Below are 54,424 nucleotides of genomic sequence, written 5' to 3' on the forward strand. Positions count from 1 at the left end.
GGAGGCGCTGAACACCGACTTCCCCAGCTCGGTCGAGAAGGTCTTCGGGCCCAAGCCCGAGGCCGGCATGGTCTACGAGGGCGACTTCGTCGCCGGTGTCGCCCACGACCAGTTCCAGAAGACCATCGGCAAGGACGCGAACTTCTTCCCGTTCCCCCCGGTCGGCGGCGGCAAGGCACCGGTGGTCAGCGGCGGCGACGCGGCCGTCGTCCTCAAGGACGGCAAGAACGCCAAGGCCGGCATGAAGCTCCTGGAGTACCTGGCCACCCCGGAGGCGGCGGCCGTGTGGGCGAAGGCGGGCGGCTTCCTGTCCCCGAACAAGAAGCTCGACCTCGCCTCCTACAGTGACGACGTCACCCGGGCCACCGCCAGGTCCCTCGTCTCGGCCGGGGACTCGGTCCGCTTCGACATGTCCGACCAGGCACCGGCCGCCTTCGGCGGCACCAAGGGCGCCGGCGAGTGGAAGCTGCTCCAGGACTTCCTGCGCGACCCCTCCGACCCGAAGGGCACCGCGGCGAAGCTGGAGTCCGCGGCGGCCAAGGCCTACCAGGGCTGAGCGGACAGATGACAGCCACCACACTCGCCAAGCGACAGGCGAACCCGCGGGCCGCGGACGCGGCCCGCGGGCGCCGCGGCCGGCGGCGCGCCCGGACCGTCGCCCTGCTCTTCGTCTTCCCCGCCCTGCTCCTGCTCGGCGCTCTCGTCGTCTACCCGGTGCTGTTCTCCGTCGGCCGCAGCTTCTTCGACGCCTCCGGCACCCGGTTCGTGGGCGGGGACAACTACGCCGAGATGTTCCGCGACCCGGCGACCCTGAAGGCCATCCGCAACACCACCATCTGGGTCGTCGTGGCTCCGGCCCTGCTCACCGGCCTCGGCCTGATCCTGGCCGTCCTGGTGGAGAAGGTGCGCTGGGCCACCGCCTTCAAGCTCCTGCTGTTCATGCCGATGGCCGTGTCCTTCCTCGCCGCCGGCATCATCTTCCGGCTCGCCTACGACGAGGACCCGGACAAGGGCGTCCTCAACGCCGCCGTGGTCTCCGTCCACGACGCCTTCACGGGGACCTCGTCGTATCCGACGGCCCGGGCGCGTGACGGGCAGGGCCTCAGCCAGGGCCGGGACGGCTCGTATCTGACGGACGCCGACCTGTCCCCGGGGCACTCGGTGGCCCTCGGCCTGGTGGGCGTACTGCCCAAGGACCTGCCGAAGGGCACCTCGCCCGCCTACCCGGCCGCGGCCCGCACGGCAGCCGCCGACGAACTGCGCGGCGTGGTCTACCTGGACTTCACGCCCGGCGGGGGAGGAAAGCAGGGCAGGGTCGACCCGAAGGAGAGCGGCCTGCCCGGCATGAAGGTCGAGGCGCTGCGCGACGGAAAGACGGTCGCGAGCACCACGTCCGCCTCCGACGGCTCCTTCCGCTTCTCCGGGCTCGACCGGGGCCCGTACACCGTGAAGCTGCCCGCCTCCAACTTCGCGCCGCCCTACCAGGGAGTCTCCTGGCTCGGCCCGACGCTCGTCACACCGGCCATCATCGGCGCGTACCTGTGGATCTGGACCGGCTTCGCGATGGTGCTGATCGGAGCGGGTCTTTCGACCCTCCCACGGGACGCGCTGGAAGCCGCCCGGATGGACGGCGCGAACGAGTGGCAGATCTTCCGCAGGATCACGGTCCCGCTGCTCGCTCCCGTGCTGACCGTCGTGTTCGTGACCCTCGTGATCAACGTGATGAAGGTCTTCGACCTCGTCTACATCATCGCGCCGGGACCGGTGCAGGAGGACGCCACCGTCCTTGCGACCCAGATGTGGCTGGTGTCCTTCGGCGGCGGCAACAACCAGGGCCTGGGCAGCGCCCTCGGCGTGCTGCTCCTGCTCCTGGTGATCCCGGCGATGGTCGTCAACGTCCGCCGCTTCCGAAGGAGTCAGCGATGAACTCGGTCATGAACACGGTCAGGCGCGGCCTGGGCAACGGACTGGTCCAGGCGTTCCTCGTGGTGATCGGCCTGGTCTGGCTGACCCCGCTGGCGGGACTGTTCGTGTCGTCCCTCCGGTCGGCCCAGGACACGGCGAAGGGCGGCTGGTGGACCGCCCTGGCGAGCCCCGGCCAGCTGTCCTTCGACAACTACTCGGCGCTGCTGAAGAACTCCGGCATGACCCAGGCGTTCTGGAACACCGTGCTGATCTCGGTGCCGGCGACCACCCTGGTCGTCGTCATCGCGGCGCTCGCCGGATACGCCTTCGCCTGGCTGGACTTCCCCGGCCGCGAACCGCTGTTCCTGCTGGTGGTGGCCCTGTTGGTGGTGCCGGTGCAGATCGGCCTGCTGCCGGTGGCCAAACTCTTCGGCCAACTGGGCCTGTTCGGCACGATCCCCGGTGTGGTCCTGTTCCACGTCGCCTACGGTCTGCCCTTCGCGGTGTTCCTGCTGCGGAACTACTTCGCGGAGATGCCGAAGGAGATGCTGGAGGCCGCGCGCATGGACGGCGGCAGCGAGTGGCGCATCTTCACCCGTCTGGTCCTGCCGGTGGGCCGTCCGGCCATCGCCAGCCTCGCCATCTTCCAGTTCCTGTGGGTCTGGAACGACATGCTGGTCGCCCTGCTCTTCGCCGACAGCTCGTCCCAGCCGCTGACGGTCGAACTCCAGTCCCAGATCCGCCAGTTCGGCAGCAACATCGACGTCCTGGCCCCGGGCGCCTTCCTGTCCCTGATCGTGCCGGTGGTGGTGTTCTTCGCGTTCCAGCGGCACTTTGTGCAGGGGGTGATGGCGGGGTCGGTGAAGTAGGGGTGGCGGCGCCTGGCGCCGCCACCCCTCGGTTCACGGCGAAGCCGGCGGGTACAGCGACCTGGGCAGCTGCGAAGCCGCAGCCGCGTCCAGCAGCCACAAGGTGCGCTGCCTGCCGTACGCGCCCGCCGCCGGTGCCTGGACCTCACCCGCGCCCGACAGGGCGATGGCCACGGCCTGGGCCTTGTCCTCGCCAGCCGCGAGCAGCCAGACCTCACGGGCCGAGCGGATCGCCGGAAGGGTCAGCGAGACCCGGGTCGGCGGCGGCTTGGGGGCGCCGTGGACGCCGACCACCGTCCGCTCCGTCTCGCGCACCGCAGGCAGCTCCGGGAAGAGCGAGGCCACGTGGGTGTCCGGGCCGACACCCAGCATCAGGACGTCGAAGGAGGGAACGGCCCCGTGGTTCTCCGGGCCGGCCGCCTTCGCCAGTTCCGCCGCGTAGGCCTCGGCGGCCGCCTCCACGTCGGCACCGTACGGTCCGTCGGAGGCGGGCATGGCGTGCACGCGCTCCGGGTCCACCGGCACGGCGTCCAGCAGGGCCTCGCGGGCCTGCGTGACATTGCGCTCCGGGTCGCCCTCGGGGAGGTAGCGCTCGTCGCCCCACCAGAGGTCGAGCCGGCTCCAGTCGACGGCGTCCCGGGCCGGGGCCGCCGCCAGCGCGGCCAGCAGGCCGTTGCCGTTGCGGCCACCCGTGAGGACCACGGACGCGTGGCCCCGGGAGGCCTGCGCGTCCACGATCTTCGTGATCAGACGGGCCGCGGCCGCCTGCGCCATCAGTTCCTTGTCGTGGTGCACGACCAGCTGCGGAGTGCTCACTTCGCCGTCGCCTTCTTCGCCGGGGCCTTCTTGGCGGCCGCCTTCTTCGCGGGCGCCGCGGCGACCTCTGCCTCGGCCTCCGCCACCGGCTCGGCCGCGGCGGGCCCGGTGCCCGGGTTCAGCCGCTCCACGCCGTAGCGCAGCGCCGACGCGTAGGTGTCGTCCGGGTCCAGCCGGCGCAGCTCCTCCGCGATCAGCTCGGCGGTGTCCCGCCGCTTGAGCGCCACCGCGCGGGCCGGCTGGCCGTCGATGGCCAGGGTGGCCAGCGAGCCGTCGGCCCGGTCCAGGACGATCGGACCGCAGCTGGTGTCGATGCGGACGGCGGTCAGACCCGGTCCCGAGGACAGCGAGCGCTTGACGGGGACGTCCAGCCGGTCCGCGAGCCACATCGCCAGCAGCTCACAGCTCGGGTTGAACTCCTCGCCCTCCACCTCGACGGCCTTCACCTCACAGACCACCTGGTCCAGGGCCGCCGCCAGCATCGAGCGCCACGGCGTGATCCGGGTCCAGGACAGGTCGGTGTCGCCGGGCGTGTAGGCCTCGGCACGGGCGGACAGCTCCCGTACCGGCTGCTCGGCGGCGTAGGTGTCGGTGACCCGGCGCTGGGCGAGCGCGCCCAGCGGGTCCTTGGCCGGGTCCAGCGGGGCGTTCACCGGCCACCAGACGACGACCGGGGCGTCCGGCAGCAGCAGTGGCAGGACGACCGAGTCGGCGTGGTCGGACACCTCGCCGTACAGCCGCAGCACCACCGTCTCGCCGGTGCCCGCGTCCGCGCCCACCCGCACCTCGGCGTCCAGCCGGGACGACGTACGGTCGCGCGAGGTGCGGGAGACGCGCTTGATGACCACCAGCGTGCGCGAGGGGTGCTCGCGCGAGGCGTCGTTGGCGGCCTTCAGGGCGTCGTAGGCGTTCTCCTCGTCGGTGACGATGACGAGGGTCAGGACCATGCCGACGGCCGGGGTGCCGATGGCGCGGCGGCCCCTCACGAGCGCCTTGTTGATCTCGCCGGCGGTGGTGCCGGTCAGGTCTATCTTCATGGCCGGCGCCAGCTCCGTCCGTCTCGTGCGAGCATCTCGTCCGCCTCGGCGGGGCCCCAGGTGCCCGACGGGTACTGCGCGGGCCTGCCGTGCTTGTCCCAGTACTGCTCGATCGGGTCGAGGATCTTCCAGGACAGCTCGACCTCCTCCGTGCGCGGGAAGAGGTTGGCGTCGCCCAGCAGCACGTCCAGGATCAGCCGCTCGTAGGCCTCCGGGCTGGACTCCGTGAAGGACTCGCCGTAGGCGAAGTCCATGGACACGTCCCGGATCTCCATCGAGGTGCCCGGCACCTTGGAGCCGAAGCGGACCGTGATGCCCTCGTCCGGCTGGACACGGATGACGACCGCGTTCGAGCCCAGCTCCTCCGTCGCCGTGTGGTCGAAGGGGGAGTGCGGGGCCCGCTGGAAGACGACGGCGATCTCGGTGACGCGACGGCCGAGACGCTTGCCGGTGCGCAGATAGAAGGGGACACCCGCCCAGCGGCGGTTGTCGATCGCCAGCTTCACGGCCGCGTAGGTGTCGGTCTTCGACTTCGGGTCGATGCCGTCCTCTTCGAGGTAACCGGTGACCTTCTCACCGCCCTGCCAGCCCGCGGCGTACTGCCCGCGGACGGTGGAGCGGCCCAGGTCCTTCGGCAGCCGGACGGCCCCGAGCACCTTGGTCTTCTCGGCGGCCAGCGCGTCCGCGTCGAAGGAGGCGGGCTCCTCCATCGTGGTCAGCGCGAGCAGCTGGAGCAGGTGGTTCTGGATGACGTCACGGGCGGCGCCGATGCCGTCGTAGTAGCCGGCGCGGCCGCCGATGCCGATGTCCTCGGCCATGGTGATCTGCACATGGTCCACGAAGGACCGGTTCCAGATCGGCTCGAACATCGTGTTGGCGAAGCGCAGCGCCAGGATGTTCTGGACGGTCTCCTTGCCCAGGTAGTGGTCGATCCGGAACACCTGGTCCGGCTCGAACACCTCGTGCACGACCTTGTTCAGCTCCTCGGCCGACTCCAGGTCGTGGCCGAAGGGCTTCTCGATGACCGCGCGGCGCCAGGAACCGCCGGTCTGGTCGGCCAGCCCGTGCTTCTTCAGCTGCTGGATGACCACGGGGAAGGAGCGCGGCGGCACCGACAGGTAGAAGGCGAAGTTGCCGCCCGTGCCCTGTGCCTTGTCCAGCTCCTCGATGGTGGCGCGCAGCCGCTCGAACGCGTCGTCGTCGTCGAAGGTGCCCTGGACGAAGCGCATCCCCTGGATGAGCTGCTGCCAGACCTCCTCACGGAACGGCGTACGCGCGTGCGCCTTGACGGCGTCGTGGACCTCGGCCGCGAAGTCCTCGTTCTCCCACTCGCGGCGGGCGAAGCCCACCAGGGAGAAGCCCGGCGGAAGCAGACCCCGGTTCGCGAGGTCGTACACCGCGGGCATCAGCTTCTTGCGGGACAGGTCGCCCGTGACGCCGAAGATCACCAGGCCCGACGGCCCCGCGATACGCGGGAGCCGTCGGTCGGCGGGGTCACGAAGCGGGTTCGCTCCGGAACCAGCAAGGGGTGACAACTCAGCCCTCCGAGGGGGCGAGGCGCTTCAGCTCCGCCTCGGTCGACTTCAGCAGGTCGTTCCAGGACGCCTCGAACTTCTCGACGCCCTCGTCCTCCAGGACCTGGACCACGTCGTCGTACGAGATCCCGAGCTTCTCGAGCGCGTCGAGGTCGGCGCGGGCCTGCTCGTAGGTACCGGCGACGGTGTTGCCGGTGATCTCGCCGTGGTCCTCGGTGGCCTCCAGGGTGGCTTCCGGCATGGTGTTGACCGTGTTCGGCGCGACCAGGTCCGTCACGTACATGGTGTCCTGGTACGCCGGGTCCTTCACGCCGGTCGACGCCCACAGCGGACGCTGCTTGTTGGCGCCCGCGTTCTCCAGTGCCTTCCAGCGGTCGGAGGAGAAGACCTCCTCGTACGCCTGGTAGGCGAGGCGGGCGTTGGCGACGGCGGCCTTGCCGCGCAGCGCCTTGGCCTCGTCGGTGCCGAGCCCTTCCAGGCGCTTGTCGATCTCGGTGTCCACGCGGGACACGAAGAAGGACGCCACGGAGTGGATCAGGGACAGGTCCAGGCCCTTCTCGCGCGCCTTCTCCAGGCCCGTGATGAAGGCGTCCATGACCGCGCGGTAGCGCTCCAGGGAGAAGATCAGCGTGACGTTGACGCTGATCCCGTTGCCGATCGTCTCCGCGATCGCGGGCAGACCCGCCTTGGTGGCCGGGATCTTGATCAGGGTGTTCGGGCGGTCGACCAGCCAGGCCAGCTGCTTGGCCTCGGCGACGGTCGCCCGGGTGTTGTGGGCCAGGCGCGGGTCGACCTCGATGGAGACCCGGCCGTCCTGGCCGTCGGTGGCGTCGAAGACCGGGCGCAGGATGTCGGCGGCGTCCCGGACGTCCGCCGTGGTGATCATGCGGATGGCCTCGTCGACGGTGACCTTGCGGGCGGCGAGGTCCGACAGCTGCCGCTCGTAGCCGTCGCCGCCGCTGATCGCCTTCTGGAAGATCGTCGGGTTGGTGGTGACGCCCACGACGTGCTGCTGGTCGATCAGCTCGGCGAGGTTGCCGGACGTGATCCGCTTGCGCGACAGGTCGTCCAGCCAGATCGCGACGCCTTCCTCGGAGAGGCGCTTGAGTGCGTCTGTCATGGAATTACATCTCCTACGTGTCGTATGTGAGCGTCAGCGCTGGGCGTCGGCGAGGGATTCCCGGGCCTTCGCGGCCACGTTCTCGGCAGTGAAGCCGAACTCGCGGAAGAGGACCTTGCCGTCCGCGGACGCACCGAAGTGCTCCAGGGAAACGATGCGGCCGGCGTCCCCGACGTACTTGTGCCAGGTGAGGCCGATGCCCGCCTCGACCGCGACACGGGCCTTCACGGACGGCGGCAGCACGGAGTCCCGGTACCCCTGGTCCTGCTCCTCGAACCACTCCACCGACGGCATCGACACGACCCGCGTCGGCACCCCGTCGGCCTGCAGCTGCTCGCGCGCCTCGACGGCCACGTGCACCTCGGAGCCAGTGGCGATCAGGATCACCTGCGCGTCGCCGCCGTCGGCCTCGAACAGGACGTAACCACCGCGCGCCGCCTCGTCGTTGGGCTCGTACACCGGCACACCCTGGCGGGTCAGCGCGAGGCCGTGCGGGGCGCCCTTGCCGAACTCCTTGGTGTAGCGCTTGAGGATCTCGCGCCAGGCGATCGCGGTCTCGTTGGCGTCCGCCGGGCGGACGACGTTCAGACCGGGGATCGCGCGCAGCGAGGCCAGGTGCTCGATGGGCTGGTGCGTCGGGCCGTCCTCGCCCAGACCGATGGAGTCGTGCGTCCACACGTACGTCACCGGCAGGTGCATCAGGGCCGACAGACGCACCGCGTTGCGCATGTAGTCGGAGAAGACGAGGAACGTACCGCCGTAGACACGGGTGTTTCCGTGCAGCGTGATGCCGTTCATCTCCGCGGCCATGGAGTGCTCGCGGATGCCGAAGTGGATGGTGCGGCCGTACGGGTCCGCCTCCGGCAGCGGGTTGTCCGCCGGCAGGAACGAGCTGTCCTTGTCGATGGTCGTGTTGTTCGACCCGGCGAGGTCGGCGGAGCCGCCCCACAGCTCGGGGACGACCGCGCCCAGCGCCTGCAGCACCTTGCCGGAGGCGGCACGCGTCGCGACGCCCTTGCCCGGCTCGAAGACCGGGAGCTTCTCCTCCCAGCCGGTGGGCAACTCGCCCGCGCTGATCCGGTCGAACTCGGCCGCGCGCTCGGCGTTGTTGTCGCGCCAGAGCTGGAAGGACTTCTCCCACTCGGCCTTGGCCTCGCGGCCGCGCTCGAGGGCCTCGCGTGTGTGGCTCAGCACCTCGTCGGAGACCTCGAAGGACTGCTCCGGGTCGAAGCCGAGGACGCGCTTGGTGGCCGCGACCTCGTCGTCGCCGAGCGCCGAGCCGTGCGCGGCCTCGGTGTTCTGCGCGTTCGGGGCCGGCCAGGCGATGATCGAGCGCATCGCGATGAAGGACGGCCTGTCCGTGACCTTCTTCGCGGCCTCGATCGCGTTGAAGATGGCGTGCGGGTCGAGGTCGCCGTCCGGCTTCGGGGCGATCCGCTGCACGTGCCAGCCGTAGGCCTCGTACCGCTTGACCGTGTCCTCGGAGACGGCCGTCTCGGTGTCGCCCTCGATCGAGATGTGGTTGTCGTCCCACAGCAGGACCAGGTTGCCGAGCTTCTGGTGACCGGCGAGCGAGGACGCCTCGGCGGAGATGCCCTCCTGCAGGCAGCCGTCACCGGCGATGCAGTAGATGAAGTGGTCGAACGGGGACTCGCCCTGCGGGGCGTCCGGGTCGAACAGACCGCGCTCGTAGCGGGCGGCCATGGCCATGCCCACCGCGTTGGCCACACCCTGGCCCAGCGGGCCCGTGGTGGTCTCGACGCCCTTGGTGTGCCCGTACTCCGGGTGGCCCGGGGTCTTCGAGCCCCAGGTGCGGAAGGCCTTCAGGTCGTCCAGCTCCAGGCCGAAGCCGGCCAGGTAGAGCTGCGTGTAGAGGGTCAGGGACGAGTGGCCGGCGGACAGCACGAAGCGGTCGCGGGCGACCCACTCCGGGTCGGCCGGGTCGTGCCGCATCACCTTCTGGAAGAGGGTGTACGCGGCCGGAGCCAGGCTCATCGCCGTACCGGGATGGCCGTTGCCGACCTTCTGTACGGCGTCGGCGGCCAGGACGCGAGCGGTGTCCACGGCCCGCTGGTCCAGCTCGGTCCACTCAAGGTCTGTGGTGGTCGGCTTGATGCTCACCCTGGGTCAGGGCTCCTCTCCACATGTCGGTCGCCGGTCTTCGGGGCATGCGCCCACCCGGCCGCCGGTGCACTTCTGCCCACCGGCCGTTGTTGAGCCTACCCCCGTAAGGACGTGCATTTTTTCGAGTGATTCCAGACTGCCGGGACTCTCGGAGATCCGCCTCCCGACTGGCCGAGGACGCATTCGGCACATGAATACGGAGCCGCTCATCTGACTGCTCAATCGAGCCCTGAGACCCCTCTAATGCGTCGGCCGCCAACACGACCCCACCCCCGCGAAGGCCGAGGTATGGGCAACGTCTAAAGTGGCGTGGTACGCGCGAGCCTTTACCCCGACTTCACACGGGGAGGCTTGCTGGGATGTCTCTGTCAGGGGTGTGCGTGACGGCCGTCGAATCCCGTCCAGCGGGTGCGCTCGGGACGAGCCAAAGCCCGGTTCACCGGCCGTTCGGGGCCCGTGTCAAGGCGTTCGTGGCTCTGACCAAGCCGCGGATCATCGAGTTGCTGCTCATCACCACCGTTCCGGTGATGTTCCTGGCACAGCAGGGTGTACCCGACCTGAAGCTGGTCCTGCTCACCTGCGTCGGCGGCTACCTGTCGGCGGGCGGCGCGAACGCGCTGAACATGTACATCGACCGGGACATCGACGCCCTGATGGACCGCACTTCGCAGCGCCCGCTGGTGACCGGCATGGTCAGCCCGCTCGAGTGCCTGGTCTTCGGCATCGCCCTCGCGGTCGTCTCGACGCTGCTGTTCGGGTTGACCGTCAACTGGCTGAGCGCCTGGCTGTCACTCGGAGCGCTCCTTTTCTACGTCGTCGTCTACACGATGATCCTCAAGCGGCGTACATCGCAGAACATCGTGTGGGGCGGCATCGCCGGCTGCCTGCCGGTGCTGATCGGCTGGTCCTCGGTCACCAATTCGATGTCCTGGGCGCCGATCATCCTCTTCCTCGTCATGTTCTTCTGGACGCCGCCGCACTACTGGCCGCTGTCCATGAAGGTCAAGGAGGACTACGCGCGCGTGGGCGTGCCGATGCTCCCGGTCGTCGCCTCCAACAAGGTGGTCGCCCGGCAGATCGTCGTCTACAGCTGGGTGATGGTCGCCGTCTCCCTGCTGCTGACCCCGCTCGGCTACACCGGCTGGTTCTACACCCTGGTCGCCCTCGCGGCCGGCGGCTTCTGGCTGTGGGAGGCGCACGGGCTGCAGAACCGGGCGAAGGCCGAGGTGACCGGTGCCAAGCTCAAGGAGATGCGCCTCTTCCACTGGTCGATCACCTACGTGTCGATCCTCTTCGTCGCGGTCGCGGTGGACCCCTTCCTGCGCTGACGGACCGTCGTACGTCACAGGTCACAGGGCCCTGCTCTCGCCAGCCGATCTACCCGTGAGTAGCATCCTGGCCATGGCAGACACGCAGCAGGTTGACCCGAAGGCCGAGCGCATCGCGGCCCGGCTCGCGAAGCAGATCAGCGCCTTCTCCAAGGCCCACGGCGGTGCCGAGGGCCAGGTGGCCCACATCGGCGAGCGCGGCGCCCGGATCGTCCTCGTCGGCGAGGACGGCGGCTGGGGCGACCTGGTGGCCCCCAGCACCGAGATCGCCGAGCAGGCGGTGCAGCAGGCGGGCATCACGGTCCACGAGTCCTTCGACGGCGAGTTCGCGGCGAAGGTGAAGACGGGTCCGTACGAGTGGAAGCGCATGGCGGGCATCCAGGTCGGCGGCTCGGCCAACAGCTGAGCAGCCGGCCAAAAGAGGCGCGGGGCTGTGTCGATGCGCGGCTGCGCCGCGTGGGCGCGAGCGGCCACGCATCACACGCAGCCGCCCGACAACGCGTACGCCCGAGCCGAACCGCGACCTCGAACCCCGTTCACCCGTTAGGACGTGTAAGACCACGTCCCACGGGGAGTCCGGATGATCGAAACGCCGTCCCTCGTGGACCAGTACTGCCACGGCGTACTGAGAACGGAACTGGGCCTCGGCACCTTCGAGGCCCAGCTCGCACGCACCGAGGGCCCGCCCGCGCCGGGCACCACCCTCTTCGACACCCAGACCGGTTTCGCCGTGAGGCGCTGGTGCCCGCCCCTCCTCGGCCTGGAACCCCACTGCTCGCCCGCCCGCTATCTCGCCCAACGCCGCGAGCTCGGCACGCTGGAAGCCGGCCGCAGGCTGCTGCGGGGCAGCGGCATCACCACCTATCTCGTCGACACGGGCCTGCCCGGTGACCTCACCGGCCCCGCCGAGATGGCCTCCACGGGCCACGCCGAGGCCCGCGAGATCGTCCGGCTGGAGCTGCTCGCGGAGCAGGTCGCCGACACCTCCGGCACGGTCGAGTCCTTTCTCGCCAACCTCGCCGAGTCGGTGCACGGAGCCGCCGCGAACGCCGTCGCCTTCACCTCCGTCGCGGGCGTACGGCACGGTCTCGCGCTCGCGCCGGAGCCGCCAGGACCGGGCGAGGTGCGCGGCGCGGCGGGCCGCTGGCTGGCCGGGCGGCGGGTCGGCGGCGAGCTGACCGATCCGGTGCTGCTGCGGCACCTGCTGTGGATCGCGGTCGCCTCGGGACGGCCCCTGCAGCTGCACTCCGGGCTCGGCGAGCCGGGCTCGCGCATCGACCGTACGGACCCGGTCCTGCTCACCGACTTCGTCCGGGCCACGGCCGGGCTCGGCACGGATCTGATCCTGCTGCACAGCTACCCGTACCACCGCCACACCGCCCACCTGGCCGGCGTCTTCCCGCACGTGTACGCCGACTCGGGCGCGGCCCTGGTCCGCACCGGTGCCCGTGCGGCCACGGTCCTCGCCGAGATCCTGGAGCTGGCCCCCTTCGGCAAGATCCTGTTCTCCAGCGGTGCCCACGGCCTGCCCGAGCTGCACGTCGTCGCGGCCCGGCTGTTCCGCGAGGCGCTGGGCCGGGTGCTGGGCGGCTGGGTCGCCGAGGGCGCGTGGTCCCTGGGGGACGCGCAGCGGGTGGCCCGGATGGTCGCGGCGGACAACGCGCGGCGGGTGTACGGACTGGGGTGAGCTGTACAGACTGAGGGGATGGACACCGAGACGTTACTGGCCCGCTTCCTCCGTGAACTGACGGCACTGAGGCCCGTCGCCGTCTGGGCGCACGGCTCGCTCGCCGCGGGCGACTACCAGGAGGGTCGCAGCGACCTTGATCTGATCGCGGTGCTGCCTCACTCCGTGACCCCGCGCGTCGTATGGAAGGTCGCGGTGGTGCATGCCCGCATGCGTGCCCAGCCCCTCGCCGCCAAGATGCACTGCACCTATCTGACCCCGGACACCGCGGACGACACCGCCCGCCGCCATCTGACGTGGGCGCACGAGCAGCTGTTCAAGCGGCCGGTCACCCCGGTGACCCGGCGGGAGCTGCACACCTTCGGGCGGGTGCTGCACGGGCGCGTGCCCGCCGGGCTGCTGCCGCCGGTGCCGGACCGGGAGCTCGGCGACTTCGTCGTACGCGACCAGCGGGACTTCTGGCGGCCCGCCGTCGACAACGTCCCGCTGTGGACGCGGGACGTGTGGGTCGACCTGGGGATGATCACCTTCGCCCGGGCCACCGTCACCGCGCGGGACGGCCGGCTGATCTCCAAGCGCGAGGCCCTGGACATGCTGCCCGGCCTGGGTGCACCCGTCGAGGTCGTCGAGGACATCCGCCGACGCCGCTACGGCGACTGTGCGCCGCCCACCGAGGAATGGACGGCTCGTCGGGCCCGGCTGACCCGGGACTACCTGGGTCCGGCGATCGAGGCGTTCACGGAGTCGTACGACTGAGCGGGCAGACCGGCCGTCGCATCCGGGCGTTCCCGCAGCGACAGCAGGACGCGCAGGACACCGATCCACACCAGGCACGAGCCGAACATGTGGAGGCCGACGAGCACCTCGGGCAGGTGCGTGAAGTACTGGACGTAGCCGATCACACCCTGCGCGAGCAGGATCAGGAACAGCTCGCGGGTGCGGTCGAGGGGGCCCTTGGGGGCGTCGACGGCCTTGAGCACGAACCACAGGGCGAAGGTGAGGGTCACCACGATCCAGGCGAGCACGGCGTGCAGCTTGCTGACCGTCTCCCAGTCGATCGGGATCCGGTCGACCTCGTTGGAGTCGCCCGCGTGCGGCCCGGCCCCGGTCACCACCGTGCCGACCGCGATGAGCAGCCCGGACGCGGCCACCAGGAACCAGACCAGCTGCTGCACGGCCTTGCCGACCAGCGGCCGCGGCGCCGCGTCGCCCTCGCGGGTGCGCTGCCACATCACCGTGGCGACGGTGATCAGGCCGGTCGAGAGCAGGAAGTGCGCGGCGACCGTGTACGGGTTCAGGCCCACCAGGACCACGATGCCGCCGAGCACCGCGTTGCCCATGACCACCCAGAACTGCGTCCAGCCGAGCCGGGTGAGGCTGCGCCGGTACGGCTTCTCGGCGCGTGCCGCGATGATCGCCCAGCCGATGGCGGCGCACAGCACGTACGTCAGCATCCGGTTGCCGAACTCGATGGCACCGTGGAAGCCCATCGCGCTGGTGGTGGTCAGCGAGTCCTCGGTGCACGTCGGCCAGGTCGGGCAGCCGAGGCCCGAGCCGGTCAGGCGTACGGCACCGCCGGTGACGACGATGACGACCGACATCACGAGCGCGGAGAGCGCCGCCCGCCGGACCGTCCGGGGGTCCGGGGTCCAGCGTGCGGCGATGAAGGCGAGCGGGTTGCGCAGGGCCGCTACGGCGTCGGCGCGGGTCAGCTTTGGCACGTGCACCATCGTAGGCCGCCGCTTGTGCACTCTTTCACGAGGGTCCCGTGCCGGGACTACTCCCAGCGGAAGAACCGCCCTGCCGCGGCGAGCCCCACGACCGCCCACACGGCGAGGATGCCCAGGTCGCCCCACGGCATCCCGGCGCCGTGCTGGAGCACGTCCCGCAGGCCGTCCGAGAGGGCCGAGATGGGCAGCAGGCCGAGGACGTGCTGCCCGGCCGAGCCGAACTTGTCCAGCGGCACGATCACGCCGCCGCCGACGAGCAGCAGCAGGAAGACCAGGTTGGCGGCGGCCAGCGTCGCCTCCGCCTTCAGGGTGCCCGCCATGAGCAGGCCGAGCCCCGAGAAGGCGGCCGTGCCGAGGATCAGCAGGAGCAGGACGGCGAGGGGGTTGCCGTGCGGGGACCAGCCCAGCGCGAAGGCGATCACCGTCAGCAGGATCACCTGGAGGACCTCGGTGACCAGGACGGACGCCGTCTTCGCGGTCATCAGGCCCCAGCGCGGCAGCGGGGAGGAGGCGAGCCGCTTCAGCACGCCGTAGCGGCGCTCGAAGCCGGTCGCGATGGCCTGCCCGGTGAACGCCGTCGACATCACGGCGAGGGCCAGGATGCCCGGGGCGAGGAAGTCCACCGCCTTGCCCTTGCCGGTGTCGACGATGTCCACGGAGCTGAAGAGCACCAGCAGCAGGGTCGGGATCACGACCGTCAGCAGCAGCTGCTCGCCGTTGCGCAGCAGCATCTTCGTCTCCAGCGCCGCCTGGGCCGCGATCATGCGGGGGAGGGGCGCCGCACCCGGCTTCGGGGCGTACGTACCGGTCGCGGTCGTCATGAGCGCAGCTCCTTGCCGGTCAACTCGAGGAAGACATCTTCCAAGGTGTGCCGCTCGACCGAGATCCGGTCCGGCATCACCCCGTGCTGGGCGCACCACGAGGTCACCGTGGCCAGCAGCTGCGGGTCGACCTTGCCGACGACCCGGTAGCTGCCCGGGGTCAGCTCGGCGGCCGTGCAGTCGGCCGGGAGCGCCTTGAGCAGGGAGGCCACGTCCAGACCGGGACGGCCGGTGAAGCGCAGGGTGTTCTCGGCGCCGCCCTTGCACAGCTCCTCCGGGGAGCCCTGGGCGATGACCCGGCCGCCGTCGATGATCGCCACGTCGTCGGCGAGCTGCTCGGCCTCGTCCATGTGGTGCGTGGTGAGGATCACGGAGACGCCGTCGGCGCGCAGGTCCTTGACCAGGTCCCAGGTGGCCCGGCGGGCCTGCGGGTCGAGGCCGGCGGTCGGCTCGTCCAGGAAGGCCAGCTCAGGGCGCCCGACGACGGCCATGGCGAGCGCCAGCCGCTGCTGCTGGCCGCCGGACAGCCGGCGGTAGCTCGTGCGGCCGCAGGAGCCGAGCCCGAGGCGTTCCATCAGCGCGTCCACGTCCAGCGGGTGCGCGTGCAGCTTGGCCACGTGGCGCAGCATCTCGTCCGCTCTGGCGCCGGAGTACACGCCCCCGGACTGGAGCATCACGCCGATGCGCGGACGCAGCTCGGCGGCCTGCCGCACCGGGTCGAGGCCCAGGACGCGGACCGTGCCGGAATCCGGCTTCCGGTACCCCTCGCAGGTCTCGACCGTGGTCGTCTTCCCCGCCCCGTTGGGGCCGAGCACGGCGGTCACTCCCGCCTGGGCCACCAGGTCGAGGCCGTCCACCGCGGTCTTCGTGCCGTACCGCTTCACCAGGGCCTGGACCTCGATGAGCGGGTGCGGCGCGAAGCGTCTCGTCGAGAGGCGGTGGTCGGGAGACGGGCGGGCGGGCTCACTTCGCATGGACCCAGAGTCTAGGGAGGCGCCGAGCCGCTCAGGCGCGGGGGTGCGGGAACTCCTCCTCACGGGGCCGGTGCACGGCCAGCCACCGCTCGGCGTAGGCCACCGCGTCCGCCACCGGGAACAGCCGGGCGTCGGCCGCGCCGACCTGGCCGCGTACGACGGGACGGTCCCGTTCGAAGTCGTGGCCCAGCTCGTCGAAGCGGTCCGAGGTGATCGACACCTCGGTCACCGTCTCCCAGCCGCCGCCCGGTGCCGGCCGGCCGACCGGCACCAGCGGGGACGGTATGCGGTACTCGGCCAGGTGGAAGCTGGTGCAGGCGTCGTAGCCCGCGCCGAGCAGCAGGACCCGGGCGCCCAGCCGCTCCAGCCGGGCCAGCGGGCTGTGCTCGCCCAGCCGGCAGTCGGGGGCGTGGCCGTCGACGATCTCCGCGGCGCGGGGCCCGAGCGCGGCGAAGGAGGTCTGCGGGTGGGCGCTGCGCAGGGCGCCCGGCCAGGTGCGGACGGTCTCCGGGATCACCCCGACCCCGCGCGAGGGAGTGACCAGCGGGTCGTAGGCGGGCATCGTGGCCCGGATCCTGTCCCACCACTCCTCGGGTACCGGAGGGGCGCTCCACACGGCCGGGTCGGACAGGTCGCCCGACTGGGTGGGCACGACGAGCGTGCCGGCGGGGCCGAGCGCGTCGAGGAGTCCCTGGACGACCGCGACGGGGCCTCCGTTGACCCAGCCGAGGGAACTCAGCGAGGAATGTGCGAGGAGGATCTCGCCGGTCTCGACACCCAGCAGACGCAGCTGCGTGGAAACCGTGTCGCGAGTGACAAGAGGGCCGGTCGGAGGGGGTGTGGGCATGGTTCGGGAGTCTTCCCGACGGGCGTGTGAGGCGCCACCTGTTTGCTGTCCCGGCCCTGCCCGGACGATCACCGGACGGCCGGCGAATGATCGATCAGAAGATCATTTCCGCAGGTCAGATTAGGTATGCCTAAGTGACGCAGGGCACCGCCTGATGATCCGCACCGCGCTTGTCAGGCTCTGAAGAATTACGCAACAATGGCGTTGTGAAAAACGTCGGCGAGGCTCGGGAGACCCCGGTGGGTACCCCCCAGGAGGAGCTCGCGACTGGGGAGCGCTCGACGCGCAACCGGGTCGCGCGGTCCATCCTGGACCACGGCCCGTCGACCGTCACCGAACTCGCCGGACGTCTGGGCCTGACCCCGGCGGCCGTACGGCGGCACCTGGACGCGCTGGTCGCGGACGACGTCGTCGAGGCGCGCGAGCAGCGGGTGTACGGCACGCGCACGCGGGGTCGTCCCGCCAAGGTCTTCGCGCTGACGGACTGCGGCCGGGACGCCTTCGACCAGTCGTACGACAAGCTAGCCGCCGACGCCCTGCGCTGGATCGCCGAGCAGGAGGGCGGAGCCGAGGCGGTCGCCGCCTTCGCCCGCGCCCGGATCGCCGCCCAGGCGGGCGCGTACCGCAAGGCGATCGAGAGCGTCAGCCCCGACGAGCGCACCGAAGCGCTGGCCAAGGCCCTGAGCGTGGACGGGTACGCTGCTACGGCGCGCAGCGCACCGGTCGGCGAGCAGCTGTGCCAGCACCACTGCCCGGTCGCCCACGTGGCGGAACAGTTCCCGCAGCTGTGCGAGGCGGAGACGGAGATCTTCGCCGAGCTGCTCGGGACCCACGTCCAGCGACTGGCGACGATCGCGCACGGCGACGGCGTCTGCACGACGTTCATCCCCAAGATTTCCAAGACCAGCGACAACGCATCTGCTAGCACGGCCGGGAGGAACCCCGCATGACTCTCCCCACGGAGACTGCCCACCCCGAACTCGAGGGTCTGGGCAAGTACGAATACGGTTGGGCCGACTCCGACGAGGCCGGCGCCTCTGCGAAGCGTGGTCTGAACGAGGACGTGGTCCGGGACATCTCGGCGAAGAAGTCCGAGCCGGAGTGGATGACCAAGCTCCGTCTCAAGGGCCTGCGCCTCTTCGAGAAGAAGCCCATGCCCAACTGGGGCTCGGACCTCTCGGGCATCGACTTCGACAACATCAAGTACTTCGTGCGCTCCACGGAGAAGCAGGCGGAGTCCTGGGAGGACCTGCCCGAGGACATCAAGAACACCTACGACAAGCTGGGCATCCCGGAGGCCGAGAAGCAGCGCCTCGTCGCCGGTGTCGCCGCTCAGTACGAGTCGGAGGTCGTCTACCACCAGATCCGCGAGGACCTGGAGGAGCAGGGCGTCATCTTCCTGGACACCGACACCGCGCTGAAGGAGCACCCGGAGCTCTTCAAGGAGTACTTCGGCACGGTCATCCCCGTCGGTGACAACAAGTTCGCCTCGCTGAACACCGCGGTGTGGTCGGGCGGCTCCTTCATCTACGTCCCGCCGGGCGTCCACGTGGAGATCCCGCTCCAGGCCTACTTCCGTATCAACACGGAGAACATGGGCCAGTTCGAGCGGACCCTGATCATCGTCGACGAGGGTGCCTACGTGCACTACGTCGAGGGCTGCACCGCCCCGATCTACAAGTCGGACTCGCTGCACTCCGCGGTCGTCGAGATCATCGTCAAGAAGAACGCCCGCTGTCGCTACACGACCATCCAGAACTGGTCGAACAACGTCTACAACCTGGTCACCAAGCGCGCCGTGGCCTACGAGGGCGCGACCATGGAGTGGATCGACGGCAACATCGGCTCCAAGGTGACGATGAAGTACCCGGCCGTCTACCTGATGGGCGAGCACGCCAAGGGCGAGACCCTCTCCATCGCCTTCGCGGGCGAGGGCCAGCACCAGGACGCCGGTTCCAAGATGGTCCACATGGCGCCGAACACCTCGTCCAACATCGTCTCCAAGTCGGTGGCGCGCGGTGGCGGCCGTACCTCGTACCGCGGCCTGGTCGAGATCGGCGAGGGCGCCGCCGGCTCGAAGTCGAACGTGCTCTGCGACGCGCTGCTGGTCGACACGATCTCCCGCTCCGACACGTACCCCTACGTGGACGTCCGTGAGGACGACGTGTCCATGGGGCACGAGGCCACCGTCTCCAAGGTCTCCGAGGACCAGCTCTTCTACCTGATGAGCCGCGGTATGACCGAGTTCGAGGCGATGGCGATGATCGTGCGCGGCTTCGTCGAGCCGATCGCCAAGGAACTGCCCATGGAGTACGCGCTGGAGCTCAACCGGCTGATCGAGCTGCAGATGGAGGGCGCGGTCGGTTAATCACCGGCCCGCAGTCCCCGTCAAGCCACTTACGCAAGAAAGCGAGCATTACGACAGCCATGGCTGAGGCTCAGAACATCCCGGTGGGCTCCACCACCGCCGGCCAGATCGCGGTGGCCGCCGAGTCGACCGTCGCCACGCGCATGAGCGCGCCCCCGTCCTTCGACGTCGCGGACTTCCCGGTCCCGCACGGCCGTGAGGAGGAGTGGCGGTTCACCCCGCTGGAGCGCCTGCGCGGGCTGCACGACGGCACCGCCGTCGCGAACGGCGAGGGCGTGAAGGTCACCGTCGAGGCCCCCGAGGGCGTCACCATCGAGACCGTCGGCCGCGACGACGCGCGGGTCGGCAGGGCGGGCACCCCGGTGGACCGCGTGGCCGCCCAGGCGTACTCGGCGTTCGAGCAGGCCGGCGTGGTCACCGTTCCCAAGGAGACGGTGCTCGCCGAGCCGATCCGGATCGCCGTGCACGGTGCGGGCGGGGTCGCCTTCGGCCACCAGGTCATCGAGCTGGGTGCCTTCGCCGAGGCCGTCGTCGTCATCGACCACACCGGCGACGCGGTGCTCGCCGCCAACGTCGACTACATCCTGGGCGACGGCGCCAAGCTGACCGTCGTCTCCGTCCAGGACTGGGACGACAAGGCCGTGCACGTGGCCCAGCACAACGCCCTGATCGGCCGCGACGCGTCCTTCAAGTCGGTCGTCGTGACCTTCGGCGGCGACCTGGTCCGCCTGCACCCGCGCGTCACCTACGCGGGCACCGGCGGCGAGGCCGAGCTGCTCGGCCTGTACTTCACCGACGCCGGGCAGCACCAGGAGCACCGCCTCCTGGTCGACCACAACACCCCGCACTGCAAGTCCAACGTCGTCTACAAGGGCGCGCTCCAGGGCGACGACGCGCACGCGGTGTGGATCGGTGACGTGCTCATCGAGGCCAGGGCCGAGGGCACCGACACCTACGAGATGAACCGCAACCTGGTGCTGACCGACGGCGCGCGGGTCGACTCGGTGCCGAACCTGGAGATCGAGACCGGCGAGATCGTCGGCGCCGGCCACGCCTCCGCGACCGGCCGCTTCGACGACGAGCAGCTCTTCTACCTGATGGCCCGCGGCATCCCGGAGCACGAGGCCCGCCGTCTCGTCGTCCGTGGCTTCTTCGCCGAGCTGGTCCAGCAGATCGGTGTCGCGGACATCGAGGAGCGCCTGCTCGCGAAGATCGAGGAGGAGCTGGAGGCTTCGGTCGCATGACCTTCGTACGCGCCTGTGGGCTGAGCGAGCTGGAGGAGGACACCCCGAAGCGGGTGGAACTCGACGGCACGCCCGTGTCCATCGTGCAGACCGAGGGCGAGGTCTTCGCGATCCACGACATCTGCTCCCACGCGAACGTCTCGCTCTCCGAGGGCGAGGTGGAGGACTGCCAGATCGAGTGCTGGCTGCACGGCTCCAGCTTCGACCTCCGCACCGGCAAGCCGTCCGGCCTTCCCGCGACGCGCCCCGTCCCCGTATACCCCGTAAAGATCGAAGGGGACGACGTGCTCGTCTCCCTCACCCAGGAGTCCTGAGGCACCCATGGCAACGCTTGAAATCCGAGACCTGCACGTCACCGTCGAGGCCGACAACGCCACGAAGGAGATCCTCAAGGGCGTCGACCTCACCGTGAAGCAGGGCGAGACGCACGCCATCATGGGCCCCAACGGCTCCGGCAAGTCGACCCTCGCCTACTCGCTCGCGGGTCACCCGAAGTACACGATCACCGGCGGCACCGTGCTGCTCGACGGCGAGGACGTCATGGAGATGTCCGTCGACGAGCGCGCCCGCGCGGGCCTGTTCCTGGCGATGCAGTACCCGGTCGAGGTCCCCGGCGTCTCGGTCTCCAACTTCCTGCGCACCTCCGCGACCGCCATCCGCGGCGAGGCCCCCAAGCTGCGCACCTGGGTGAAGGAGGTCAAGGAGGCCATGGAGCGCCTCAACATGGACCCGTCCTTCGCCGAGCGCAACGTCAACGAGGGCTTCTCCGGCGGTGAGAAGAAGCGCCACGAGATCCTCCAGCTCGAGCTGCTCAAGCCGAAGGTCGCGATCCTCGACGAGACCGACTCCGGCCTCGACGTCGACGCGCTCCGCATCGTCTCCGAGGGCGTCAACCGCGTCCGTGAGACCGGCGAGGTCGGCACCCTGCTGATCACGCACTACACGCGCATCCTGCGCTACATCAAGCCCGACTTCGTCCACGTCTTCTCCGGCGGCCGGATCGTCGAGTCCGGCGGCGCCGAGCTCGCCGACAAGCTGGAGGACGAGGGCTACGAGGCATACACGAAGGGTGGCGTATCCGCGTGACACAGCTGCCGGGCCTCCTCGACACCGAGGCGATCCGCAAGGACTTCCCCGTCCTGGACCGACTGATCCACGACGGCAAGAAGCTCGTGTACCTGGACAACGCGGCGACCTCGCAGAAGCCGCGCCAGGTGCTGGACGCCCTGAGCGAGTACTACGAGCGCTACAACGCCAACGTCCACCGCGGTGTGCATGTGCTCGCCGAGGAGGCCACGGCGCTGTACGAGGGCGCGCGCGACAAGGTCGCCGCGTTCATCAACGCGCCGAGCCGCGACGAGGTGATCTTCACCAAGAACGCCTCCGAGTCGCTGAACCTCGTGGCGAACATGCTGGGCTGGGCCGACGAGCCCTACCGGGTGGACCACGAGACCGAGATCGTCATCACGGAGATGGAGCACCACTCCAACATCGTGCCGTGGCAGCTGCTGGCGCAGCGCACGGGCGCGAAGCTGAAGTGGTTCGGCCTCACCGACGACGGCCGGCTGGACCTGTCCAACATCGACGAGATCATCACCGAGAAGACGAAGATCGTCTCCTTCGTGCTGGTGTCGAACATCCTGGGCACGGTCAACCCGGTCGACGCGATAGTCCGTCGCGCCCAGGAGGTCGGTGCGCTGGTCTGCATCGACGCCTCGCAGGCCGCCCCGCACATGCCGCTGGACGTGCAGGCCCTGCAGGCCGACTTCGTGGCCTTCACCGGCCACAAGATGTGCGGTCCGACCGGCATCGGCGTTCTCTGGGGCCGCCAGGAGCTGCTGGAGGACCTGCCTCCCTTCCTGGGCGGCGGCGAGATGATCGAGACGGTGTCGATGCACTCCTCGACGTACGCCCCGGCCCCGCACAAGTTCGAGGCGGGCACGCCCCCGATCGCCCAGGCGGTCGGTCTCGGTGCCGCGATCGACTACCTCAACTCGATCGGCATGGAGAAGATCCTCGCCCACGAGCACGCGCTCACCGAGTACGCGGTGAAGCGCCTGGCAGAGGTCCCGGACCTGAGGATCATCGGCCCGACCACGGCCGAGGACCGCGGGGCGGCGATCTCCTTCACGCTGGGCGACATCCACCCGCACGACGTGGGCCAGGTTCTCGACGAGCAGGGCATCGCGGTCCGTGTGGGTCACCACTGCGCGCGGCCCGTCTGCCTCCGCTACGGAATTCCTGCGACCACGCGAGCGTCGTTCTATCTGTACTCCACGCCGGCCGAGATCGACGCACTGGTCGACGGCCTGGAGCACGTACGGAACTTCTTCGGCTGAAGGGCGTGCTGAAAAGGTGAAGCTGGACTCCATGTACCAGGAAGTCATCCTGGACCACTACAAGAACCCGCACGGGCGTGGTCTGAGGGATGGCGACGCCGAGGTGCACCACGTGAACCCGACGTGCGGCGACGAAATCACCCTTCGCGTGAAGTACGACGGAACGACGATCAGGGACGTCTCGTACGAGGGCCAGGGCTGCTCCATCAGCCAGGCCTCGGCCTCCGTGCTGAACGAGCTCCTCGTCGGCAAGGAACTGGCCGACGCGCAGAAGATCCAGGAGACCTTCCTGGAGCTGATGCAGTCCAAGGGCAAGCTCGAGCCCGACGACGCGATGGAGGACATCCTGGAGGACGCGGTCGCGTTCGCCGGTGTCTCCAAGTACCCGGCCAGGGTCAAGTGCGCCCTCCTCAGCTGGATGGCGTGGAAGGACGCGACGGCCCAGGCCCTGGGCGGGGCCGACGCCGAAAGGAAGACGGCATGAGCGACACCGTGGAGACGAAGCCGGCCTCGGAGGAGGAACTCCGCGAGGCCCTGTACGACGTCGTGGACCCCGAGCTGGGCATCGACGTCGTCAACCTCGGCCTGATCTACGGCATCCACATCGACGACGCGAACATCGCGACGATCGACATGACCCTGACCTCGGCGGCCTGCCCGCTGACCGATGTCATCGAGGACCAGGCCAAGTCCGCCACCGACGGCCTGGTGAACGAGCTGCGCATCAACTGGGTCTGGATGCCCCCGTGGGGCCCCGACAAGATCACGGACGACGGCCGGGAGCAGCTTCGGGCGCTCGGGTTCAACGTCTGAGACCGTCCGGGACAAGCGCGTACGTGAAGCGGCGGCACCTTCGAGGTGCCGCCGCTTTCGTCTGCTCAGGCGAGCCCGTCCACCAGCAGGAACGCCGAGTCGGCCCGGTACAGGTCGGTGTTCTGGTACGGGTCCAGCTTCAGCTGGAAGTTCTGGTGACGCAGGAAGCGGCCCGGGTAGTTGACCGACTCCAGCATGGTCGCGCCGGCGAGGGGCGACGTGCGGGGGCAGAACGTGGCGTCCTGCTCGAACAGGCGGGAGCCGTCGTCGTGTTCGGCGCGCAGGAGGAAGTTGCGATGGCGCAGGTAGTCGCCGTCGGCCGTGGCGAAGGAGTAACAGCGGGCGTCGGACAGGCCCTTGACGAGTTCGAAGGTGGCGGCGCGGCGGACGGAGGGTGAGCCGGGCCGGTCGAGCTTCACGTAGTCGCCGACGACGTGCCAGTAGCGGTCGGGGTAGTTCACGGAGCGGACGGAGCGCCGGTCGGCGGTCGGCTTCGGGGAACTGCCGTGGTGTGCCGGGGACTTGGCGGGGGTGGGCCTCGAGTCGGCCGGGTGGGTGGGTGTAGGGGACTCGGTCGTGGCGGGTGCTGCCGAGGCCATGCTCGTCCTCCCCTTCGGCGGAGCGGGCGTACTCGCCGAAGGGGAGGCGAAGGAGAGCAGGCCGGGGCCGCTGTCCGTGGAGGCTCCGGCCGCGGGCTGGGTGGCCCGCTGTTCGCGGGTCTGACCGGTCACGGCCATCGCCGCCACACAGGCCGTGACCGTGGCCACGGCAAGTGCGCCTGCCAGCCAGAGTCTTCGGGTGCCGGGGGTCCGGGAGGTGTCCGGGTTCCAGCCGTTCTCCCAGGGCCGGCGTTGCGGGGAGTGGGGGGTGTTTTCAGGCATGCGGTTCTCCACCGCCGCCCGGGGCGGCGGCCGGGGTGTGTGGGTGAGGTGAGTGAAGTGTGAAGCCGAAGTGGTGCCGAGGGCTGCACATTAGTGGAGTGGGGTGCCATGGCGAGCGGTTTCTATGAAACTGAAACTTTCTCGTTGTGTACGGCCGTACACAACGCTGGGTACGCTTGTCCTCATGGGATACCTGTTGCTCGCCGGTGCCATCGCCGCCGAGGTCGCCGCCACGACGGCGATGAAGTACAGCGAGGGCTTCAGCAGGCTCGGGCCCTCGCTCGTGACGGCTCTGGGCTACGTCGTCTCCTTCGCGCTGCTCGCCCGGACGCTGAAGACCGTGTCGATCGGCACGGCGTACGCGATCTGGTCCGGGGTCGGCACCGCGACCATCGCCGTCATAGGCCTGATGCTGTTCGGGGAGGGGCTGAGCGCGACCAAGGTCGCCGGGATCCTGCTGATCGTCGGGGGAGTGGTGGTGCTGAACCTGGGCGGGGCGCACTGATGCCCCGCCGTTACGACCCCGAGCGGCGGCAGCGGATCATCGACGCGGCGATCCGGGTCGTGGGGGACAAGGGCATCGGCGGGCTGAGCCACCGCACGGTCGCCGCCGAGGCGGACGTGCCGCTCGGTTCCACGACCTACCACTTCGCCACCCTGGACGACCTCCTGGTGGCCGCCCTGTGCCAGACCAACGAGGGCTTCGCCAAGGTGCTCGACGCCAGTGAGGTGCTGGCCGACACCGACGGTGATCTCGCGGCGGGCCTCGCCCGGATCCTCGGCGAGTGGCTGGGCGGCGACCGGCCGGGTGTCGAGCTGGAGTACGAGCTGTATCTCGCGGCCCTCAGGCGCCCCGCCCTGCGCCCCGTCGCCGCCCGGTGGACCGAGGAGACGGCCGCGCGGCTCGCCGGGCGCACCGATCCGGTGACGGCCCGGGCGCTGCTCGCGCTGATGGACGGCATCTGTCTGCAGGTGCTGCTGACGGGCGGTTCGTACGACGAGGAGTACGCGCGCGAGGTGTTGAAGCGGGTGATTCCCTGATCACCCGCGTGTTCACCGGTCGAGCGACGACTTCCGGAAAACCGTGAACTCTCCGATGCCCATCGGGGAACAGGAGGTGACACGCACTCACCGACGAATCAGGGGAGCCTTGTGAGCGGACCACCGCCGTCCACGGTACGGACGGAGGACGACGCGGAGATAGTCGCGCAGTCGCTGGAGCAGCCGGAGCTGTTCGCCCTGCTCTACGACCGCTACGCCCCCGACATCCACCTCTACGCGGCTCGCCGCTTGGGCGACACCGCTGCCGACGACATCACCGCCGACACCTTCCTGGTCGCGTTCCGGATCCGGTCCCGCTACGACCGTGCGCGCCCCAACGCGCGTCCCTGGCTGTACGGCATCGCCGGAAACCTCATCGGCAAGCAGCGCCGCGCCGAGGTGCGGGCGCTCAGGGCGCTCGCCCGCACCGGCCACGACCCGATCGCCGAGTCCTGGGGCGAGTCCTGGGTCGAGGACACCGACAGCCGGATCGCGGCGCAGGGCCCCCTGGCCGGCGCCCTCGCCGGGCTGTCGGCGCCCGACCGGCACGTCCTGCTGCTCGTCGCCTGGGCCGAACTCACCTACCAGGAGGTCGCGGAGGCGTTGGACATACCGGTCGGCACGGTTCGCTCGCGGCTCAACCGGGCGCGACGCAAGGTACGTACGGCGCTGGGCGCCGATCCCGCATTCGTGACCGACGCGGCGGAGGTGGCGTAGCGATGGACGAGATGACCGAGGTGCGCGAGCTGCGCGCCCACGCACCGGTGCCCGACCGGGCCCGGCTCGCGCCGGGACGGGCGCGGCTCACCGAGGCCGCGCGGGCCGGGGAGCTGCGCCGCGCTTTGTGGCGACGGCGGGAGTTCGTGATCGTCGCGGTCGTGGCCGCGGTGACCGCCGTCGCCGTCACCGCCGCCCTGCTGGTGGGCGGGAAGGGTACGGGACGCAAGGTGCAGCCCGCGGCCACGCCGGGCGTGCGCTTCAAGGGGGTGAGCGCCGCCGAGTTCCTGCGGCAGGCCGCCGACGCGGTCGAGGCACAGCCGGACGGCGCCGTTCCGACGGCGAAGCAGTGGATCTACACCAAGTCGGCGCAGGAGCCTTTGGACAAGTCCCGGAGCCCGCTGGGCGAGCAGGAGAGCTGGATCCGGTACGACGGCTCCGCCAGCGCCTCCCGGATGGGGGACGAACCGCTCGACATCACCAAGATGCACCTGGAGAACGGCGGCGAGGGCGACGACCGCTCGCCGCGCGAGATGTACCGGGTCCTCGTCGCCCTGCCGGCCGACGGTGAGGGGACGCTGAAGGCGCTCCGTGAGCAGAACGCCATCGCCGACAGCAAGGGAGTCTCCCAGGCACGGAACGACTACGTCGAGATCAGCGTCCTGCTGTCGGCCGACGTGATGCCGGCCAAGGGCCTGGCCTCTCTCTACCGCGCCCTCGCGCTCGTGCCGGGCGGGAAGGTCACCGGCCACCTCGTCGAGACCGCCGCCGGAGGCCGGGCGATCGCCCTGGACTACGGCCGCGATAAGAACCCCAAGACCGGTGAGTCGATGCATGACCAGTGGCTGATCGACCCGAAAACCTACCGGATCGTCGGCATACGGCTGGTCGACGGCGGCAAGGTCCGCGGCGGCAACTCGGTCGTCACGACGGCTGTGGTGAACCAGGCGGGCGACCGCGGCTGACCACCTACGATCACGGGCGGCCCGCACCACAGGGGAGTGCGGGCCGCCCGTGTCCCGCCCCGGCGGGAGAGACACCGCAGAGACGATTCCGCCCGGCACATGAGACGTCCTGCTCACCGGTTCGCGGGTACGACCCCCCTCGCGTTAGTTTTCCCTCATGACCGACACGAACGCTCCCCGCACCACCGGCGCCGTCGCCGCCGGCCTCGCCACCCTCGCCTCCGACGGCACCGTTCTCGACACCTGGTTCCCGGCCCCCGAGCTCGTCGCTGTGACTGCCGAGGGCCTCGGCCCCGCCGGCACCGAGCGGCTCTCCGCCGAGCAGGCCGCCGAGCTGCTCGGCAGCGGCGCCACCGCGGCGATCGGCCCGGACGCCCGCCGGGGCGTCGAGGTGGTAGCGGTCCGTACGGTCATCGCCTCCCTCGACGACAAGCCGCTCGACGCGCACGACGTCTACCTGCGCCTGCACCTGCTCTCGCACCGCCTGGTCAAGCCGCACGGCCAGAACCTGGAGGGTATCTTCGGGCACCTCGCCAACGTCGCCTGGACCTCGCTCGGCCCGGTCGCCGTGGACGACGTCGAGAAGGTGCGGCTGAACGCCCGCGCCGAGGGCCTGCACCTCCAGGTGACCTCGATCGACAAGTTCCCGCGCATGACGGACTACGTCGCTCCCAAGGGTGTCCGTATCGCCGACGCCGACCGGGTCCGCCTCGGCGCCCACCTCGCCGAGGGCACCACGGTCATGCACGAGGGCTTCGTGAACTTCAACGCCGGCACGCTCGGCACCTCCATGGTCGAGGGCCGTATCTCCGCGGGTGTCGTGGTCGGCAACGGCTCGGACATCGGCGGCGGTGCCTCCACCATGGGCACGCTGTCCGGTGGCGGCAACGTGATCATCTCCATCGGCGAGCGCTGCCTGATCGGTGCCGAGGCGGGTGTCGGCATCGCGCTCGGCGACGAGTGCGTGATCGAGGCCGGCCTGTACGTCACCGCGGGCACCCGGGTGACGATGCCCGACGGTCAGATCGTCAAGGCCCGCGAGCTCAACGGCGCCTCCAACATCCTCTTCCGTCGCAACTCGGTCACCGGTGTCGTCGAGGCCCGTCCGAACAACGCGGTGTGGGGCGGTCTGAACGACATCCTGCACAGCCACAACTGACGCAGGCGACAAGAATGATCAACGGCGGCCGCAGATGCGGCCGCCGTTGCTGTTCGTGTGTGTCCGTCACAGACCCAGGGAGATGGCCAGCCGGGTCAGCTCGGCCGTGCTGTTGATGTTGAGCTTGGCCCGGATGCGGCGCAGGTAGGCGTCGACCGTGTGCTTGGAGAGTCCCATGTGGCGGGCGGTCTGCAGGTAGGTGCGGCCGGCCGCGATGTGCCCCAGGGTCTCCCGCTCACGCGGAGCCAGCTCGGGGGCGGGGGCTTCGGCGATGGTCGTGGTGAGAGTGAGGCTCATGGGAATTCCTTCGGCGGGTCGACTCGGTCGTCGCTGCTCGCATCCTCGGAAGCAGTGGGCAAATGTCCGAATACCGGCTTTTCGCCCTCTTTCTTCGAGTTTGAGATGGTGACGTCATGGCCGTGTCCGCCGACTGTCACAGCCGTGTCACGAGCCCGCCCAGAGCGTTTGCCAGCGCCGTGAAGTCCTCCTCACGCAGCCCGAGCCGCGGATCGACGTGGTGCAACAGCGCAGGTCCGGGGTGGTGCGCCGCCGTGTAGGCGGTGTCCGCCGGACTCTGCTCGTCGTCCACCCAGACGAAGGGGCGCCCCGCCGCGTACGCCACGATCGCCGCCGTCTTCCAGTGCTCCCCGCCCGGCCGCTCGGCGAACAGGTCGGCGCCGAAGTCGACGTACGGCAGCTCGGGCAGGCCGACGACCGGCGCGATCCAGCGGTTGGCCTCCGCCATCCAGGTCGTCGCCCAGCACAGGTCGTAGCCGAGCGACAGCAGTGCCGGGCCGTGGGACGGGTTCAGCCAGACCCGCAGGGGGCGGCCCGGGTGCAGGGACGCCCTGATCGTCGTGTAACCCTCGGGGCGGCGTTCCGGCCTGGCCGCGTACGGGTTGAGGGGGCCGTCGACGTCCAGGAACAGCAGGGGACGGGTCATGGGGACACCGTACGGCGACGGGGCCGGGTGATCTTCTGAATTTTCCGTGGCGGGGAGGCATAGCGGCGGGTCGCCCCGCACGTCACATGGGGTACAGGGCTCGGACAGCAGGTCGGCCCGGGGGAAGAGAAGGTGACGATGGATGCCCAAGCGCAGGAGAGTTTTCGACAGTTCGTGGCCGGCAGGTCCTCGGCGCTGCTGAAGACGGCCGTCCTGCTGAGTGGCGGGGACCAGCACGCGGCCGAGGATCTGCTGCAGAACGCGCTGGTCAAGGCGGCCGGGCGGTGGCAGCGGATCGACGAGCCGGAGGCCTATGTCCGGCGGATCCTCTACCGGCAGCAGGTCAGCCGCTGGCGGCTGAAGTGGCGGCGCCGTGAGGTCACGGTCGCCGAGCTGCCGGAGGCCGCCGCGGCCCCGGACGCCTCCGGCACCGCCGAGCTGCGCCTCGTGCTGCGCACCGCCCTGTCCCGGCTCACCGCGCGCCAGCGCACCGTGCTGGTGCTGCGCTACTTCGAGGACCTGCCCGAGGCCGACGTGGCCCGGCTGCTCGGCTGCTCCGTCGGCACCGTACGGTCCACCACCCACCGCTCCCTGGCCCGGCTGCGCACCCTCGCGCCCGAGCTGGCCGCGCTCGGCCCGGACGGCAACGACCAGCGGCCGTCCCGTGACTTCTCGCCCGTGGAGGTGCGTCCGTGAACGTCGAGGAACTGGTACGCGACTCCCTGAAGGAGATGGCGGGACAGACGCAGCCCGCGTCCGCGAACCTCGCCGACCGGGTGTTCGTGCTGCGCCGCAGGCGTCGTACCCGCCGGATCTCCGTGGTCGCCGCGTCCGCCGCGGCCGTGGTCGCCGTCGCCGTGGGTGTGCCGCTGCTCGACGCCGGTGGCCGGGACGTACGGCCCGCGGTCGTCTCCGACGGCCGGGTCGTGGCCCACCCCGACCAGTCGCCGCCGCGCGAGCTGATCGGCGCCGGGGACACCCTCATGGCCGGGTACAGCACTCCGAAGACCGTGAAGCTGGCCAACAAGGACTGGATCTACACCCGGACCTACCGGCTGCTGGATCCCGGGACCGGCACCTACAAGAAGGACGACCGCTGGTCCTTCGTGACCGTCGCGCCGGGCGCGCGCACGGCCGCCGTGCTGGAGCGCGAGCTGCCCGCCACCCGGGTGGGGCTCCTCGACCTGGCCAGCGGCGAGGTCAAGCGGTGGATCCCGGTGCCGCAGGGCGCCGGCGGGGCCGCCTTCTCGCCGGACGGGACCAAGCTGGCCGTCACCACCTACGCCAAGAACCCCGACCGCGCCTTCTGGAGCGCCAAGGTCGAGGTCAACTCCAAGATGGAGCCGCAGGGGGTGCCCAGCCGGACCGGGTTCACCCTGATCGACGTCGCCTCGGGCACGGGGCAGTGGCACAAGCTGCCCTTCTGGAAGGACAAATATGGGATGGGCGGCAACGCACGCACGGATATGGAGTTCAGTCACGACGGGAAGTACCTCTGGGAACCCATGACCGAGAAGCCGTACCGCCAGTACCACGCCCTCGACGGCACCGACGTCCCGACGCCCGCCGCGGAGAAGCACGTGGCGCCCTACGTCGACGCCGGCCTCTCGCCCGACGGGAAGTACGCGGCGGGTGACTTCGCCGGGCGGGGCAACGAGATCGCCTCCGCCATCATCGACCCGCTCACCGGCAAGATGGTCACCAAGGTTCCCGGTCAGCAGCTGCTGGCCTGGGCCGACGGCAAGCGGCTGATCGCGTGGGGCATCGGCGGCGACGGCAACGAGTTCCACCAGCGGCTGGTCCTCGTCACCGTGGGCAGCGACAAGGTGCAGCCGCTCAGCGGCTTCCGCTCGCCGAAGTTCAACGGCGGCGGCCGCTGGGAACCGCTGTTCACGACCCGCTGACCAGCTCCTCGTACCGTGCCAGCAGCCCGTCGGCCGTCTCCCGGCCGGCGGGCAGCAGCGGTGCCCGCACCGGGCCCGCGGGCAGGCCGAGTTCACCGAGGAGCGCCTTGGCGGTGACCGTGCCGGGCAGGCCCGCGTCCATCATCGCCTCGATCAACGGCGTGGCCCGCAGCTGGAGTTCGCTCGCGCGTGCCGTGTCACCCGCGTCGAACGCGTCCAGGACGGCCGCGATGTGACCCGGCACGGCGTTGGCGACGGTGCTCACGCACCCGGCGGCACCCACCGCGTACAGCGCGAGGACGTGCTCGTCGCAGCCCGCGTAGTACGCCAGCTCCGTGTGCGCCAGCACCTTCTGGGTGCCGAGGAAGTCGTAGGAGCAGTCCTTGACCGCCACGATCCGCGGGTGCCCGGCGAGGCGGATCATCGTCTCGGGCTCGATCCGGGTGCCGGTGCGGCCCGGGATGTCGTAGAGCATCACCGGCAGCCCGCTCGCGTCGGCGACCTGGCGGAAGTGCGCCTCCAGCGATTCCTGCGGCGGCCTGCTGTAGTACGGCGTCACCACCAGCACACCGTCGGCGCCCGCCTTCTCGGCGGCGAGGGCCAGCTCGATCGTGTGCCGGGTGTCGGCGGTGCCGACGCCCGCGACCAGCGGGACGCCGGCGCCGACCGTCTCCCGCACGGCCGCGATCAGCGCCGCCTTCTCCGCGTCCGTGGTGGTCGGCGACTCACCCGTGGTGCCGTTCAGCACCAGGCCGTCGCAGCCCTCGGCCACCAGCCGGCCGGCCAGCCGCCGCGCCCCCTCCACGTCGAGCGTGCCCGCCTCGGTGAACGGGGTGATCATCGCGCAGAGCGTGCGGCCGAAAGGCCGGCGTCGATTCGTCATGGGAGTAGTCTCGGCAGGGCGACGGTGAAGCTCTACTTAATTCTACTAAGGAGTATTGCTAAGCATCCCTGATGAGTCGAAGGGGTGGGCGACCGAAGGCCCTATGGGCAATTCGGCCGTTCATGCGTCACCATGGGCCGGGACGGTCATCGATGTCGGTCATGGGAGGCACCATGAAGCTCGGCAAGGCACTGGCCACCGGGGTCGCCGAAGAGCGGCCGCTCGTCCACGAGGAGGAGCCCCAGCTCCCCGAGGAGACCACCCTCAGCGCACCGGTCGAGCCGGCCCGCGAAGAGGTGCCGGCGGCCCGATGAGGCTGCGGCTCCCGGCCGAACGCCCGGCGGAGCCGCCGACCGGATACAAGATCGCCCGCCCGGTGCTGTCCCAGGACGGCACCCGGGCCGGGTTCACCGGCGTGTCGCTGGGCAGCGCGCTGCCGTACGGCGTGCTCGACGACGCCACCTGCGTCTACGGGCGCAGACACCGCGCGCCCGCGCGCCTGTGCGACTGCGGCTTCCACTGCGTGCACGACCGGGCGGCCGCCGAGGCACTGCTGTGCACGGCGGAACACCGGGCCGCGGTCCTGCTGGAAGTCTCCGTGCTCGGCGCGTACATCCGCTTCGAGCGCGGCTTCCGCTACGCCCGCCAGCGGGTGCGCACGGCGACCGTCGGCCCCTGCGTCTGTGGCGCCACCGCGGTCGCGCTCGCCGCCGACGACGACTGGGGCAGGCCCGGCTGGAGGGGTCTCGCCCCCGCGTGCGCGGGCTGTGCACGGGGTCGTACGTCCGTCTCGCTCGCCGGATTCGCCCGGCTGGCCGGGGAGGGCCTGCGGGTGACGGCGGGCGGTGTGGGTCCGTCGGCTCCGGAGGCCGGGTTGACGGCCGACGGCGAGCTGGGCGTACCCGAACTCGTTGCGGAGGCAGCCCTGTTGCAGGCCCGGCTCGACTGGTTCCAGACCCAACTCGCACGGCTCGGCGACCGCGGGGCCGGGGGAGCGGAGCACGACTGACGGTCTTCGGTGGGGGTACCCGGATGTTCCGCAGGGAGAGGAGGCGGAACACCCTGCCGGCGATGTGATCAGGAAAGGGCACACCGATGAAGCACAACATCCCGCACGGCTCGGGCGCCAAGGGCCCCGACGAGCTGCGGCACCAGTTCGAACAGACCCGCAGCCGGCTCGGCCACAGCGTCGCCCAGTGGAAGGACAGGGCCGACGTGAAGGGCCGGGCGTCCACCCGGGCCGCCGACCTCAGGGACAAGGCCGGCGCCATGACCGTCCAGCTGCGCACGAGCGCCGCCGCACACCCGGGCCCCCTGCTGATCGCGGGCGCGGCGGGTGCCGCCGCCCTGGCCACGGCAGGCGTGCTGCGCCGTCGGCACCACTGACCGCGCCCCGGCCCACGGCGGCACGACGGCTCCGCACACCCTCCCACCGAAAATTCTGCCCACCTGGACAAAAAAAGTTTTCGGTGCGAGGGTGGACGCATGCTGGACGTGACCGTGATCGAGGACCCCGAAGCGGCGGCCGTATCGCTCGACCCGATTCGGGCCAGGCTGCTCGCCGAACTGGCCGCCGGACCCGCGTCGGCCGCGATGCTGGCCGGGAAGGTCGGACTGCCCCGGCAGAAGGTGAACTACCACCTCAAGGCGCTGGAGCGGCACGGCCTGGTCGAGCTGGCCGGGGAGCGCCGCAAGGGCAATGTCACCGAGCGGCTGATGCGCGCGACCGCCGCGTCGTACGTCATCTCGCCCGCCGCGCTCGCCCCCGTGCAGCCGGACCCGGAGCGCTTCCGTGACCAGCTCTCCGCGCGCTGGCTGCTGGCGCTCGGCGCCCGCCTGGTGCGGGACGTCGGCGCGCTGATCACCGGCGCCGAAAGGGCCCGCAAACGGCTGGCGACCTACGCCCTGGACGGCGAGGTCCGCTTCGCCTCCGCCGCCGACCGCGCGGCCTTCGTGCAGGAGCTGACGGCGGGCGTGAGCGCACTGATCCGCAAGTACGACGCCCCCGACGTCGAGGGCGGCCGCGACCACCGGATCGTCGTCGCCCTCCACCCCACGGTCAAGGACCAGCCCACCCCCGAACTGGATCGGTAAGCAGCAGGAGCCTCACCATGTCCAAGGAATTCGAGATCGTCCGCGAGTTCGAGGTCGACGTCCCGCCCGAGAAGGTGTGGGAGGCGGTCACCACCGGAACCGGCGGCTACCTCTGGCCGATGGACCCGCCCGAGCCCCGGGTGGGCGGCAGCGGACCCTTCGGGTCCACCGTCACCGCCTGGGATCCGCCCCACCGCTACACCAACCGCAGCGAGGACGTCGGCTTCCCGGTCCAGTCGGTCAACCAGCTCGACTACACGATCGAGCCCCGCGACGAGGGCCGCCGCGCCTGGGTGCGCTACGTGCACAGCGGCATCTTCACCGACGACTGGAACAACCAGTACGACGGCGCGAGCAAGCACACCAACTTCTACCTGCACACCCTGTGCGAGTACCTCACGCACTTCGCGCCCAGGCCGGTCACCTTCGCCCAGCTGGAGGGGCCCGCGGCCTCGCAGTCCCCGCGGGCGCTCGCCGCCGTCGGCCACGCGCTCGGCCTGGCGGACGACACGGCCGCGGGCACGAAGGTCGGCGTCCAGGGGCCCGGCGGGCAGACCCTGGACGCCGTACTCGACTACCGCAACCCGTACTTCATCGGGCTGCGCACCGACAACGCCCTCATCCGCTTCTTCGGACGCGGCCACTGGGGCGCGCCGCTCGGCATCAGCGTCCACGACTTCGCGCCGGACGCCGACGCCCGGGCGAACGAGACCGCCTGGCAGGACTGGCTGAACGGCGTGTTCGGCCAGTCCTGAGGTCCCCGGACCGGGTTACGGGCGGAACCGCAGCACCTGCGGGTCGTGGTCGGAGATCTGGTCGTTGAACTCCGAGTTGATGTGCACGCTGTCGTACTCGAAGTCACAGCCGCGCCGGATCGCCGGGCTGACCAGGATCTGGTCCAGGACCTGCTGGTTGCCCTGGTAGTCGTAGGTGTAACGCTCGCTCTTCGGCAGCGACTTGATCGCCGACCACAGCTCGCCGTCGCCCTCGAGGATCTTCGCGGTCTCGGAGAACTCGAAGTCGTTCATGTCGCCGAGCGCGATGACGTTCGCGTTCTTCTGCACGGACAGGATGTCCTTGACGAACGCGTTCACCTCGGTCGCCTGCGCGTGGCGCTGGATCTCCGAGCTGCGCACCGGCGGCTGGTACTGCGCGGTCAGACCCTGGTCGCCGCCCTTGGAGTTGAGGTGGTTGGCGATCACGAACACGGTCTTGCCGCGGAAGACGAACTCGCCGGCCAGCGGCTTGCGGCTGCTGTTCCAGGCCGCGTTCGCCGGGTCGATCCGGCCCGGCGAAGCCGTCAGCTGGGCCTTGCCGTTGACCTTCGTGACGCCGACGGCGGTGGTGGAGTCGCCGCCCGCGCGGTCCACGAAGGACACCCGCTCGGGGTTGAACAGGAACACCTGGCGGATGTTGCCGCCGGGCTCGCCGCCGTCCTGGTCGTTGACCGGGTTGATCGAGCGCCAGTCGTACTTCGGGCCGCCCGCCGCGACGATCGCGTCGATCAGCTTGTTCACGGTCTGGCTCGCGTCGACCGTGCCGTCGTCCTTGGCGCCGTTGTTGTCCTGGATCTCCTCCAGGGACACGATGTCGGGCGACTGCAGGTTGTTCACGATCGCGGCGGCGTGCTTGTCGAAGGTGGCGTCCGACGGGTCGAGGTTCTCGACGTTGTAGGTCGCCACCGCCAGCTCGCGGCTCGACTGCTTCTGCGTGGTCTCGCGCTCAAGGCCGCCGCTCTCCAGCGTGCCGAGCTTGCTCGCGACCAGGGTGTAGCCGCCGAACTGGTTGAAGTCCAGCGGGCCGGTGGTGGCGCCCTCCAGGGTGTCGCCGACGTTCGCCTTCGGGAAGTCGGCGGTCGCGCCCAGCGACTGGATCTGCAGCCGGCCGGTGTTCTGGGACGCGTAGGAGCCGTAGACCGTGCCGCCGCGGCGGTTGCGGTGCTCCCACGGCTTCACCGTGACCCACAGCTCGCTGTACGGGTCGGTCGCGGTGACCACGCGGGTGTCCTCGACCTGGACGTTCATGCCCTCCAGGGACTCGTAGTAGTCCAGGGCGTACGCCGACGGGTCGAGCGTCAGGCCGTTGATCGAGCCGGCGGCGGCGGTGTCGCCCTGCGGGGCGTACGTGTCCGGCACCGAGTCCTCGTCGATCACGACCGGCGCCGGGACCGCGTTGCCCGTCGAGACGGTGGTGATCGTCGGCTTGGTGATCTCCGTCACCGACTGGTTGCCGGAGGAGGCACCCCCCGGGACGTACTCGGAGACCGTGCCGGTCACCGTGACCGAGTCGCCGACGGCGACCTTCGGTGCGGAGCTGGTGAAGACGAACACGCCCTCACTGGTGGCCGGGTTGTCGTCCGGGGTCGGGTCCTGGATCCAGAAACCTCTGGAGGAGCCGTAGGTGCGCGTGGCCGTGACGACGCCGGGCACGTCCGTGACCTTCTGGCCCGCGAACGGGGATATCCGGGTCGTGCCCTGGACGTCGTGGATGCGCACCGAGTCGGCGTGCGCGGGCGAGGTGAGGACGACGGCCGACGCGGCGGAACAGACGGCGGCGACGGTGAGCGCGGCGAGGCGCGCGGAAGACCTGCTCGGCAAGGGGATCCCTCCGGGGGCGTACGTGAGCGCCGGGACGAGGTGGTGACGGAAGCGTGTGGGGCATGTAGCCCTGTGTGACACGCGTAGAGCAGAGTGAACAGTTGTCCCCCCAACTTCTACGCGCGTCAATCTCCTGCCTGCGCCCGGGAGTTGTCAAGGTTTCGGCCATGTACGAGAGCCGGCGGGGAGATGAACCGGGCGGCATGGGTGGAAATCCGTCTAGGCTGAGCGGTCGAGTCCTTTCACGGTCCGAGGAGAACCAGCCGATGTCAGACAGCTCCCCCCTGCCGCCCGTACGGCTGCACCCCGAAGCGGAGCTGGCGCGCGCCGCGCTGTCCACGCCGTTGCTCTCCCGTGCCGCCCGCCTGGCCCGCTGGGCCGGACCCGACACCCGCGTGGACGCCGGTGGCGGACTGGTGGAGGAACAGCTTCCGGCCGCCGCCGAATTGCTCGGACTGAGCGGGGACGACGCCGCCGCGTACGCCAGCGAGGCCTGGCGGGTGGCCGTGGACGCCGGACTGGTCGAGATCACCGACGAGGAAGCCGGGACCGTGGCGGCCGGGGAGGAGCTGGCGCTGCTGACCGGCGGCTCCCCGCACGACGTGCTCACCGTCTGGCGCTCCGCCCTGGAGACCGTCGTCGCGGACGCGAGCGTGCCCGACCTGGACGGTCTGGTCGACGCTATGGACGAGGGCGGCGAGGTCGATTTCTCGTCACTCGACTGGGACCCGGAGGCCGAGGCGGAGTTCCTCGACGGCGTCCTCGGCAACCTCTACCTGCTGACCGTCAGTGAGGACGGATCCGGCGTCGCTCCGGTGCCGTTGCCCGCCCTCGCCGCCTCGATGATCGTCCCCAGCGACATGGGCGAGCCCACCAACGACGTCCTGGAACAGGTCTCCGACGCGATGATGCGCCTCGACGACCAGTTCCGGATGCTGGAGCCGATCGGTCTGGTGGAGTACCAGCCCGTGGACGAGGCGCTGATGGCCGACGGGGAGGAAGAGCCCGCGGCCCCGATGGACGACACCGACGTCTCCCGCTACGGCATGGTCCGGCTGACCCCGCTCGGCGCCTACGGGCTGCGGGCGCGGCTGCTGGAGGCCGGGTTCGAGGCACCCGCGGTCGGTGAACTCGCCGACAAGGGCGCCGACGTGCTGCTCGACGGCACCGCCCACTTCGGACAGTCCGCCGCCCAGGCCGAGATCGAGCACTGGCTGGCCCGGCGGGAACCGCTCGCCGCGGCACGGGAGTTGCTGGCCGCGGCGCGGGGTGCCGACGCCGGGGCGCCGTTGCGCAGGCTGCGCTGCCAGCAGGCGCTGTCCCTCGTCGGCCCGGAGGCCGAGGACGCGCTGCGGGAGGTGCTGGACGACCCCGAGCTGGGCGGGCTCGCCCGGGTGTGGCTGAGCGAGCGCGGCGCCTCCGACGTGCCCGCACCCTCGCAGGAGCTGGTGTTCTGGCTGACCGTCGACACACTGGCCGCGCAGCTCCAGGCCGAGGGGAACTCCGAGGAGCTGCAGGCGCTGGTGGAGGGGCTCGCCGAACAGCACAGCGGGTTCTTCGCGGCGGCCTGGCGGGTGGAGCACCCCGCCACCGCGGACGTGCTGGAGGCGATGGGGCGGCTGCACCCGGACAAGAAGGTGGCGAAGGAAGCGCGCAAGGCCGCCTTCAAGGCGCGGTCGGCACACGGGGGTTGAGCGGCTCGGCCGATCGCGGACGGTTCGGGCACGGCCCGATGGTGACGGCGATGGTGATGGCGACGGCGTGGTCGAACGCCGTTGCGGCGGAAAAGAGCTGGTGACGCCGGGGAAGAACATGGCCGGTGTTTTGGGTGGCCATGGGTCTGTGCATACGGATTCATGGAACAGGGGTCTCTGAAGTAGCCCGGTGTTCAACCGCCGTTCAAAAGGCGGCGGGAGCGTGAGCGCCGCAACGAGGTCGCCACCCTCCACCCGGCACGCCCACCGTCACAGGAGACACCATGTCGCTCAGCCGCAGGGACTTCGCCAGGAAATCCGCGATCACCGGTGCCGGAGTCGCACTGGCGGGCAGCGTCGGCGCCCTCGCCACCGCCCCGAACGCCCTCGCCGCCACGGACGACATCGAGACCGTGGACGGCGAGTCGGCGCACGGGCACCACGGCGTCGGCTACGGCCCGCTGATCCCGGACCCTGACGGTATCCTCGCGCTTCCCGAGGGCTTCACGTACCGGGTCATCACCTACAGCGGCAGGACCAAGCTGGAGTCGGGTGAGTTCACCCCGTCCAACCACGACGGCACCTCCACCTTCGACGGCCCCCGCGGCGCCACCCTCCTCGTCAACAACCACGAGCTGAAGGGCCCGCGCGCCGGCTGGAAGTACCCGGTCCCGCTCACCGAGGGCCTCGTCTACGACCCCGCCGCCTCCGGTGGCTGCACGGTGGTCGAGGTGCGCCGCGACCACGTCGCCGAGTGGGTCGGCATCGCCGGCACCTCCACCAACTGCGCGGGCGGCAACACCCCGTGGGGCACCTGGCTGACCTGCGAGGAGACCGAGGACAAGGCCGGCCAGAACGGCATGACCAAGGACCACGGCTACGTCTTCGAGGTCGACCCCGAGGACCGCCGGGCCAACCGGGACCCCAAGCCCGTCAAGGCGCTCGGCCGCTACGCCCACGAGGCCGTCGTCGTCGACCCCAAGCGCGGCCACCTGTACCTCACCGAGGACGCTGCCGGCCCCAACGGCCTGCTCTACCGCTGGACCCCGCCGGAGGGCTACCGCCACGGCCGCGGCAAGCTGCGCACCCTCGCCGACGACGCGGGCGTCCTGCAGGCCTTCAAGTGCTTCGACTCCGGCGGCAAGTTCATCGACGACCTCTCCCGCGCGACGAAGATCGGCACCGTCTACGGCGTCGACTGGGTGGACGTCCCGGACCGCGACGCGAGGACGACCTCCGTCCGCAAGCAGTTCACCGAGGGCCAGGTCACCCGCGCCCGCAAGCTCGAAGGCATGTGGTGGGGGGACGGCGGCACCTACATCGTCTCCTCCTACGCCCGTACCGAGAGCCCCGTCCAGCACGACGGCGCCGTCTGGTTCTACGACCCCAAGCGCCGGACCCTGACCCTCAAGGTCCTCCTCGGCGTGAACCCGGACCCGTCCGCCGACAACGGCAACTTCGACGGCCCGGACAACATCACCGTCTCCCCGTACGGCGGCCTGGTCATCGCCGAGGACGGCGAGGGCGTCCAGCACCTGTTCGGCGCCACCGAGAGCGGCCGCACCTACCCGATCGCCCGCAACGACCTGGCGATTACACCAGCCGCTACCGCGGCGGGCGGCACCGCGGAGAAGCCCGAGTACAGCGAGTTCACCGGCGTCACCTTCTCGCCCGACGGCCGCACCCTGTTCGCCAACATCCAGGAGCCCGGCATCATGCTCGCCATCACCGGCCCCTGGAAGCGGCAGAAGTGCGACTGACGTCCCCGCAGTAATTAATTCGCTCGCTCGTCCCGCGGCTCCCCTTCTAGAGTGATCCACGTCCAGGTGCGACAGGCAGGACCTACTTCCACTCTTAATGGGGAGGCCGCGGGTTCGAGTCCCGCCACCGGCTCCACGGGCCGGTGTAGCTCAGGGGATAGAGCACCAACCGTCGGTTCCGCCGACCTCGATCTCTGGACACCGAAAACTTCATGCACCTCCCGGTGCGCAGGCTGCGGTTACTTCTTTTGAAAAGAGAATCGACGACCGCCGCCGAATTGATCTCGGGAGGCGCAGCACATGGTGGGTGTCCGGTGCGCAGGCAGCGGTTACTTCATGGGATCGGGCGGTTGCGGGTTCGAATCCCGTCATCGGCTTCGGGCCGGTGTAGCTCAATCGGTAGAGCACCTGGGAAAGTCCGCCGCCGAGTCCTGATCTCGGACACCCTCCATTTGCTGTGCCTCCCTCCGAAACACGAATGAATTCGGGGGAATTCACCATGGCGCGATTCAACGCGCGTGCCGCCAAGGCACAGCTGAAGTCGGCGGTGACGTCGACGGGCCGTATCCTGCGGACCTACGAGGGCGGCCGGGGTCAGGAGCGCGATCCGCGCTCCGAACTCTTCCTTCTCGCGGTCTCCAACTTCGTCTCGCAGGACACCTTCTACGAGAGCGGCGCCGACCGCGACGACCGGTTCACCCGCCTCCTCCGCGACCTCGCGGTCAGCGACCCGGAGTGGACGGCCGGCCTGCTCGGCTGGCTGCGCGGTGAGGGCAACATGCGGACGGCCTCGATCGTGGGCGCCGCCGAGTACGTGCACGCCCGGCTGACCGCGGGCGCGACCGACGGCCCGTCCAACCGACAGGTCGTGGCATCCGTGCTGCAGCGCCCGGACGAGCCCGGCGAGCTGCTCGCGTACTGGACGGCGACGTACGGACGCGCGGTCCCCAAGCCCGTCAAGCGCGGCGTCGCCGACGCCGTACGACGGCTGTACCACGCCAAGTCGCTGCTCAAGTACGACACCGCGTCCAAGGGTTACCGCTTCGGCGACATCCTCAACCTGGTGCACGCGTCGCCGGAAGCGGACAAGCCGTGGCAGGGCGACCTGTTCCGGTACGCGCTCGACCGGCGGCACAACCCGGACACCGCCGTGCCGCCCGCGTCGAGCCCGGTGCTCACCGCGCACCGCGAGCTGATGGCGCTGCCCGTCGAGCAGCGGCGGGCGGTCGTCACCGCGCCCGGCGGCGCCGAGCGGCTGGCGGCGGCCGGTATCACCTGGGAGGCGCTGGCCGGCTGGCTGCAGGGCCCGATGGACAAGGCGGCCTGGGAGGCCGTGATCCCGTCCATGGGCACGATGGCACTGGTCCGCAATCTGCGGAACTTCGACGGGGCGGGGGTCTCGGACGAGGTCGCCGCCCAGGTCGCGGCGAAGATCAGCGACCCGCAGCAGGTGGCACGCTCGCGGCAGTTCCCCTTCCGCTACCTGGCCGCCTACCGGCACGCGCCCTCGCTGCGCTGGGCGTACCCGCTGGAGCAGGCGCTCGGCCACTCGCTGGCCAACGTGCCCGCGCTGCCGGGCCGGACGCTGGTGCTGGTCGACCGGTCGGGCTCGATGTTCTGGTCGCCGGTGTCCGAGCGCGACCGGCTCACCCGGGCCGACGCGGCGGCGATCTTCGGTACCGCGCTCGCGCTGCGGGCGGCGGACGCCGACCTGGTCGAGTTCGGCTCGACCAGCGCGAAGGTGGAGTTCCGCAAGGGCGAGTCGGTGCTGAAGATCCTGGAGCGCTTCGGCAACCTCGGTGGCACCGACACCACGGAGGCGGTGCGCCGGCACTACCAGAAGCACGACCGGGTGCTGATCGTCACCGACGAGCAGTACTCCCCGCACCAGCAGGGCGACCCGACCGCCCAGATCCCGTCCCGCATCCCGGTCTACACCTGGAACCTGGAGGGCTACCGGGCGGGCCACGGGCCGTCGGGCGCGGGCAACAGGCACACCTTCGGCGGCCTTTCGGACTCGGCCTTCCGGATGGTGTCCCTGCTGGAGGACGCTCGTGACTCCCGCTGGCCGTGGCAGGCCTGACCAGCGGCCGGTGCTGATCGTGGCCCGCACTTCCACGGGGGGTGCGGGCCACACCCTTGCCTGTGCCGCTACTGATATCTAACATTTCAGATCGTGGAGACGCTACGACCCGTTCCCCGCACCCTGCTCCGGGACCGCGCCTACGCGGCGATCCGGGACGCGATCGTGGCCGGGGAGATCGAGCCCGGCGCAGTGGTGCGCGACGCCGACCTCGCCGAGCGGCTGGGACTGTCCCGGGCGCCCGTGCGCGAGGCCTTCGCGCGCCTGGTGGACGAGGGGCTGCTGGAGAGCAAGCCGCAGAGTTACACCCGGGTCACCCCGCTCGTCGCCGCCGACGTACGGGACGCGGCGGCGGTGGTCGGGGCCATGCACGAACTGGCCACCCGGGTCGCCGTGCCCCGGCTGAGCCCGGCGGACCTCGACCGGATGCGTGCGGCGGGCGACCGGTTCGCCACCGCCGTGCGCACCGGTGACGTGGACGATGCCCTGCGTGCCGACGACGAGCTGCACGACGTCCTGGTCCGGGTGAGCGGCAACCGCGCGGCCGCCGCGACCGTCGCCCGCTACACCCCGCTCATCCGCCGCCTGGAGCGGCAGCGCTTCGGCGAGGGCGGCTCGTGCCGCTCGGCCGGGCTGCACGAGCGGCTGATCGAGGCCTGCGCCGACGGTGACGTGGACGGCGCGGTCCGGGTCACGGCGGACATCTGGCGCACCCTCGCAGACCTGGCCGACCCCGACTGAACCTGGAGGTCCCGTGTCCCTGTCTTCCTACGCCCGCTATCCACTGCTGTTCGGCCCCTCGCCCGTACACCCCCTGGAGCGCCTGACCGCCCACCTCGGCGGCGCCGCGCTGTGGGCCAAGCGGGAGGACTGCAACTCCGGGATCGCCTATGGCGGGAACAAGACCCGCAAGCTGGAGTACCTGGTCGCCGACGCGCTCGCGCAGGGCTGCGACACGCTCGTCTCGATCGGCGGGGTGCAGTCCAACCACACCCGCCAGGTCGCCGCCGTCGCGGCCCGCGCCGGGCTCAAGTGCGTGCTGGTGCAGGAGAGCTGGGTGGAGTGGCCGGACTCCGTGTACGACAAGGTGGGCAACATCCTGATCAGCAGGCTCGCCGGGGCCGAGGTGCGGCTGGTGCGGGCCGGGTTCGGGATCGGGTTCAAGGAGAGCTGGGAGCAGGCGCTGAGGGACGTGGAAGAGGCGGGCGGGAAGCCGTACGCCATTCCGGCCGGCGCCTCCGACCATCCGCTCGGCGGCCTCGGCTTCGCCCGTTGGGCTCATGAAGTCGCCGAACAGGAGAAGGAGTTGGGCGTCTTCTTCGACACGGTGGTCGTGTGCTCGGTCACCGGCTCGACGCAGGCGGGCATGGTCGCCGGATTCCGGTCCCTGGAGGAGGCGGGCGGCCGGCCGCGCCGGGTGCTCGGCATCGACGCCTCGGCCGAGCCCGCACGTACCCGCGGGCAGATCGCCCGGATCGCCCACGCCACCGGCCGACTCATCGGCGTCAAGGGTGAGTTGACCGTCGAGCTGGACGAGCGGTACCACGCGGGGACGTACGGGATTCCCGACGAGTCCACCCTGGACGCCATGCGGCTCGCCGCCCGTACCGAGGGCATGGTCACCGACCCCGTCTACGAGGGCAAGTCCATGGCCGGGCTCGTCGACCTCGTCCGGCGCGGCGAGATCGGCCCGGACTCGACGGTGCTCTACGCCCACCTGGGCGGCCAGCCCGCGCTCAACGCGTACAGCGCGCTGTTCTAGGCGGTACATGGTTCTAGGCGGTACACGGCGGGCGGCCCGGGTGCGGCCGGGCAGCGGCCGTCGGCGGGCAGGGTCATGATGGCGGTGTGCCCTGCCCCTCGACGCCCGGCCCGGGCGGCGCCCTCGCCCGTCCGGAGTCGGCCCCCACGCCCCGGACCGCCGTGGCCTGGCTTCCCCCGGCCGAACTGTGGCCCGCCATCCAGCGCATCCGAGCCGAGCACGACCCGCAGATCCGCCGCTGGCCACCCCATGTGAACCTGGTCTTCGGCTTCGTACCGGAGGAGGACTTCCCGGCGGCGCTTCCGCTGCTGGCCGCCGCGGCCGCCGCGTGCGAGCCCTTCGACATCCGGCTCAGCGGGGTCCGCTTCTTCCGTCACCGGTCCTACGCCACCGTGTGGCTCGACCCCGCGGCGGCCGGCGCAGCGCCCTGGACGGAGCTTCAGCGCACGCTCGCGGAGCCCTTCCCGTACTGCGTGGACCGCTTCCCGCGCTTCACCCCGCACCTCTCGCTCGGGCGCACCCACGTCCCGCGCGTCCTCGCGGCCGAATGCGCCGCCCGGCTCGACGTGCTGCACGCGCGCGTGGCCGGGATCGAACTGCTCTCCCGCCGCGGTGACGGCCCCATGCGGACGCGTGCCACGATCGGCCTGGGCACCGGCGAGGTGCGCCGTACTCCGGGGCCGGACCCGGTGGGTGGCGGGTACGAGCCGCCGGAGCGGCACTGACCGGACCGCGGTGAGCCTTTCGTGGTGCTCGATAATCTGCGGAGAGGATCCCCGGTCGGCGAGGAGCATCTGGATGGCGCAGGTCAGACCCATGCGTGCGGACGCTCGGCGTAACCACGAGCGGTTGCTGAAGGTGGCGGCCGAGGCCTTCGCCGAGCATGGGGAGAACGCCTCGCTGGACGACATCGCCAAGCGCGCCGGTGTCGGCTCCGGCACGCTCTACCGGCACTTCCCGACCCGGCAGGCGCTGCTGGAGGCCGCGTACGTGGACCGGATCCAGGCCATGGCGGCCCGGGCCGACGAGTTCGCCGCGGCACTTCCGCCGGGCGAGGCGCTGGTGGAGTGGCTCAACGAGGTGTGCGTCGGGACGATCCAGGTGCGCGGCATGAAGACGCTCCTGGGCTCGGCCGTCACCGACGGCAGCTCCGTCGCGGCCACGGCCTGTGGCACGCATCTGCAGGAGGCGGCGCGGCGGCTGGTGGAGGCGGCGCAGCGGGAGGGCAGCCTGCGCGGGGACGTCGAGCCGATCGAGGTGCTGCGGCTGGCGCATGGCGTGGCGTCGGCGTCGGAGCTGGCGAGCGGGCAGGGGCAGCAGATACGGCGCTATCTGTCCCTGCTCACGGAGGGGCTTCGCTCGCGCGGGGAGGCCTGACAACCGGGCGCCCCCTGACCGGCGGGGGCGCCGATGGCTGTGCCGTACGACCGCTTACAGGGCCCGTGCTCCCGGCTCGACCATGTTGCGTACCGTGCGTGCCTTCACGAAGTCGCCCATTGCCGTCATGTCCCACTCGCCGGAGAACTGGCGGATGAGCTTGGCCATCATGACGCCGGTCTGCGGTTCGGCGTTGGTGAGGTCGAAGCGGACCAGCTCCTCTCCCGTGGCCGCGTCCACCAGGCGGCAGTAGGCCTTGGCGACCTCCGTGAACTTCTGGCCGGAGAAGGAGTTGACCGTGAAGACCAGGCCGGTGACCTCCTGGGGGAGGCGGCCGAGGTCGACCGTGATCACCTCGTCGTCGCCCCCGCCCTCGCCGGTGAGGTTGTCACCCGAGTGTCTGATCGCGCCGTTCAGGATCGTCAGCTTGCCGAAGTAGCAGCTGTCGACGGCGTTGCGCTGCGGGCCGTAGGCGATGACCGAGGCGTCCAGGTCGATGTCCCTGCTGTGGAACGCGGGCTCCCAGCCGAGGCCCATCTGCACCACGGAGAGCAGCGGACGGCCGCCCTTGACCAGGGAGACGGTCTGGTTCTTCTGGAGGCTGACCCGGCCCTTGTCCAGGTTGATCTTCCCGGCGCCGGGCACCGGGGCGGGCGGAGCGGGCGGTGCCGCAGGAACGGGCGGTGCGACAGGTGCCTGCGCGGCGGGGGCCGGCGGTGCGGCCGGTGCCGCCGCCGGTGCCGCGGCGGGCTCCTCCACCGTCACACCGAAGTCCGTCGCGATGCCGGCCAGGCCGTTGGCGTACCCCTGGCCGACGGCGCGGGCCTTCCACTGGCCGTTGCGCCGGTAGATCTCCACGATCACCAGCGCCGTCTCCGTGCCGAGCTGCGGTGGCGTGAACGTGGCCAGGACCGAGCCGCCGTCCGCGTCCCGGATCGTGGCCGTCGGCTCGATGCCCTGGAAGGTCTGGCCGGCCGCGTCCGGGCTGGCCGTGACCACGATCTTCTCGATGTCCGGCGGCACGGCGCCGGTGTCGACCGTGATCGCGTCGGGCGCCGCGCCACCACCGGACGTGTACGTCACGCCCGGCCCGGCGGGCTGGTTGTAGAAGATGAAGTCGTCGTCGGAGCGCACCTTGCCGTCGCCGGTGAGCAGCAGGCCCGACACGTCGAGCCGCACCGGCGCGGAGACGTCCACCGTCACGCGGGCGGCCGACAGGGAGATGTTCGAGCCTGGGGTCATAGCTGTCATGCCTGAGGTAACGAGCGGAAGCGCTTTACCGTTCCCTTACCCGGGGAACGGCCCGCTCGGTTCGCGGCGACGACCTCGTCCAGCCAGGTCAGCGGATGCTCGGCGGGCCACGTCAGGAGCCGGTCCTGATCGGCGGGGTCACGGGCTTCGTGATAGCGGAAGACGAGGTCGTCGGCGTGGCGGCCGAGGATCTCGATCTTGCCGGTGGCGTGCGAGGCGACGAGGCGGAAGCGCTTGGCCAGGCCGTTGAGCCGGGCGCGGGCGGCCGTGATGATGTCCACGGCCTCCGCGAGCGGCACGGCGTAGCGCTCGTTGCCGTGGGTCGGCCGGCACAGGAACACGTAGTAAGGCGCCGTGCCGGTCGAGGCCAGACGCCGTTGCAGCCGGGCGAGTTCCTCGGGGTCGTCGTTGACGCCGCGCAGGAGGGGGGTCTGGTTGGTCAGGACGAGGCCCGCCTCCTGCAGCCGGGCCGTGGCGGCCAGGGCCTCGGGGGTGAGTTCCCGGCTGTGGGTGAAGTGGCACATCACGTGGGTGCGGGCGTCGGCGCGGGCGGCCGAGGCTAGGGTGCCGGCCAGCTCCGGAGTGATCCGCGCGGGGTCGAAGGCGGGGACCTTGGTGCCGATCCGGATGACGTCGACGTGGGGCACGGAGCGGACCTCGGCCAGCGCCGAGGCCAGCCGGGAAGGAGAGAGCATCAGGGGGTCGCCGCCGGTGAGGAGGACGTTGTCGATCTCCGGATGGGCGCGGATGTAGCGCACGCCCTCGCTGATGTCGAAGGTCGTCTCGCGTTCGGCGCTGTCCAGTTCGCCTTCCGGACGCAGATGGTGCGCGGGGTCGGTGGCGAGGGTGAAACGCTTGCGGAAGCAGAAGCGGCAGTAGGTCGCGCAGACGTCGGTGAGCAGCAGCAGGGCGGTCGGCGGGTACTTGTGCTGCAGACCGCGCACCCGGGTGTTGGCGGCCTCGTCGCTGGGGTCGAAGTCCAGGGTGTCGGACAGTTCCTCGACCTCCGGCATGACGATCAGCCGCAGCGGATCACGCGGGTCGCTCCAGTCGATGAGGCCGGCGTAGTAGGGGGTGATCCGGAACTCGAACTCGCGAACGACCGCCGCGCGCGCCCGGGCTTCGCCCGGGGGCAGGCCGTCGACCCGGGACAGGTCCCTGATCACCGCGTTCGGACGGTGCTCACGCGCCATTGCTCCCGCTCCCCTCTCCGTCGCCGCCCGCCGTGACCGTGGCCGCCGGGGCCTGTCCCGGCGCGGTTCCGGAGCCGGGCCCGGACGCCGGAGCGGGTGGTGGAACACCGTTCTTCAGCACCGTGCCCCGGCTGTACGTCACCGTCATCCATACGATGTCCCGAGCGCTCACGATCATCACGTGCGCCTCGGGAAGCGCCGTCTCCTCGGTCGCGCCGCTGGATCTGAGCCTGATCTCGCCGCGCAGCAGCAGATCACGGTCGCCGGTCTCGGCCGACATCCGGCTGTGGCTGAGCAGCGTCCCGGCCACATGCGAGCCGTCCCGCAGTCGGCAGCCGACGTAGATCCTCGAATCGACGTAGTCGTGGATACGGTGCCGGGCCGGATACGCCTGGAACGCCCACCACCACCCCGGCCGCTCGGCGCGGTTGTCGGTACGTCGGACCGCGGCAAGTCCGTAGCCCAGCGCGCTCGCGAGCCCCAGGAGCCCGGCTCCCCACAGCGCCACGGACAGTGCGTTCCCCGTCAGGTGGGCGGGATCGCCACGCAGTGCCTTCACATCGGGGACGGCGTGCGGCGCGAGGCGCGCGAACAGCAGGAACACGACGCCGACCACCCAGTCCGCCAGGACGCTCACGAGCACGATCGCGGTGGTCTCGGCCAGGGCCGAGCGATCGTAGGCCGGCACGTCACGGGCATGGCGGCGCTGGTACACGAATCCGGGGGCCAGCAACGTGAGGAACAGGACCAGGCCGGTCAGGTTGGTCGGCATCGAATCCTCTCGGAGCTTGGTCGACCGGGCGTGGACGAGGTGCCGAAATCAGGATCGATGTGACGGGGCCGGGGCCGTTTTCCGGGCCGGTGTCGATGGCCGTGGCAGTGGGTACAAGGCCTGGCACCCACGGTAGTGGCTCCGTGTCGAGACTGTCACCGGGCCTTCAGGTGCGGAGGTTTGTCCATGGCCGACGAAGCCGACGACGGCTTGAGTTGCGACCCATCCGACTTCGAAGGGGACGTCCCCGAGCTGCCCGAAAACGGCCTGCGCGGCGGCCATGCCACGGTCGGCGAGGAGGCGTTACCGGATTTCGCAGTCGGCATCCCCCTGCCGCCGGCACCCCCGGTGCCACCGGCGCAGCCACCCGACTCGGCGACGACGGACTGAGGGCGGGGTCCGATGGGGGGCGAGGGGGAAGTACGGCGCCCGACCGAGCGGTTGCTGGCCGATCTGCGTACGGCACTGGCCCGGTTCGGCCTGCTCAGCGACGAGGCGGAGGCCGCCGCGGTGCGGTTGATGGCGGTGACGGACCTGCGTCAGGAGTCGGAGGAGCGGACCGCACTGCTGCACTACTACTACAACAGGGCTTTCGACGACGGCCCGGCAGGCACCGCGGCGCTGGAAGTCTGGCGACGACTGCTCGAGGTGGTGTCTCCGGGATGGAACGACGACCTCGATCCGAACGACGACAGCACCGTCGTCTTCGACATGAGCACCGGAAGGATCATCGGCCCGGACGGCTCCCCACTGATGCCGGACGAGGCGGACGAAGTGTATGAGGCGAACGAGGCCGGCTACATCCTGCTCGGTCAGGTCCAGGAACTGATCGATGCCTACTACACCGAGGGTGACCCCTCGCTGCTGGTGCGTGCCGTGGCCAAGCTGCTGGAGTCCGACGGCACCGATCCCGCCCATCTGCACGCGGCAGTGGTTTTCGGTGCCGGGCTGGGCCGGATCGCCAGGACCGAGCACGACCCGCGGATGGCCGTGCTGTCGGTCACTCTGCTGGAGTGGGCCTGCGACCGGGACCCGGAACCGGACCCCCGGAACCTGGCCCAGCTCGGCAGCCACCTGGACACCCTCTACGACCTGACCCTCGACCAGGACACGATCCTGCGAGCCATCGAGGTGCGCCGCGCCGCCCTGGACATGGTGGACGAGGACTCGCCGGACCACCCCAACATCGAGGGCGATCTCTGCGCCGGGCTGTGGACCTACGGCCGGAACACGGACGTCACGGCGCTCGACGAGGCGCTGGCGCGACTGCCCCACGTCATCGCCCACCCCGCGCTGGACCCCTCGATACGGCCGGGATGGATCTGGAACCTGGGCACGGTTCTGCGCGATCGCGGAGTGCTGGCCTCGGACGGGGGATCGATCTCCGAAGCGATGGGTGTGCACGAGTGGGCGTTGCGCGAAGCCGAGGAGCACGGCTGGCCGGAAGAGCAGACGTTCGAGATCCGCTGGTCGCAGGCCACCACGATCCACAGCTGGTGGGCGTACTCGCACAATCCCGACGCGGGCGACGACTCCGTCCGTATGTTCCGGGATCTCCTGGACGAGATCCCACCGCACAGCCCGCGGCTGGCCCCGGCGCTCAACGACTTCGGTATCGCCCTGCAGTCCATGCCCTACGGCGACGGCTCGGCCGCCCGGGAGTCCGCAGCCGTGCTGCGGCACGCGCTGACCCTGATCGGACCCGGCGACGCGATACGGCCGCGCGTGCTGGCCAACCTGGTGGCCTCGCTGTGGGCGCCGGCCGACCATGGCACCGTCCTGTCCGCGGCCGAGATCGACGAGCTGACAGCCCTGGCCACCGAGTCGGTCGAGACGACTCCCGACGGCAGCCCCGAGCTCGGACACCGGCTCAACCATCTGGGCCGGGCCCACTCCCTCCGATTCGAGCGGCACCACGACAGCACGGATCTGGATGCCGCCGTCGAGGCCTACCGCCACTCGGCCGAGTACGAGTCCTCACCCCTGTGGGTGCGGTGGAACTCCGCCTACAGCTGGGTCGAAACCGCGACGGCGGCAGCGGCCTGGGAGTCGGCGGCGCAGGGCTGTGTCCGCCTGGTCGGGCTGATCCCGCTGGCCGGCGGCGAGTTGGTGCGGCGCCGGGACCGCGAGCTCCAGCTGATCAGACTGGGCGACGCGCTGCGGGACGGGGCTGCGGCCGCTCTCCATGCCGGGCAGGCCGAACTCGCGCTGCAATTGCTGGAATCGGGGCGGGGTGTGCTGCTGCGCCATGCGATGGTCCGGGCAGCCGCGGTCGAGGAGCTGCGCGAGAAGGCGCCCGCCCTTGTCGACACGTACGTGGCCCTGCGCAGGACCCTCGATCAGGACGACGGCTCGCTGCAGTTGGTCCGCTCCGTCGGGGACACGGCGCGCCGTGTCGAAGCCGCCCGGCATCTCCGGGACCTGATCGAGCACATCAGGACCCTGCCCGGTCTCGCGGACTTCCCAGCGACCGGGGCGTCCCCTGCGACTGACACGTCGACTCGGACCGCGGTGGTGCTGAACCTGAGCCGTTACCGCAGCGACGCGATCATCGTGGGAGCCGGTGGCGGCCGGCCGGTCGTGGTGCCCCTGCCGCTGGTGACGCCGGACAGTGTGGCGGCGCAGGTCAGTGCCCTGTACGGCGCGCTGGACCGGCGCGGTCCCACCAGGGCCGAGGGGGGAGGCGGGGAGGAGACCGAGCGGGCCGTGGCGTCCGTCCTCGCATGGACCTGGGACGCCGTTGTCGCGCCCGTCCTGGCCGCGCTCGGGTGGGACCACCGGTCGCCCGCGGCGTCGCGCCCGTGCCTGTGGTGGTCACCGACCGGCGCGCTGACGCTGCTTCCGCTGCATGCCGCGCTGCGGCCCGCCGACGGCTCCGCCGCGAAGCTGTGCGCGCTGGAATGCGTCGTCTCCTCCTACACCCCCACCCTCGCCGCGCTGCGGAAACCCGCGATGCCGGCCGCGCCGGCCCGGTCGGCGTCCGTGGTGGCGATACCGGTGACGCCGGGACAGCCGGACCTGCCGGGCGTACTGGCCGAGGCGAAGGCGGTGGCCGACTGCTACCCCGGCTCGGTTCCGCTCGTCGGGGCCGACGCGACGCACACCGCGGTGGCCTCGGCGCTGTCCCGTGCGGCGATCGCGCACTTCGCCTGCCACGGCGTCAACGTCCCGGACGACCCCTCCCGCAGCGGTCTGGTGCTCGCCGACGGCGCGTTGTCCGTGGCCGAGCTGTCGGTCCAGGACCTGGAGGGTCACGCCTTCCTGGCGTATCTGTCGGCCTGCGACACGGCCCGGGGCGGCACCGTCCTCACGGACGAGGCCATCACGCTCTGCGCCGGCCTGGTGCTGGCCGGATTCAGGCACGCGGTCGGGACGCTGTGGCCGGTCGACGACGCGGCGGCCGCGTTTCTCGCGGGCAGGTTCCACCAGGCGTTGGCCCGGCGGCTGAGCCGGGGTGAAGCCGTGGAGCCCGCCAGAATGCTGAACCGGCTGGCGGAGTGGGCCTCGGGAGGCTGGCCGGACCGGCCCAGCCGCTGGGCGACGCTGATCCACTTCGGCGGCTGAGCGGTCGCGGGCGGACATCCGCCCGCCTGCGACCTGCTACGGCACCACCACGATCTTCCGCCCCACGCCCGCCGCGAACTGCTCCAGCGCCTCGGGGTACCGCTCCAGCGGGATCCGGTCGCTGATGAACACCTCTGGGTCCAGCACCCCGTTCGCGAACAGTTCCGCGGCCCGCTCGAAGCTGTGCAGGACCGCCATCGAACCGGTGATGGTGATCTCCTGGTTGTAGATGCGGTACGGATCGATCGTCACGCGCGTCGCGTAGTCGGCCACCCCGAACTGCAGGAACGTGCCCGCCTTCGCCACCCGGTCCAGGCCGTCCTGGATCGCCGCCGCGTTGCCGGTCGCGTCGACGACCACGTCCCAGCCCTGGGGGCGGTCCAGTTCGTCCGCGTTCGCGGCGGACGCCGAGACGCCGAGGCGGCGGGCCGTCTCCAGGCGGGACGGGTTGAGGTCCACGACGTCCACGCTCGCCGCGCCGGTGCGCTTGGCCAGTTCCAGCATCATCAGGCCCATGGTCCCGGAGCCGTAGATCAGGACGTGGGCGCCGAGGCGGGCGCGGAGGACGTCGTAGCCGCGTACCGCGCAGGACAGGGGTTCGACGAGGGCCGCGTCCTGGGTGCGGACGTGTTCGGGAAGCTTCACGCAGTTCGCCACCGGCGCCACCGCGTACCGGGCCGCACCGCCCGCCGTCGTCACGCCGATCGCGGCCCAGCGCTCGCACAGGTTGTTGTGGCCGGTACGGCAGTAGCGGCACTCGTGGCAGTAGAGGGAGGGGTCCACGGCCACGCGGTCGCCTACTCCGACCTCCGTGACCTGGGTGCCGACCCCGACCACCTCGCCCGCGAACTCGTGCCCGGGGACGATCGGCAGCTTGGGCGCGAACTCTCCCTGGAGGATGTGCAGATCGGTGCCGCACAGGCCGCAGGCGGCAACCTCGACGACGACGTCGCGGGGACCTGGCGTCGGGTCCGGGACCTCGGTGACGACGGCGCGGCCCACGGACTCGATGACGGCGGCCTTCATTTCACGGCTCCCAACGACAGGCCCTGGACCAGCTTGTCCTGGGCGGCGAACCCCGCGGCGAGCACCGGCAGGGAGATGACGAGCGACGCGGCGCACACCTTCGCCAGGAACAGGCCCTGGCTGGTGATGAAGCCGGTCAGGAAGACGGGGGCGGTCTCGGCGACCACGCCCGTCAGGACTCGGGCGAAGAGCAGTTCGTTCCAGCTGAAGATGAAGCAGATCAGGGCGGTGGCGGCGATGCCGGGCAGGGCGATGGGGGCCACCACGCGGGCGAGGATCGTCGGCAGGCGGGCGCCGTCGATCTGCGCCGCCTCGATCACCGCCACCGGGACCTCGGCGAGGAAGGACTGCATCATCCACACCGCGATCGGCAGGTTCATGGAGGTGTAGAGGACGACCAGCAGCCAGATGTTGTCGAGCATCCCGGCGTTCTTGGCGAAGAGGTACACCGGCAGCAGGCCCGCCACCGCCGGCAGCATCTTCGTGGAGAGGAAGAAGAACAGGACGTCCGTCCACTTCTTCACCCGGCGGATGGAGAGCGCGTACGCCGCCGGGAAGGCCAGCAGAAGCACGCACAGCGTCGAGAACACCGACGCCATGGTCGAGTTGATCAAGGCCGGCCAGGGGCTCGCGCCGCCGCCCGTGCCGAAGAAGTCGCGGTAGCCGTCCAGCGTCAGAGCCGCACCGAAGGACGGGGGATTCGTAGCGGCGTCGGCCTCCGAGTGGAAGGAGGTCAGAGCCATCCATGCGATGGGCAGGAAGAACAGCAGACCGACCACCCAGGCCAGCAGGCCGAGGCCCACTCCGCGGCGGCTGCGGATGCGTATGGCGACGGCGCTCATGCGCGGGACACCTCCTCGCGGAACAGGGACGACACCACGCGCAGGGCGAAGGTCGCGATGACGATCGAGCCGATGACGACCAGGACGCCGGCGGCCGAGGCGAGGCCGTTCTCATGGGCCTGGTAGAAGCTCTGGTAGACGGTGTAGGGGAGGTTCGCGGTGCCCAGGCCGCCGGAGGTGATCGTGAATACCGCGTCGAAGTTCTGGACGATGTAGATCGAGCCCAGCAGGGAGCCCAGTTCGAGGTAGCGGCGTAGATGGGGGAGCGTGAGGTGGCGGAAGATCTGCCAGTCGCTCGCACCGTCCACCCGCGCCGCCTCGATCTGCTCGGGGTCGCGGCTCTGCAGTCCCGCCAGCAG

At 70.7% G+C, this 54,424-nt stretch carries 56 protein-coding genes (2 of these 56 cut by a window edge); 36 read left to right on the forward strand and 20 right to left on the reverse strand.

Annotation, left to right across the window (positions count from 1 at the left end; all coding sequences use genetic code 11):
- The 3 genes in view from ACIF83_RS22085 to ACIF83_RS22095 are tightly spaced (at most 8 nt apart) and all read left to right on the forward strand, a layout consistent with a single transcriptional unit that may run on beyond the window.
- Nucleotides 1-556 carry the end of an ABC transporter substrate-binding protein gene (locus ACIF83_RS22085; RefSeq protein ID WP_398138597.1) on the forward strand. It extends 770 nt beyond the left edge of the window, so 556 of the gene's 1,326 nt are visible here — the last part of the coding sequence; the start codon falls outside the window, past its left edge; it ends in the stop codon at nt 554-556.
- An 8-nt stretch (nt 557-564) separates the two neighbouring features.
- Nucleotides 565-1,926 carry an ABC transporter permease subunit gene (locus ACIF83_RS22090; protein WP_398138598.1) on the forward strand — a complete coding sequence of 454 codons (1,362 nt, stop codon included), beginning with the start codon at nt 565-567 and terminating at the stop codon, nt 1,924-1,926.
- 8 nt (nt 1,927-1,934) lie between these two features.
- The gene (locus tag ACIF83_RS22095) at nt 1,935-2,774 is read left to right on the forward strand and encodes a carbohydrate ABC transporter permease (protein ID WP_067318160.1); all 840 of its coding nucleotides are present in this window, start codon (nt 1,935-1,937) and stop codon (nt 2,772-2,774) included.
- Nucleotides 2,775-2,807: 33 nt separating this feature from the next.
- Here the strand turns inward: ACIF83_RS22095 and pgl are convergent, their stop codons facing one another.
- From pgl to tkt, 5 genes are read right to left on the reverse strand one after another with little or no spacing between them, the layout of a single operon-like run.
- Nucleotides 2,808-3,590, reverse strand: coding sequence for a 6-phosphogluconolactonase (pgl, locus tag ACIF83_RS22100; protein ID WP_393481765.1), 783 nt, complete (start codon nt 3,588-3,590; stop codon nt 2,808-2,810).
- Complete coding sequence (gene opcA / locus ACIF83_RS22105) at nt 3,587-4,627, reverse strand: glucose-6-phosphate dehydrogenase assembly protein OpcA (RefSeq protein ID WP_399729179.1); 1,041 nt, start codon at nt 4,625-4,627, stop codon at nt 3,587-3,589. Before opcA ends, pgl begins: the two co-directional genes overlap by 4 nt.
- On the reverse strand, nt 4,624-6,162 hold the full coding sequence (gene zwf, locus ACIF83_RS22110; RefSeq protein WP_393481771.1) for a glucose-6-phosphate dehydrogenase: 1,539 nt from the start codon (nt 6,160-6,162) through the stop codon (nt 4,624-4,626). The genes opcA and zwf overlap by 4 nt, the downstream gene beginning before the upstream one ends.
- Nucleotide 6,163: 1 nt before the next feature.
- Entirely contained in the window at nt 6,164-7,282 is a 1,119-nt protein-coding gene (gene tal, locus ACIF83_RS22115) for a transaldolase (RefSeq protein ID WP_393481773.1), read from the reverse strand.
- Between the two features lie 33 nt (nt 7,283-7,315).
- Nucleotides 7,316-9,403 (reverse strand): transketolase, encoded by a 2,088-nt coding sequence (tkt, locus tag ACIF83_RS22120; protein ID WP_393481776.1) that lies wholly within the window; start codon nt 9,401-9,403, stop codon nt 7,316-7,318.
- Nucleotides 9,404-9,765: 362 nt separating this feature from the next.
- On the opposite strand from tkt, the gene ACIF83_RS22125 reads away from it, so the two are divergent.
- The 4 genes from ACIF83_RS22125 to ACIF83_RS22140 all read left to right on the forward strand — a co-directional run bounded on the left by ACIF83_RS22125 (nt 9,766) and on the right by ACIF83_RS22140 (nt 13,177).
- The gene (locus ACIF83_RS22125; RefSeq protein WP_393481779.1) at nt 9,766-10,734 is read left to right on the forward strand and encodes a heme o synthase; all 969 of its coding nucleotides are present in this window, start codon (nt 9,766-9,768) and stop codon (nt 10,732-10,734) included.
- A 73-nt stretch (nt 10,735-10,807) separates the two neighbouring features.
- Complete coding sequence (locus ACIF83_RS22130) at nt 10,808-11,140, forward strand: hypothetical protein (RefSeq protein ID WP_145874919.1); 333 nt, start codon at nt 10,808-10,810, stop codon at nt 11,138-11,140.
- Nucleotides 11,141-11,314: 174 nt separating this feature from the next.
- A complete protein-coding gene (locus ACIF83_RS22135) occupies nt 11,315-12,421 on the forward strand; it encodes an amidohydrolase family protein (protein WP_399729184.1) in 1,107 nt (368 codons plus the stop codon).
- A gap of 18 nt (nt 12,422-12,439) precedes the next feature.
- Nucleotides 12,440-13,177: a nucleotidyltransferase domain-containing protein gene (locus ACIF83_RS22140; RefSeq protein ID WP_393481784.1), complete on the forward strand. Its 738-nt coding sequence runs from the start codon at nt 12,440-12,442 to the stop codon at nt 13,175-13,177.
- Here ACIF83_RS22140 and ACIF83_RS22145 read toward each other — a convergent pair.
- The 4 genes from ACIF83_RS22145 to ACIF83_RS22160 are packed head-to-tail and all read right to left on the reverse strand — an operon-like array spanning nt 13,132 to nt 16,793.
- Nucleotides 13,132-14,151, reverse strand: coding sequence for a heme A synthase (locus ACIF83_RS22145; RefSeq protein ID WP_393481787.1), 1,020 nt, complete (start codon nt 14,149-14,151; stop codon nt 13,132-13,134). The genes ACIF83_RS22140 and ACIF83_RS22145 overlap by 46 nt on opposite strands.
- A 47-nt stretch (nt 14,152-14,198) precedes the next feature.
- Nucleotides 14,199-14,972 carry an ABC transporter permease gene (locus ACIF83_RS22150; RefSeq protein ID WP_393481790.1) on the reverse strand — a complete coding sequence of 258 codons (774 nt, stop codon included), beginning with the start codon at nt 14,970-14,972 and terminating at the stop codon, nt 14,199-14,201.
- Nucleotides 14,969-15,946: an ABC transporter ATP-binding protein gene (locus ACIF83_RS22155; protein ID WP_393481793.1), complete on the reverse strand. Its 978-nt coding sequence runs from the start codon at nt 15,944-15,946 to the stop codon at nt 14,969-14,971. Before ACIF83_RS22155 ends, ACIF83_RS22150 begins: the two co-directional genes overlap by 4 nt.
- 31 nt (nt 15,947-15,977) lie before the next feature.
- Nucleotides 15,978-16,793, reverse strand: coding sequence for an aminoglycoside N(3)-acetyltransferase (locus ACIF83_RS22160; protein ID WP_399729190.1), 816 nt, complete (start codon nt 16,791-16,793; stop codon nt 15,978-15,980).
- A 206-nt stretch (nt 16,794-16,999) separates the two neighbouring features.
- Here ACIF83_RS22160 and ACIF83_RS22165 point away from each other — a divergent pair, with 206 nt between their 5' ends.
- Genes ACIF83_RS22165 through ACIF83_RS22200 form a run of 8 tightly spaced genes read left to right on the forward strand, consistent with a single transcriptional unit; the run spans nt 17,000 to nt 23,557 of the window.
- Nucleotides 17,000-17,743 carry a helix-turn-helix transcriptional regulator gene (locus ACIF83_RS22165; protein ID WP_393481799.1) on the forward strand — a complete coding sequence of 248 codons (744 nt, stop codon included), beginning with the start codon at nt 17,000-17,002 and terminating at the stop codon, nt 17,741-17,743.
- Nucleotides 17,740-19,161 carry a Fe-S cluster assembly protein SufB gene (sufB, locus tag ACIF83_RS22170; RefSeq protein WP_393481802.1) on the forward strand — a complete coding sequence of 474 codons (1,422 nt, stop codon included), beginning with the start codon at nt 17,740-17,742 and terminating at the stop codon, nt 19,159-19,161. The genes ACIF83_RS22165 and sufB overlap by 4 nt, the downstream gene beginning before the upstream one ends.
- A gap of 59 nt (nt 19,162-19,220) precedes the next feature.
- Nucleotides 19,221-20,405 (forward strand): Fe-S cluster assembly protein SufD, encoded by a 1,185-nt coding sequence (sufD, locus tag ACIF83_RS22175; protein WP_398138601.1) that lies wholly within the window; start codon nt 19,221-19,223, stop codon nt 20,403-20,405.
- Nucleotides 20,402-20,719, forward strand: a complete 318-nt coding sequence (locus ACIF83_RS22180) for a non-heme iron oxygenase ferredoxin subunit (RefSeq protein ID WP_094214788.1) — start codon at nt 20,402-20,404, stop codon at nt 20,717-20,719. Before sufD ends, ACIF83_RS22180 begins: the two co-directional genes overlap by 4 nt.
- Before the next feature lie 7 nt (nt 20,720-20,726).
- Complete coding sequence (gene sufC, locus ACIF83_RS22185; protein ID WP_393481808.1) at nt 20,727-21,491, forward strand: Fe-S cluster assembly ATPase SufC; 765 nt, start codon at nt 20,727-20,729, stop codon at nt 21,489-21,491.
- Nucleotides 21,488-22,744, forward strand: a complete 1,257-nt coding sequence (locus tag ACIF83_RS22190) for a cysteine desulfurase (protein WP_386574056.1) — start codon at nt 21,488-21,490, stop codon at nt 22,742-22,744. The genes sufC and ACIF83_RS22190 overlap by 4 nt, the downstream gene beginning before the upstream one ends.
- 16 nt (nt 22,745-22,760) lie before the next feature.
- A complete protein-coding gene (gene sufU, locus ACIF83_RS22195) occupies nt 22,761-23,228 on the forward strand; it encodes a Fe-S cluster assembly sulfur transfer protein SufU (RefSeq protein WP_393481811.1) in 468 nt (155 codons plus the stop codon).
- Nucleotides 23,225-23,557, forward strand: coding sequence for a metal-sulfur cluster assembly factor (locus tag ACIF83_RS22200; protein ID WP_145874896.1), 333 nt, complete (start codon nt 23,225-23,227; stop codon nt 23,555-23,557). The genes sufU and ACIF83_RS22200 overlap by 4 nt, the downstream gene beginning before the upstream one ends.
- Nucleotides 23,558-23,622: 65 nt before the next feature.
- Here the strand turns inward: ACIF83_RS22200 and ACIF83_RS22205 are convergent, their stop codons facing one another.
- Entirely contained in the window at nt 23,623-24,438 is an 816-nt protein-coding gene (locus tag ACIF83_RS22205; protein WP_399729197.1) for an AbfB domain-containing protein, read from the reverse strand.
- Nucleotides 24,439-24,622: 184 nt separating this feature from the next.
- On the opposite strand from ACIF83_RS22205, the gene ACIF83_RS22210 reads away from it, so the two are divergent.
- The 5 genes from ACIF83_RS22210 to dapD all read left to right on the forward strand — a co-directional run bounded on the left by ACIF83_RS22210 (nt 24,623) and on the right by dapD (nt 28,320).
- Nucleotides 24,623-24,943, forward strand: a complete 321-nt coding sequence (locus ACIF83_RS22210; protein WP_390856386.1) for a DMT family transporter — start codon at nt 24,623-24,625, stop codon at nt 24,941-24,943.
- Nucleotides 24,943-25,479 (forward strand): TetR/AcrR family transcriptional regulator, encoded by a 537-nt coding sequence (locus tag ACIF83_RS22215; protein WP_393481816.1) that lies wholly within the window; start codon nt 24,943-24,945, stop codon nt 25,477-25,479. The genes ACIF83_RS22210 and ACIF83_RS22215 overlap by 1 nt, the downstream gene beginning before the upstream one ends.
- 111 nt (nt 25,480-25,590) lie before the next feature.
- Entirely contained in the window at nt 25,591-26,196 is a 606-nt protein-coding gene (locus tag ACIF83_RS22220; protein WP_399729201.1) for an RNA polymerase sigma factor, read from the forward strand.
- Nucleotides 26,197-26,198: 2 nt separating this feature from the next.
- On the forward strand, nt 26,199-27,161 hold the full coding sequence (locus tag ACIF83_RS22225) for a CU044_5270 family protein (protein WP_393481822.1): 963 nt from the start codon (nt 26,199-26,201) through the stop codon (nt 27,159-27,161).
- Nucleotides 27,162-27,318: 157 nt separating this feature from the next.
- A complete protein-coding gene (dapD, locus tag ACIF83_RS22230) occupies nt 27,319-28,320 on the forward strand; it encodes a 2,3,4,5-tetrahydropyridine-2,6-dicarboxylate N-succinyltransferase (RefSeq protein WP_393481824.1) in 1,002 nt (333 codons plus the stop codon).
- A gap of 66 nt (nt 28,321-28,386) precedes the next feature.
- Here dapD and ACIF83_RS22235 read toward each other — a convergent pair whose 3' ends face one another.
- Both ACIF83_RS22235 and ACIF83_RS22240 read right to left on the reverse strand, forming a co-directional pair.
- The gene (locus ACIF83_RS22235; RefSeq protein ID WP_393481827.1) at nt 28,387-28,617 is read right to left on the reverse strand and encodes a response regulator transcription factor; all 231 of its coding nucleotides are present in this window, start codon (nt 28,615-28,617) and stop codon (nt 28,387-28,389) included.
- A gap of 136 nt (nt 28,618-28,753) precedes the next feature.
- Entirely contained in the window at nt 28,754-29,263 is a 510-nt protein-coding gene (locus tag ACIF83_RS22240) for a hypothetical protein (protein WP_393481830.1), read from the reverse strand.
- A gap of 138 nt (nt 29,264-29,401) precedes the next feature.
- Here ACIF83_RS22240 and ACIF83_RS22245 point away from each other — a divergent pair, with 138 nt between their 5' ends.
- A complete protein-coding gene (locus ACIF83_RS22245) occupies nt 29,402-29,959 on the forward strand; it encodes a SigE family RNA polymerase sigma factor (RefSeq protein WP_390856376.1) in 558 nt (185 codons plus the stop codon).
- Nucleotides 29,956-31,167, forward strand: a complete 1,212-nt coding sequence (locus tag ACIF83_RS22250) for a WD40 repeat domain-containing protein (protein ID WP_393481834.1) — start codon at nt 29,956-29,958, stop codon at nt 31,165-31,167. The genes ACIF83_RS22245 and ACIF83_RS22250 overlap by 4 nt, the downstream gene beginning before the upstream one ends.
- Here the strand turns inward: ACIF83_RS22250 and dapA are convergent.
- Nucleotides 31,154-32,050 carry a 4-hydroxy-tetrahydrodipicolinate synthase gene (gene dapA / locus ACIF83_RS22255; protein WP_393481837.1) on the reverse strand — a complete coding sequence of 299 codons (897 nt, stop codon included), beginning with the start codon at nt 32,048-32,050 and terminating at the stop codon, nt 31,154-31,156. The genes ACIF83_RS22250 and dapA overlap by 14 nt on opposite strands.
- Nucleotides 32,051-32,223: 173 nt before the next feature.
- On the opposite strand from dapA, the gene ACIF83_RS22260 reads away from it, so the two are divergent.
- The 5 genes from ACIF83_RS22260 to ACIF83_RS22280 all read left to right on the forward strand — a co-directional run bounded on the left by ACIF83_RS22260 (nt 32,224) and on the right by ACIF83_RS22280 (nt 34,899).
- A complete protein-coding gene (locus ACIF83_RS22260) occupies nt 32,224-32,364 on the forward strand; it encodes a hypothetical protein (protein WP_393481840.1) in 141 nt (46 codons plus the stop codon).
- Entirely contained in the window at nt 32,361-33,059 is a 699-nt protein-coding gene (locus ACIF83_RS22265; RefSeq protein WP_399729207.1) for a hypothetical protein, read from the forward strand. Before ACIF83_RS22260 ends, ACIF83_RS22265 begins: the two co-directional genes overlap by 4 nt.
- A gap of 86 nt (nt 33,060-33,145) precedes the next feature.
- Complete coding sequence (locus ACIF83_RS22270; protein WP_145874874.1) at nt 33,146-33,436, forward strand: DUF3618 domain-containing protein; 291 nt, start codon at nt 33,146-33,148, stop codon at nt 33,434-33,436.
- 99 nt (nt 33,437-33,535) lie between these two features.
- Complete coding sequence (locus tag ACIF83_RS22275; protein ID WP_393481845.1) at nt 33,536-34,144, forward strand: ArsR/SmtB family transcription factor; 609 nt, start codon at nt 33,536-33,538, stop codon at nt 34,142-34,144.
- A 17-nt stretch (nt 34,145-34,161) separates the two neighbouring features.
- Nucleotides 34,162-34,899: an SRPBCC domain-containing protein gene (locus ACIF83_RS22280; protein ID WP_398138608.1), complete on the forward strand. Its 738-nt coding sequence runs from the start codon at nt 34,162-34,164 to the stop codon at nt 34,897-34,899.
- A 15-nt stretch (nt 34,900-34,914) separates the two neighbouring features.
- On the opposite strand, the gene ACIF83_RS22285 is transcribed toward ACIF83_RS22280, so the two are convergent.
- Complete coding sequence (locus tag ACIF83_RS22285) at nt 34,915-36,741, reverse strand: endonuclease/exonuclease/phosphatase family protein (RefSeq protein WP_399729211.1); 1,827 nt, start codon at nt 36,739-36,741, stop codon at nt 34,915-34,917.
- A 266-nt stretch (nt 36,742-37,007) separates the two neighbouring features.
- Here ACIF83_RS22285 and ACIF83_RS22290 point away from each other — a divergent pair, with 266 nt between their 5' ends.
- The 7 genes from ACIF83_RS22290 (at nt 37,008) to ACIF83_RS22320 (ending at nt 45,417) form a co-directional block, all read left to right on the forward strand.
- Entirely contained in the window at nt 37,008-38,435 is a 1,428-nt protein-coding gene (locus ACIF83_RS22290) for a hypothetical protein (RefSeq protein ID WP_398138610.1), read from the forward strand.
- A gap of 284 nt (nt 38,436-38,719) precedes the next feature.
- Nucleotides 38,720-40,195 carry an alkaline phosphatase PhoX gene (locus ACIF83_RS22295; protein ID WP_393481859.1) on the forward strand — a complete coding sequence of 492 codons (1,476 nt, stop codon included), beginning with the start codon at nt 38,720-38,722 and terminating at the stop codon, nt 40,193-40,195.
- 499 nt (nt 40,196-40,694) lie between these two features.
- Nucleotides 40,695-42,278 (forward strand): TROVE domain-containing protein, encoded by a 1,584-nt coding sequence (locus ACIF83_RS22300; RefSeq protein ID WP_393481862.1) that lies wholly within the window; start codon nt 40,695-40,697, stop codon nt 42,276-42,278.
- A 93-nt stretch (nt 42,279-42,371) separates the two neighbouring features.
- Nucleotides 42,372-43,019: a GntR family transcriptional regulator gene (locus ACIF83_RS22305; RefSeq protein ID WP_393481865.1), complete on the forward strand. Its 648-nt coding sequence runs from the start codon at nt 42,372-42,374 to the stop codon at nt 43,017-43,019.
- Between the two features lie 13 nt (nt 43,020-43,032).
- A complete protein-coding gene (locus tag ACIF83_RS22310) occupies nt 43,033-44,040 on the forward strand; it encodes a 1-aminocyclopropane-1-carboxylate deaminase (RefSeq protein WP_393481868.1) in 1,008 nt (335 codons plus the stop codon).
- 86 nt (nt 44,041-44,126) lie between these two features.
- Nucleotides 44,127-44,765, forward strand: coding sequence for a 2'-5' RNA ligase family protein (locus tag ACIF83_RS22315; protein WP_399729216.1), 639 nt, complete (start codon nt 44,127-44,129; stop codon nt 44,763-44,765).
- A 73-nt stretch (nt 44,766-44,838) separates the two neighbouring features.
- Nucleotides 44,839-45,417 carry a TetR/AcrR family transcriptional regulator gene (locus ACIF83_RS22320; protein WP_393481873.1) on the forward strand — a complete coding sequence of 193 codons (579 nt, stop codon included), beginning with the start codon at nt 44,839-44,841 and terminating at the stop codon, nt 45,415-45,417.
- Between the two features lie 54 nt (nt 45,418-45,471).
- Here ACIF83_RS22320 and ACIF83_RS22325 read toward each other — a convergent pair whose 3' ends face one another.
- From ACIF83_RS22325 to ACIF83_RS22335, 3 genes are read right to left on the reverse strand one after another with little or no spacing between them, the layout of a single operon-like run.
- A complete protein-coding gene (locus ACIF83_RS22325) occupies nt 45,472-46,659 on the reverse strand; it encodes a TerD family protein (RefSeq protein ID WP_393481876.1) in 1,188 nt (395 codons plus the stop codon).
- Nucleotides 46,660-46,664: 5 nt separating this feature from the next.
- Nucleotides 46,665-47,861 carry a KamA family radical SAM protein gene (locus ACIF83_RS22330; protein ID WP_393481879.1) on the reverse strand — a complete coding sequence of 399 codons (1,197 nt, stop codon included), beginning with the start codon at nt 47,859-47,861 and terminating at the stop codon, nt 46,665-46,667.
- The gene (locus ACIF83_RS22335; RefSeq protein ID WP_398138616.1) at nt 47,851-48,633 is read right to left on the reverse strand and encodes a DUF6338 family protein; all 783 of its coding nucleotides are present in this window, start codon (nt 48,631-48,633) and stop codon (nt 47,851-47,853) included. Before ACIF83_RS22335 ends, ACIF83_RS22330 begins: the two co-directional genes overlap by 11 nt.
- A gap of 186 nt (nt 48,634-48,819) precedes the next feature.
- Between ACIF83_RS22335 and ACIF83_RS22340 the strand changes: the two genes are divergently transcribed.
- Nucleotides 48,820-49,023 (forward strand): hypothetical protein, encoded by a 204-nt coding sequence (locus ACIF83_RS22340; RefSeq protein ID WP_393481885.1) that lies wholly within the window; start codon nt 48,820-48,822, stop codon nt 49,021-49,023.
- Between the two features lie 12 nt (nt 49,024-49,035).
- Nucleotides 49,036-52,197: a CHAT domain-containing protein gene (locus ACIF83_RS22345; RefSeq protein WP_399729221.1), complete on the forward strand. Its 3,162-nt coding sequence runs from the start codon at nt 49,036-49,038 to the stop codon at nt 52,195-52,197.
- 36 nt (nt 52,198-52,233) lie between these two features.
- Here ACIF83_RS22345 and ACIF83_RS22350 read toward each other — a convergent pair whose 3' ends face one another.
- The 3 genes in view from ACIF83_RS22350 to ACIF83_RS22360 are tightly spaced (each overlapping or abutting the next) and all read right to left on the reverse strand, a layout consistent with a single transcriptional unit that may run on beyond the window.
- Nucleotides 52,234-53,223, reverse strand: a complete 990-nt coding sequence (locus tag ACIF83_RS22350) for a zinc-dependent alcohol dehydrogenase family protein (protein ID WP_393481890.1) — start codon at nt 53,221-53,223, stop codon at nt 52,234-52,236.
- Complete coding sequence (locus ACIF83_RS22355) at nt 53,220-54,065, reverse strand: carbohydrate ABC transporter permease (protein WP_393481893.1); 846 nt, start codon at nt 54,063-54,065, stop codon at nt 53,220-53,222. Before ACIF83_RS22355 ends, ACIF83_RS22350 begins: the two co-directional genes overlap by 4 nt.
- Nucleotides 54,062-54,424, reverse strand: partial view of a carbohydrate ABC transporter permease gene (locus ACIF83_RS22360; RefSeq protein WP_393481896.1) — the 3' portion only. 576 nt of this gene lie beyond the right edge of the window; the window shows 363 of its 939 coding nt (coding positions 577-939); its start codon lies beyond the right edge, outside the window; it ends in the stop codon at nt 54,062-54,064. The genes ACIF83_RS22355 and ACIF83_RS22360 overlap by 4 nt, the downstream gene beginning before the upstream one ends.

Origin of the sequence: Streptomyces sp. NPDC085866 (assembly GCF_044541035.1) — a bacterium.
In the GTDB taxonomy this organism is placed as follows: Bacteria; Actinomycetota; Actinomycetes; order Streptomycetales; family Streptomycetaceae; genus Streptomyces.

What these genes read in the sequence shown, in the direction of transcription:
- ACIF83_RS22090 (WP_398138598.1), top strand. Translation starts at nt 565, where the DNA reads ATGACAGCCACCACACTCGCCAAGCGACAGGCGAACCCGCGGGCCGCG.
- ACIF83_RS22095 (WP_067318160.1), top strand. Translation starts at nt 1,935, where the DNA reads ATGAACACGGTCAGGCGCGGCCTGGGCAACGGACTGGTCCAGGCGTTC.
- opcA (WP_399729179.1), bottom strand. Translation starts at nt 4,627, where the DNA reads ATGAAGATAGACCTGACCGGCACCACCGCCGGCGAGATCAACAAGGCG.
- tal (WP_393481773.1), bottom strand. Translation starts at nt 7,282, where the DNA reads ATGACAGACGCACTCAAGCGCCTCTCCGAGGAAGGCGTCGCGATCTGG.
- ACIF83_RS22125 (WP_393481779.1), top strand. Translation starts at nt 9,766, where the DNA reads ATGTCTCTGTCAGGGGTGTGCGTGACGGCCGTCGAATCCCGTCCAGCG.
- ACIF83_RS22130 (WP_145874919.1), top strand. Translation starts at nt 10,808, where the DNA reads ATGGCAGACACGCAGCAGGTTGACCCGAAGGCCGAGCGCATCGCGGCC.
- ACIF83_RS22135 (WP_399729184.1), top strand. Translation starts at nt 11,315, where the DNA reads ATGATCGAAACGCCGTCCCTCGTGGACCAGTACTGCCACGGCGTACTG.
- ACIF83_RS22140 (WP_393481784.1), top strand. Translation starts at nt 12,440, where the DNA reads ATGGACACCGAGACGTTACTGGCCCGCTTCCTCCGTGAACTGACGGCA.
- ACIF83_RS22145 (WP_393481787.1), bottom strand. Translation starts at nt 14,151, where the DNA reads ATGGTGCACGTGCCAAAGCTGACCCGCGCCGACGCCGTAGCGGCCCTG.
- ACIF83_RS22150 (WP_393481790.1), bottom strand. Translation starts at nt 14,972, where the DNA reads ATGACGACCGCGACCGGTACGTACGCCCCGAAGCCGGGTGCGGCGCCC.
- ACIF83_RS22155 (WP_393481793.1), bottom strand. Translation starts at nt 15,946, where the DNA reads ATGCGAAGTGAGCCCGCCCGCCCGTCTCCCGACCACCGCCTCTCGACG.
- ACIF83_RS22160 (WP_399729190.1), bottom strand. Translation starts at nt 16,793, where the DNA reads ATGCCCACACCCCCTCCGACCGGCCCTCTTGTCACTCGCGACACGGTT.
- sufB (WP_393481802.1), top strand. Translation starts at nt 17,740, where the DNA reads ATGACTCTCCCCACGGAGACTGCCCACCCCGAACTCGAGGGTCTGGGC.
- sufD (WP_398138601.1), top strand. Translation starts at nt 19,221, where the DNA reads ATGGCTGAGGCTCAGAACATCCCGGTGGGCTCCACCACCGCCGGCCAG.
- ACIF83_RS22180 (WP_094214788.1), top strand. Translation starts at nt 20,402, where the DNA reads ATGACCTTCGTACGCGCCTGTGGGCTGAGCGAGCTGGAGGAGGACACC.
- sufC (WP_393481808.1), top strand. Translation starts at nt 20,727, where the DNA reads ATGGCAACGCTTGAAATCCGAGACCTGCACGTCACCGTCGAGGCCGAC.
- ACIF83_RS22200 (WP_145874896.1), top strand. Translation starts at nt 23,225, where the DNA reads ATGAGCGACACCGTGGAGACGAAGCCGGCCTCGGAGGAGGAACTCCGC.
- ACIF83_RS22205 (WP_399729197.1), bottom strand. Translation starts at nt 24,438, where the DNA reads ATGCCTGAAAACACCCCCCACTCCCCGCAACGCCGGCCCTGGGAGAAC.
- ACIF83_RS22210 (WP_390856386.1), top strand. Translation starts at nt 24,623, where the DNA reads ATGGGATACCTGTTGCTCGCCGGTGCCATCGCCGCCGAGGTCGCCGCC.
- ACIF83_RS22215 (WP_393481816.1), top strand. Translation starts at nt 24,943, where the DNA reads ATGCCCCGCCGTTACGACCCCGAGCGGCGGCAGCGGATCATCGACGCG.
- ACIF83_RS22225 (WP_393481822.1), top strand. Translation starts at nt 26,199, where the DNA reads ATGGACGAGATGACCGAGGTGCGCGAGCTGCGCGCCCACGCACCGGTG.
- dapD (WP_393481824.1), top strand. Translation starts at nt 27,319, where the DNA reads ATGACCGACACGAACGCTCCCCGCACCACCGGCGCCGTCGCCGCCGGC.
- ACIF83_RS22235 (WP_393481827.1), bottom strand. Translation starts at nt 28,617, where the DNA reads ATGAGCCTCACTCTCACCACGACCATCGCCGAAGCCCCCGCCCCCGAG.
- ACIF83_RS22240 (WP_393481830.1), bottom strand. Translation starts at nt 29,263, where the DNA reads ATGACCCGTCCCCTGCTGTTCCTGGACGTCGACGGCCCCCTCAACCCG.
- ACIF83_RS22245 (WP_390856376.1), top strand. Translation starts at nt 29,402, where the DNA reads ATGGATGCCCAAGCGCAGGAGAGTTTTCGACAGTTCGTGGCCGGCAGG.
- dapA (WP_393481837.1), bottom strand. Translation starts at nt 32,050, where the DNA reads ATGACGAATCGACGCCGGCCTTTCGGCCGCACGCTCTGCGCGATGATC.
- ACIF83_RS22260 (WP_393481840.1), top strand. Translation starts at nt 32,224, where the DNA reads ATGAAGCTCGGCAAGGCACTGGCCACCGGGGTCGCCGAAGAGCGGCCG.
- ACIF83_RS22265 (WP_399729207.1), top strand. Translation starts at nt 32,361, where the DNA reads ATGAGGCTGCGGCTCCCGGCCGAACGCCCGGCGGAGCCGCCGACCGGA.
- ACIF83_RS22270 (WP_145874874.1), top strand. Translation starts at nt 33,146, where the DNA reads ATGAAGCACAACATCCCGCACGGCTCGGGCGCCAAGGGCCCCGACGAG.
- ACIF83_RS22275 (WP_393481845.1), top strand. Translation starts at nt 33,536, where the DNA reads ATGCTGGACGTGACCGTGATCGAGGACCCCGAAGCGGCGGCCGTATCG.
- ACIF83_RS22280 (WP_398138608.1), top strand. Translation starts at nt 34,162, where the DNA reads ATGTCCAAGGAATTCGAGATCGTCCGCGAGTTCGAGGTCGACGTCCCG.
- ACIF83_RS22290 (WP_398138610.1), top strand. Translation starts at nt 37,008, where the DNA reads ATGTCAGACAGCTCCCCCCTGCCGCCCGTACGGCTGCACCCCGAAGCG.
- ACIF83_RS22295 (WP_393481859.1), top strand. Translation starts at nt 38,720, where the DNA reads ATGTCGCTCAGCCGCAGGGACTTCGCCAGGAAATCCGCGATCACCGGT.
- ACIF83_RS22300 (WP_393481862.1), top strand. Translation starts at nt 40,695, where the DNA reads ATGGCGCGATTCAACGCGCGTGCCGCCAAGGCACAGCTGAAGTCGGCG.
- ACIF83_RS22320 (WP_393481873.1), top strand. Translation starts at nt 44,839, where the DNA reads ATGGCGCAGGTCAGACCCATGCGTGCGGACGCTCGGCGTAACCACGAG.
- ACIF83_RS22325 (WP_393481876.1), bottom strand. Translation starts at nt 46,659, where the DNA reads ATGACCCCAGGCTCGAACATCTCCCTGTCGGCCGCCCGCGTGACGGTG.
- ACIF83_RS22330 (WP_393481879.1), bottom strand. Translation starts at nt 47,861, where the DNA reads ATGGCGCGTGAGCACCGTCCGAACGCGGTGATCAGGGACCTGTCCCGG.
- ACIF83_RS22335 (WP_398138616.1), bottom strand. Translation starts at nt 48,633, where the DNA reads ATGCCGACCAACCTGACCGGCCTGGTCCTGTTCCTCACGTTGCTGGCC.
- ACIF83_RS22340 (WP_393481885.1), top strand. Translation starts at nt 48,820, where the DNA reads ATGGCCGACGAAGCCGACGACGGCTTGAGTTGCGACCCATCCGACTTC.
- ACIF83_RS22345 (WP_399729221.1), top strand. Translation starts at nt 49,036, where the DNA reads ATGGGGGGCGAGGGGGAAGTACGGCGCCCGACCGAGCGGTTGCTGGCC.
- ACIF83_RS22350 (WP_393481890.1), bottom strand. Translation starts at nt 53,223, where the DNA reads ATGAAGGCCGCCGTCATCGAGTCCGTGGGCCGCGCCGTCGTCACCGAG.
- ACIF83_RS22355 (WP_393481893.1), bottom strand. Translation starts at nt 54,065, where the DNA reads ATGAGCGCCGTCGCCATACGCATCCGCAGCCGCCGCGGAGTGGGCCTC.